General features: G+C 57.8%; 36 protein-coding genes, 3 tRNA genes and 1 pseudogene. 17 read left to right on the forward strand and 23 right to left on the reverse strand.

The window, feature by feature from the left end:
* Positions 1-6 precede the first annotated feature (6 nt).
* The 3 genes from NUV55_RS11845 to NUV55_RS11855 form a co-directional block, all read right to left on the reverse strand.
* Positions 7-83 (reverse strand) — tRNA-His (locus NUV55_RS11845).
* Between the two features lie 214 nt (positions 84-297).
* Positions 298-373 (reverse strand) — tRNA-Arg (locus NUV55_RS11850).
* A 53-nt stretch (positions 374-426) separates the two neighbouring features.
* Positions 427-503 (reverse strand) — tRNA-Pro (locus NUV55_RS11855).
* 424 nt (positions 504-927) lie between these two features.
* On the opposite strand from NUV55_RS11855, the gene folD reads away from it, so the two are divergent.
* The 7 genes from folD (at position 928) to NUV55_RS11890 (ending at position 6,826) form a co-directional block, all read left to right on the forward strand.
* Complete coding sequence (gene folD / locus NUV55_RS11860) at positions 928-1,785, forward strand: bifunctional methylenetetrahydrofolate dehydrogenase/methenyltetrahydrofolate cyclohydrolase FolD (RefSeq protein WP_296673252.1); 858 nt, start codon at positions 928-930, stop codon at positions 1,783-1,785.
* Between the two features lie 42 nt (positions 1,786-1,827).
* Positions 1,828-3,198 (forward strand): hypothetical protein, encoded by a 1,371-nt coding sequence (locus NUV55_RS11865; RefSeq protein ID WP_296673254.1) that lies wholly within the window; start codon positions 1,828-1,830, stop codon positions 3,196-3,198.
* On the forward strand, positions 3,188-4,006 hold the full coding sequence (locus NUV55_RS11870) for a zinc-dependent peptidase (protein ID WP_296673256.1): 819 nt from the start codon (positions 3,188-3,190) through the stop codon (positions 4,004-4,006). Before NUV55_RS11865 ends, NUV55_RS11870 begins: the two co-directional genes overlap by 11 nt.
* Positions 4,007-4,009: 3 nt before the next feature.
* Complete coding sequence (locus NUV55_RS11875) at positions 4,010-4,705, forward strand: rhomboid family intramembrane serine protease (protein WP_296673258.1); 696 nt, start codon at positions 4,010-4,012, stop codon at positions 4,703-4,705.
* A gap of 137 nt (positions 4,706-4,842) precedes the next feature.
* Complete coding sequence (locus NUV55_RS11880) at positions 4,843-5,637, forward strand: thymidylate synthase (RefSeq protein ID WP_296673261.1); 795 nt, start codon at positions 4,843-4,845, stop codon at positions 5,635-5,637.
* 5 nt (positions 5,638-5,642) lie between these two features.
* A complete protein-coding gene (locus NUV55_RS11885; RefSeq protein WP_296673263.1) occupies positions 5,643-6,149 on the forward strand; it encodes a dihydrofolate reductase in 507 nt (168 codons plus the stop codon).
* Positions 6,146-6,826: a hypothetical protein gene (locus NUV55_RS11890; protein ID WP_296673265.1), complete on the forward strand. Its 681-nt coding sequence runs from the start codon at positions 6,146-6,148 to the stop codon at positions 6,824-6,826. Before NUV55_RS11885 ends, NUV55_RS11890 begins: the two co-directional genes overlap by 4 nt.
* A gap of 105 nt (positions 6,827-6,931) precedes the next feature.
* Here NUV55_RS11890 and NUV55_RS11895 read toward each other — a convergent pair whose 3' ends face one another.
* From NUV55_RS11895 to leuC, 5 genes are all read right to left on the reverse strand, one after another.
* On the reverse strand, positions 6,932-9,784 hold the full coding sequence (locus NUV55_RS11895) for a FimV/HubP family polar landmark protein (RefSeq protein WP_296673266.1): 2,853 nt from the start codon (positions 9,782-9,784) through the stop codon (positions 6,932-6,934).
* A gap of 339 nt (positions 9,785-10,123) precedes the next feature.
* Positions 10,124-11,239, reverse strand: a complete 1,116-nt coding sequence (gene asd / locus NUV55_RS11900) for an aspartate-semialdehyde dehydrogenase (RefSeq protein ID WP_296673268.1) — start codon at positions 11,237-11,239, stop codon at positions 10,124-10,126.
* 114 nt (positions 11,240-11,353) lie between these two features.
* Complete coding sequence (leuB, locus tag NUV55_RS11905) at positions 11,354-12,433, reverse strand: 3-isopropylmalate dehydrogenase (protein ID WP_296673270.1); 1,080 nt, start codon at positions 12,431-12,433, stop codon at positions 11,354-11,356.
* Positions 12,434-12,443: 10 nt separating this feature from the next.
* The gene (gene leuD / locus NUV55_RS11910) at positions 12,444-13,085 is read right to left on the reverse strand and encodes a 3-isopropylmalate dehydratase small subunit (RefSeq protein ID WP_296673273.1); all 642 of its coding nucleotides are present in this window, start codon (positions 13,083-13,085) and stop codon (positions 12,444-12,446) included.
* Positions 13,086-13,204: 119 nt separating this feature from the next.
* Positions 13,205-14,608: a 3-isopropylmalate dehydratase large subunit gene (gene leuC, locus NUV55_RS11915; protein ID WP_296673275.1), complete on the reverse strand. Its 1,404-nt coding sequence runs from the start codon at positions 14,606-14,608 to the stop codon at positions 13,205-13,207.
* 94 nt (positions 14,609-14,702) lie between these two features.
* On the opposite strand from leuC, the gene NUV55_RS11920 reads away from it, so the two are divergent.
* Both NUV55_RS11920 and NUV55_RS11925 read left to right on the forward strand, forming a co-directional pair.
* On the forward strand, positions 14,703-15,578 hold the full coding sequence (locus NUV55_RS11920; protein WP_296673277.1) for a LysR family transcriptional regulator: 876 nt from the start codon (positions 14,703-14,705) through the stop codon (positions 15,576-15,578).
* The gene (locus tag NUV55_RS11925; RefSeq protein ID WP_296673279.1) at positions 15,575-15,994 is read left to right on the forward strand and encodes a hypothetical protein; all 420 of its coding nucleotides are present in this window, start codon (positions 15,575-15,577) and stop codon (positions 15,992-15,994) included. Before NUV55_RS11920 ends, NUV55_RS11925 begins: the two co-directional genes overlap by 4 nt.
* Here the strand turns inward: NUV55_RS11925 and NUV55_RS11930 are convergent.
* The 5 genes from NUV55_RS11930 to NUV55_RS11950 form a co-directional block, all read right to left on the reverse strand.
* Entirely contained in the window at positions 15,978-17,111 is a 1,134-nt protein-coding gene (locus NUV55_RS11930) for an MFS transporter (RefSeq protein ID WP_296673281.1), read from the reverse strand. The two genes, NUV55_RS11925 and NUV55_RS11930, sit on opposite strands and share 17 nt — an antisense overlap.
* A 162-nt stretch (positions 17,112-17,273) precedes the next feature.
* The gene (locus tag NUV55_RS11935; RefSeq protein WP_296673282.1) at positions 17,274-18,290 is read right to left on the reverse strand and encodes a DUF4238 domain-containing protein; all 1,017 of its coding nucleotides are present in this window, start codon (positions 18,288-18,290) and stop codon (positions 17,274-17,276) included.
* Positions 18,291-18,300: 10 nt separating this feature from the next.
* A complete protein-coding gene (locus tag NUV55_RS11940) occupies positions 18,301-19,077 on the reverse strand; it encodes an HNH endonuclease (RefSeq protein ID WP_296673284.1) in 777 nt (258 codons plus the stop codon).
* A 992-nt stretch (positions 19,078-20,069) separates the two neighbouring features.
* The gene (gene aroC / locus NUV55_RS11945) at positions 20,070-21,167 is read right to left on the reverse strand and encodes a chorismate synthase (RefSeq protein WP_296673286.1); all 1,098 of its coding nucleotides are present in this window, start codon (positions 21,165-21,167) and stop codon (positions 20,070-20,072) included.
* 173 nt (positions 21,168-21,340) lie between these two features.
* Positions 21,341-22,132: a MipA/OmpV family protein gene (locus tag NUV55_RS11950; protein ID WP_296673288.1), complete on the reverse strand. Its 792-nt coding sequence runs from the start codon at positions 22,130-22,132 to the stop codon at positions 21,341-21,343.
* A gap of 91 nt (positions 22,133-22,223) precedes the next feature.
* Here NUV55_RS11950 and NUV55_RS11955 point away from each other — a divergent pair, with 91 nt between their 5' ends.
* From NUV55_RS11955 to NUV55_RS11980, 6 genes are all read left to right on the forward strand, one after another.
* Complete coding sequence (locus NUV55_RS11955) at positions 22,224-23,159, forward strand: TraB/GumN family protein (RefSeq protein WP_296673289.1); 936 nt, start codon at positions 22,224-22,226, stop codon at positions 23,157-23,159.
* A gap of 156 nt (positions 23,160-23,315) precedes the next feature.
* Entirely contained in the window at positions 23,316-24,266 is a 951-nt protein-coding gene (locus tag NUV55_RS11960) for a putative zinc-binding metallopeptidase (protein ID WP_296673291.1), read from the forward strand.
* Complete coding sequence (locus NUV55_RS11965) at positions 24,263-25,282, forward strand: ATP-grasp domain-containing protein (protein ID WP_296673293.1); 1,020 nt, start codon at positions 24,263-24,265, stop codon at positions 25,280-25,282. Before NUV55_RS11960 ends, NUV55_RS11965 begins: the two co-directional genes overlap by 4 nt.
* A 206-nt stretch (positions 25,283-25,488) precedes the next feature.
* On the forward strand, positions 25,489-25,947 hold the full coding sequence (locus NUV55_RS11970; RefSeq protein ID WP_296673295.1) for a hypothetical protein: 459 nt from the start codon (positions 25,489-25,491) through the stop codon (positions 25,945-25,947).
* A gap of 128 nt (positions 25,948-26,075) precedes the next feature.
* Positions 26,076-29,801: a methionine synthase gene (metH, locus tag NUV55_RS11975; RefSeq protein WP_296673297.1), complete on the forward strand. Its 3,726-nt coding sequence runs from the start codon at positions 26,076-26,078 to the stop codon at positions 29,799-29,801.
* A 200-nt stretch (positions 29,802-30,001) separates the two neighbouring features.
* The gene (locus NUV55_RS11980; RefSeq protein WP_296673299.1) at positions 30,002-30,505 is read left to right on the forward strand and encodes a glycine zipper 2TM domain-containing protein; all 504 of its coding nucleotides are present in this window, start codon (positions 30,002-30,004) and stop codon (positions 30,503-30,505) included.
* Positions 30,506-30,611: 106 nt separating this feature from the next.
* On the opposite strand, the gene NUV55_RS11985 is transcribed toward NUV55_RS11980, so the two are convergent.
* The 3 genes from NUV55_RS11985 to NUV55_RS11995 all read right to left on the reverse strand — a co-directional run bounded on the left by NUV55_RS11985 (position 30,612) and on the right by NUV55_RS11995 (position 32,509).
* Entirely contained in the window at positions 30,612-30,995 is a 384-nt protein-coding gene (locus tag NUV55_RS11985) for a tautomerase family protein (protein WP_296673301.1), read from the reverse strand.
* 104 nt (positions 30,996-31,099) lie between these two features.
* Positions 31,100-31,963: a pirin family protein gene (locus NUV55_RS11990; RefSeq protein WP_367280417.1), complete on the reverse strand. Its 864-nt coding sequence runs from the start codon at positions 31,961-31,963 to the stop codon at positions 31,100-31,102.
* A 144-nt stretch (positions 31,964-32,107) separates the two neighbouring features.
* The gene (locus NUV55_RS11995) at positions 32,108-32,509 is read right to left on the reverse strand and encodes a hypothetical protein (protein ID WP_296673304.1); all 402 of its coding nucleotides are present in this window, start codon (positions 32,507-32,509) and stop codon (positions 32,108-32,110) included.
* Between the two features lie 292 nt (positions 32,510-32,801).
* Here NUV55_RS11995 and NUV55_RS12000 point away from each other — a divergent pair, with 292 nt between their 5' ends.
* On the forward strand, positions 32,802-33,752 hold the full coding sequence (locus NUV55_RS12000) for a sensor domain-containing diguanylate cyclase (protein WP_296673306.1): 951 nt from the start codon (positions 32,802-32,804) through the stop codon (positions 33,750-33,752).
* Between the two features lie 37 nt (positions 33,753-33,789).
* On the opposite strand, the gene hrpB is transcribed toward NUV55_RS12000, so the two are convergent.
* On the reverse strand, positions 33,790-36,309 hold the full coding sequence (hrpB, locus tag NUV55_RS12005) for an ATP-dependent helicase HrpB (RefSeq protein ID WP_296673307.1): 2,520 nt from the start codon (positions 36,307-36,309) through the stop codon (positions 33,790-33,792).
* A complete protein-coding gene (locus tag NUV55_RS12010) occupies positions 36,306-37,514 on the reverse strand; it encodes a GNAT family N-acetyltransferase (protein ID WP_296673309.1) in 1,209 nt (402 codons plus the stop codon). The genes hrpB and NUV55_RS12010 overlap by 4 nt, the downstream gene beginning before the upstream one ends.
* Positions 37,515-37,628: 114 nt before the next feature.
* Here NUV55_RS12010 and NUV55_RS12015 point away from each other — a divergent pair, with 114 nt between their 5' ends.
* On the forward strand, positions 37,629-38,492 hold the full coding sequence (locus NUV55_RS12015; protein WP_296673311.1) for an alpha/beta hydrolase: 864 nt from the start codon (positions 37,629-37,631) through the stop codon (positions 38,490-38,492).
* A gap of 74 nt (positions 38,493-38,566) precedes the next feature.
* Here NUV55_RS12015 and NUV55_RS12020 read toward each other — a convergent pair whose 3' ends face one another.
* From NUV55_RS12020 to NUV55_RS12040, 5 genes and pseudogenes are all read right to left on the reverse strand, one after another.
* Entirely contained in the window at positions 38,567-40,060 is a 1,494-nt protein-coding gene (locus NUV55_RS12020; protein ID WP_296673312.1) for a DegQ family serine endoprotease, read from the reverse strand.
* Between the two features lie 65 nt (positions 40,061-40,125).
* Positions 40,126-42,747, reverse strand: a complete 2,622-nt coding sequence (gene clpB / locus NUV55_RS12025; RefSeq protein WP_296673314.1) for an ATP-dependent chaperone ClpB — start codon at positions 42,745-42,747, stop codon at positions 40,126-40,128.
* Positions 42,748-43,013: 266 nt separating this feature from the next.
* On the reverse strand, positions 43,014-43,778 hold the full coding sequence (locus NUV55_RS12030; protein ID WP_296673315.1) for a 1-acyl-sn-glycerol-3-phosphate acyltransferase: 765 nt from the start codon (positions 43,776-43,778) through the stop codon (positions 43,014-43,016).
* A gap of 17 nt (positions 43,779-43,795) precedes the next feature.
* A complete protein-coding gene (locus NUV55_RS12035) occupies positions 43,796-45,121 on the reverse strand; it encodes an MFS transporter (protein ID WP_296673317.1) in 1,326 nt (441 codons plus the stop codon).
* Between the two features lie 170 nt (positions 45,122-45,291).
* A pseudogene (locus NUV55_RS12040) lies at positions 45,292-45,714 on the reverse strand (mechanosensitive ion channel domain-containing protein); the annotation flags it as partial.

Genomic DNA, 45,714 nt, shown 5'->3' on the forward strand with positions numbered 1-45,714 from the left:
AAAAAATGGGGTGAGCGATGGGATTCGAACCCACGACAACCGGAATCACAATCCGGGACTCTAACCAGCTGAGCTACGCCCACCATAACTGATGATCAAGTCACCGGATATTATACCTGCGATGAATCTCTCCGCTCCACTCGGAAATGGCGCGCCCGGCAGGGTGAGGCGGGGTCCTCGTAAACGTCCAGTGGACGTTTACGCCGCCGAACGCCCGGCCATGGAAGGCCGGGCCGGGGCTCCATTGAAGCCAACCGTGTCCCGCCATGGATGGCATGTACAACACATGTATATGTATGGCGCGCCCGGCAGGAATCGAACCTGCGACCCCCAGCTTAGAAGGCTGGTGCTCTATCCGTTGAGCTACGGGCGCCGGCGAAACGCCCGCACATTACATCTCAAGCACCACCATCGTGCAATTGAAAATGGTCGGGGTAGAGGGATTTGAACCCACGACACCCTGCTCCCAAAGCAGGTGCGCTACCAAGCTGCGCTATACCCCGATTGGTACTCACGCCAGACGCTGCTCGTGCGAATCACATCAGCGAGTACTCGCGAATATCGATAGAGCCCGGCCGACGCGAGGCCGGCACTATACGCACCGCTCTCGGGACCGTCAATCTGGCGTGGCTGAATTATAGGCTAAAAAACAAGCATATACGCTTGGCGCGCCGCGGCGGTGCATGCGATGATGCGCCGGGCGCATTCATCCGCACCGTAGCTTGCTATTGACCCGGCACGGTAGTGCTTAGGCGGAGATTTCGACGATGGGAATTCCCCAGTCTTGGTAAACACACTGATATGCCGGGTCAATATCGAAATTATTACTGATTTTCGATTATTGAGGCGGCAAGACGGCCTTGATAGCGATAGAGCAATAATAGACTGGCAGAAATTTTTGAGTTTATTCACGCCGCCTCAATAATCATGAGCGCACGCATCCTCGACGGAAAGAAAATCGCACAACAACTGCGCGCCGAGATCAAACAGCGGGTTGACCGCCGCCTGGCATCAGGCAAACGGCCACCCGGGCTCGCCGTTCTCAAGGTCGGCAACGAAGCCGCCTCAGAGGTCTACGTGCGCAATAAACGCGAGGCCTGTGCCGAAGCCGGGTTTATCTCTTTTGATTACGACTTGCCACTGGATATTTCCCAGGAAAAAATCCTGTCCCACATCGACCGATTGAATACAGACCCGGATGTGGACGGCATCCTGGTGCAGCTGCCGCTGCCGAAGCACATCGATCAGACAGTCATCATCGAAAGCATCAATCCTGCCAAGGATGTTGACGGATTTCATCCTTACAACATCGGCCGACTGGCCCAGCGTATGCCGCGTTTACGGCCCTGCACACCGTTCGGCATCATGCGCCTGCTCCAAGCCACCGGCGAGGCGCTGGAAGGCAAGGAGGCCGTCGTGGTGGGCGCCTCCAATATCGTCGGACGTCCCATGTCGCTCGAGCTGCTGCTGGCCGGCTGCACCGTTACCACTTGCCACCGCTACACCAAGAATCTGGCTGGGCATGTCGCCCGTGCTGATGTGCTCGTGGTCGCCGTGGGTAAACCCGGAATGGTTAAGGGTGATTGGATCAAGCCTGGCGCCATGGTCATCGACGTCGGCATCAACCGCTTGCCCGACGGCAAGCTGGTAGGCGACGTGGAATATGACGCAGCCAGACAGCGCGCCGGATGGATCACGCCAGTGCCGGGCGGCGTCGGACCGATGACCGTGGCCACGCTACTGCTCAACACACTGGAAGCCGCGGAGGAGCGCGACAAAGGATGATAGAATTGCGTCCGCTCCCGTTGCAAAAGAGATAATTCCGTCGTGGCCAACAGCAAAATTTCATCCCCGCATCCCGCTTCATCGTTGCTGCTGCATATTGATACAGCCTGCCTGTATCGCGACAGCATAGGCACAGAAGGCGTGGACAGGAGCGAAATCGAATCTCTCGCGCCTGAACTTCACCGCATACACCAGACACTGACAAAAAAGTCCGCGGGCGGACTGGATGCCGAGTTCGCCTGTCTCAGCTTGCACAACACCATGCCGGAATCATTGCCGCCAATCGAAGCGGCGGCGGAGCAGCTGCGCCGTTTCGAGGATATCGCTGTCATCGGCATTGGCGGCTCCAGCCTCGGCGCCAAGGCCGTGCATCAGGCGCTCGAAATGGATATGCCGGGCCCTGCTCTCCCCCGGCTGAATTTTCTGGAAAATATCAATCCGCGCCAATTAGACAAGTTGCTGCGCAACTGGAGCGCCGAAAAAACGGCCATCATCGCTATCAGCAAGTCCGGCGGAACGATTGAAACGGTTATCCAGTTTTTGATTGTGCGCGCATGGCTCGAAAAACAGCTCGGGGCGGACAAAGCGCGTCATCACCAGTGGCTGATCACCGATCCGGCGCAGGGATGGCTGCGCGAACTGGCCCAACGCGAGGGAACAGCGTCACTGCCAGTACCGCCCAGGGTGGGTGGGCGTTTTTCGGTCCTCACGGCAGTGGGGCTATTGCCGCTGGCCGTGGCGGGGGTGGATATTCACCGCCTGCTCGCCGGCAGCGCTGCCAACGCGGCGCGTTGTGTCAGCGACAATCCCCTGGAAAACCCGGCATTGGAAATGGCCGCGCTGTTTTACCTGCTGGATACCAAACACAACAAGCGTGTATCGATCATGATGCCGTACGCCGATCCGTTGCAACTCTTCGGCGACTGGTACCGCCAGCTATGGGCAGAATCTCTCGGCAAGATCCGTGGCGGACAGCAGGACGGATCTCCTGCTGGAACATTACCGGTAACAGCCCTGGGCACGGTGGATCAACACAGTCAGATGCAGATGTATCTCGAGTCGCGGCGCGACAAGATTTTCACTTTCATGGCGATCAACGATTGGGGCCAAAATCTTCCTATCCCGCTATCCAGCGCGGACAAAAAATATTTTCCCTATCTGGAAGACAAGCGCATGCAGGATGTTCTCGATGCCGAATTCCGCGCCACCGTACAGGTGATCTCCGATACCGGCCACCCGAACATGACCCTGCGCCTGCCCAGGCTTGATGCCCACGTGCTGGGTCAATTGATCGATCTATACCAGCGTGCCACGGTCTATGCCGGTCTGCTGTATGGTATCAATCCGTTGGATCAGCCCGCCGTAGAAAAAGGCAAACAGTTGGCCATCAAGCTCCTCAGCGGTGGCCACTAGCCGCAAAACCGGTCCACGCCGTACTGTCCGTGCGGCAGATAAACTCAAAAAGCTTTATCGCCGCTGGCGCAGTGGCCACAATGCTTTGTCCGATTTACTGTGGACCAAAACACTGCGGACCTCATCCTATGCCAGCGCCCTGCCATTAAAAGACCAAACACAACTGCGTCTGCTCGCGACGCAAATTCTGCGCATCAAATCCTTCGAAGGAGCTTCAGGACTCAATGTGAGCGAAACAATGCGTGCGCGCATCGCGCTGCATGCCAGCATTCCTATTCTCAATATCGGGCTCGATTACTATGCCGATTGGACTTCGATCGTGATCTATCCGGGCGATTTTCGTGTGCACGACGAGTACATGGATGAACACGGCGTCGTGCATCGCGAAATCATGGATCTTTGCGGTCAGTCCCTGTCCCAGGGCCCGATCGTGTTGTCATGGGAAGCGATGCGGGAGGAGGATGAGACACCCGCCGATCATGATCTCGTGATCCACGAATGTGCGCACAAGCTGGACGTACTCAACGGCGATGCCAACGGATTTCCCCCGCTGCACGCGGACATGGTGACACGCGCTTGGGCGCGCGACTTCCATGCCGCCTACCATCAGCTATGCTCGGAACAGGATACGCGCGGCGCCAGCCGCATCGACCCTTACGCCACGGAGGACCCGGCGGAATTTTTCGCCGTCATGAGCGAGACCTTTTTTACCGCCCCACATCTCGTTTACGAAAATCATCCGGCCGTGTATAAGCACTTGCAGCGTTTCTATCACCAGGATCCCCATTCGATCATGAAACAACGATAAACGATGATTCCACTGCACGACGACAATCCCACGACCATCAAGCCACTGCTGACGGTAATCTTTATCGTTGCCTGCTCGCTGGTTTTCCTGTGGCAACTGTCGCTCGGCGCGCGTGGTTTCGAAATGGCCGTGTATCGCCTTGGCGCTATCCCGGCCATGCTGTTCGGTGACAAGACGCTTCCCCCGGAGCTGGCCATGGTCCCACCGACGCTGACGGTGTTCACCTCCATGTTTATGCACGGCGGCTGGATGCACCTCATCGGCAACATGCTGTATCTCTGGATCTTCGGGAATAATATTGAAGACTCCATGGGCCACGGGCGTTTCGTGATTTTCTATTTGTTGTGCGGGGTCGCCGCCGTGTTCGCCCAGGCGCTGCCCAACGCCGATTCCACGATCCCCATGATCGGCGCCAGCGGTGCGATTTCCGGCGTTCTCGGCGCCTACCTGCTACTCTTCCCACGCGCGCACGTGCTGGTGTTGATACCCCTGGGCGTTTACATGCGCACCATGCGCCTGCCGGCCATGGTGGTGCTGGGTTTCTGGTTCGTGCTGCAACTGGTTAATTCGGTGCTCGCCGATCCCGGCAAGGGCGGCGTGGCCTTTGGCGCGCACATCGGCGGCTTCATCGCTGGCATGGTGTTGTTACCGCTGTTCAAATACCGTCACGTGCGGCTGTTCGCACCGCCGCGGCATTAACAAAACATGATTTTAATTAGAACCGCCAAGACGCCAAGAACGCCAAGTTTTTTAGATTTTTCTTGCTTTTCTGGCGCCTTGGCGTCTTGGCGGTTAAACTTCAATATCATTTTTCATCGCAGACTGGGGAAATTGTTATGCGGCAGTACCTCGACCTGATGCGCCATGTTATGCAACACGGTACGCGCAAAGATGATCGTACGGGCACCGGCACGCTTTCCGTATTCGGCCACCAGATGCGCTTCGACCTGGCTCAGGGATTTCCTCTCCTTACCACCAAGAAGGTTCACACCAAATCCATCATCCACGAGCTGTTGTGGTTCCTGCGCGGCGATACCAACATTCGCTATCTGAAGGAGCACGGCGTCAACATCTGGAATGAATGGGCCAATGAAAACGGCGATCTCGGCCCGGTTTACGGCTCCCAATGGCGCTCCTGGCCCACAGCCGATGGCCGTCAGATTGACCAGATTAGCCAGGTGGTGCGGGACATCCGTCAAAACCCGGATTCGCGCCGCCTGATTGTCAGCGCCTGGAACGTGGCCGAGATCGAACGCATGGCGCTGCCTCCCTGTCATTTGTTGTTCCAGTTCTACGTGGCCGAGGGCCGGCTCTCCTGCCAGCTGTATCAGCGCAGCGCCGATATTTTCCTTGGCGTGCCATTCAACATTGCCTCGTACGCCCTGCTCACAAAGATGATTGCCCAGGTCACCGGCCTCAAGCCGGGTGAATTCATCCACACGCTCGGCGATGCCCATCTCTACATGAACCATCTCGAGCAGGTCCAGACACAACTCGCGCGTGAACCGCGCCCGCTACCCTCCATGCGCCTGAACCCTGAAAGAATCTCGTTGTTCGATTTCGAATACGACGATTTCGAGCTGCTGAACTACGACCCCCATCCCTCCATCAAGGCCCCGGTGGCGGTGTAATTCCGGTGTCACGGGCAAGGCGCGTTTCGCTCATCGCCGCCATGGCGGAGAACCGCGCAATCGGAGTCAACAACGCGCTCCCCTGGCGCTTGCCGGCCGACCTCAGGCATTTCCGGCAACTCACCACTGGTCATCACGTGATCATGGGGCGGCGCAACTATGAATCCATCGGCAAGCCGCTGCCCGATCGCACCAATATCGTTGTCACACGCAATCCCGCCTATCAGGCGCCGGGGTGCCAGGTAAAGCACTCGCTGGTGGATGCGCTGCAAGACATCCACGGCGATACGGAAGTATTTGTCATCGGCGGAGCGGAGATTTATCGTCAGGCGATGGGCGATGCCAACCGTCTTTACCTGACGCTGGTTCACGCCGATATCAGCGGAGACACTTTTTTTCCGGAGTTCAATGCGCACGAATGGATCGAGATCAGCCGCACACGCCATGAGGCGGACGAAAAGCATCCCTATGCGTACAGTTTCGTGACTTATGACAGGAAAAACAGTGAATGAAGCGTTTAATCGCCATGTTGCTGATTCTCATCCTGCCCACACTGGCCGAGGCCGCCGGTCCACTGGTGCCGCAAGATAACAACAGCACCCTGGACTTCTCGCTTCGATTGGCGCGCTCCAATATCCCGCTCGACTACGGCAATCGCACCCACGACACCACCAGCCGCTGGCTGGGCGTTAGCCTGCGCGAGAAGGCCGGTAAACGCGTGACGCTGGGGATGTACGGCGGATATGCCTGGCTTACCCAGGCCAACAATCCCGTGACGGCCGGTATCGAACTCGGTGGATTCCATGCCGGTTTCTCCTTGCACGGCATTCTGTTGGAGGGCCAACGCGCCTTTTTGTACGGCGCACTCGATTACTCCTATCAGAAGGTGGATCACAAAAGCGATCTCCAGACGGTCGTGATCGATTGGGTGCAACCGCAAGCGCAGCTCGGCGTCGTGCTGACGTTAGCGCAAAAATGGCGCCTCTACGGTGGTGGAAACTACGGCAAAATAGACGGCGAGGAACGCGCCAGCGGATCGGTTAATCACACGCTGACGTTCGAACGTGGCGCGCAGTCCGGGGGGTTTCTTGGTTTTGACCTGAACGTGGAAACGGACGGTTATATCGGCGTCGAAGCCCGATCAGGCCTGATGCGCGGCGGGGAAATTTATTTTAAGCGAAGATTTTGAGCGGACTTCGAAAGGCCAGAAAACAACAATTCACAGGATTTACAGGAATTTTTGATTCTAAAATCTTTAATCCTGTTAATCCTGTCTATTTATTTCGTTAGAGCCTTAAGCGATCTGGGACGAAAGTTCCTGCGCCTGTTTCTTCTGCGCTTCACTGCCTTCCACCATCACTTCCTGCAGAATGCTGCGAGCACCTTCGGCATCACCCATGTCGATGTAGGCCTTGGCAAGATCAAGTTTCGTGGCGGCTTCATCCCACTGCGCGGAAGATTCACCTTCGCCAGCGGGCGCTTCCAGGCTCACCTCGGTCTCGACGGCGGACGCGGCAGGTGCTTCATCGCCACCGATATCGAAATTGAGTCCGCTGTCCGCTGAACTGCCCATATCGAACGAATCGATGCTGGGTTCCTGTTTGGCCGTGGACGGCGATTCCGGCATGGCAACCGAGAAATCATCGCCATCAGCGGGCTTGGCTGCCTTTGCCGCGGGTGTATCGATGTCAAAATCAAAATCGCCGGCCATTTCTGTTTTTGCTGTTTCGGTCGCAGAGGCCTGGAAATCAATACCCGCGGGCGCCGCCTTGGCGGCAGATACAGGCTGGGCGGGTGCCGCGCCCGATGGGGCCTTGCCTGGTGCTCCACCACGGAACATCGGGTTGTCCGGATTGAGCTTGCGCCCCATTTCTTCAACCTTGTCCCAGATCTTGCCACCACGTCCACCTTGCGTGGCGTAGAGTTCTTCTGCCAGCGTTTCGAACGCGGAAATATCATTACGCTGGTGATAGATCTCAAGCAGCTTGAGCTTGATCTCCTGGCGGTCAGGATTCTTGACCATGGCCTCTTTGAGAATTTCCTCGGCCGTTTCGTCGCGTCCGTAAGCAAGGTAAACCTCGGCCTCGGCAATCGGGTCCACTTCATCGGTGTGGATGTTGCCCATACCACCCTGGCTGAAGTCGCTGAGGAACGAAGTATCACCACCGGTGGTCGCGGCCGCCGGTTGCTGGCCCGCTACGGTGCCGGTGGTCGCCGGCTGTTCGGTGCTGATGGCATCGGCCGAGAGAATACTTTCTTCGAATTCGGCGATGGACTTCTGGCGCCGGCGAAAATAGACCAGCATGATGCCGCCGCCAAACAGAACCACGATACCTATAACAGCCGGCATCAACAGATCGCCTTGCACCGCCTCAAGCACGGTGGCCAGAAAATCCTTTTCTTCCGGTGCTGCAACCGGAAGCGGTGCCTTCTTCTTTAGCGCGGCAGGTGCCGGCTTGGCAGGCGGCAACGGCTCGATCTTTGCTTTCTCTTCTGATGCAGGCGCAGCGGCTTTTTCCAGCTGCTTGGGGGCGGCTTCCGGCGGTTTGACGACGGGTTCCGCCGGCTTGGTTTCAGCCGGCTTGGGCTGCTGAGCCAAACTCTGGTTTTCCAGCTCGATCAAGCGCGACTCTTTCTTCAGCTGCGACCGCACCAGACCAACCTTGTCGCTGAGATCCTTGTTTTCTAGGCGCTTGGATTCCAGGGATTCTTCCAGCGTAACGGCACGATCCGCCAGTGCCTGCTGCTCACGGGCCGTCGCTTCCTTGGCAGATTCTTTTTCAGATACAGCCTTGTCCGGCGTGCTCTTTTCCTGCTGCAGGGTGTTGCGCACGATCTTGAGCAACTCGTCCTGCTTGCCTTTGTCCGTTACCGTCGGCGCGACCTTTGACGGCTTTGCCAATTCTTTCTTGGGTTCTGGCGCCGGCACAGGCATCTCCGGTGCTGCCTCCGGTACCACTTCGGACGCTTCCGCTAGTTTGACGGCGCCACTCGCGCTTGCCAGTTTCAACTTGTATTCCTGCCAGGCATCGTACTGCGCCCGAAACTCTCGGCGCGCCTGCGAGGTCGTGACCGAGTCCATTTCCGTGCGCTCGGGCATCTTGAGGATTTTTCCCGCTTTCAGATTGTTGACGTTGTTACCGAAAAAAGCGTCCTTGTTGGTGCGGTAGATTGCCAGGATCATCTGTTCGACGCTCACGTCGCGATTGTCGGCGCGCGCCTTTTCAGCGATCGTCCACAGCACGTCGCCCCGCTTGACACTGTAATCCGACATCTGCGCCATCACCGGAACGGGCACCGGCTTGGTTTCAGGTTCCATTATTGGCGGCGACTCCTCTTTGGGAGTCGCTTCCAGAGGTTCTACTTTCGGTGCGCCGGGCTCTTCCGGCGCAACGCCCTGGGCCACGTCCGGCGGCCCGAGTTTTGTCTCATCCGGCATCACCTCTGAGGGCGGTGCTTCTCTGGCAACTTCTTCTTGGGGGGGTGCGGCTTCGGCTTTCAGTTCCTCGGGTGCTTTCGGTTCTTCCGGCTTGGCGACGATGGGCGGGATTTCTTCTTTTGCCATTTCCGCCTGGGGTGCTTCGGCTACGGGAGCGGGTGGCTGTATTTCCCGCATAGGTGTCGATTCAGGTTCTGGCGCGACAGCGACAGGTTCTGGTACGGTGGCGACAGGTTCCGGCGCGGGCGGCGTCACTACGGGTGTTTCAACGGGAGCGGCCTTGCCAGTGATCTTGTAGGGCGGATCAATCAGCGCCGTGTATTCGCGTACAAGGAGGCCACCGGGCCATTCAACTTTCAGCAGCAGATGCAGGAAGGGCTCGTTAATCTGTTGCTCGGTGCGAAGCTGAAGGAAATGACGGCCATCGGATTTCCGATCGACCACGAATTTAAGTTCAGACAGAAACGGAAGGCGCTCCACCCCCGCATCATTGAAATCAGAACGCGACGCCAGCGTAACGCTAAGCCCTTTCAACTCTTTCTCGGTGATGGAGGTAAGTTCGATCTCGGCATTGAGTGGTTCATTCAAAGCAGAGAGAACTTTTAATTTGCCCAATGCCAGCGCATGACTAACAGCCGGGAGCAACGCCATGATGCCGACCAGCATCCATTTTGAGATGAGCGCTATTCCCCTCCTGTTCCGAAACATTCTGTACACCCCTTTTGTAGTCAACGGGCTTCCTTGTCTAAAGGCCTTATAAGACCGGGAGTTAGGCAAATAAACAGCAATACTCTTTACAAACCTCAACTAACTATAGCGTACAGAAGATTATTTACCAGACATCCCGTTAGCGGCATACAGTCCTACACCCCTGAATTTGCCTGTATTAATGCGCCAGCCACTGCACCACTGCCAGAACGATCCGCGCCATTTTTCGGCCAGATCTGGCGCATTTTCAGCTTTCTATTTTATATAGTCGCGCACCCGATCGACATCAATGTGCCGGAGAAGCCGCATTTCAGGCGGGGAAAACCGGAATATCGAAATTCAACGGTGGTCCAGCAGGATGCGCAACATGCGCCGCAACGGTTCAGCCGCTCCCCAAAGCAGCTGGTCGCCGACCGTAAAGGCGCCCAGATATTCCTGGCCCATATTCAGTTTGCGCAGGCGCCCCACGGGTACGGTGAGCGTGCCCGTCACCGCTGCCGGGGTGAGTTCGCGCATGCTCTTGTCGCGCTCGTTCGGAATGACTTTCACCCACGCATTGTGCGCCGCCAGCATGGCATTGATCTCGTCGAGCGGCACATCTTTCCTGAGCTTGATGGTCATCGCCTGACTGTGACAGCGCATGGCGCCGACACGCACGCAGATGCCGTCAATAGGAATCGGCTGCTCGGAACGACCGAGGATCTTGTTGGTCTCGGCCTGGCCTTTCCATTCCTCCTTCGACTGGCCGCTATCGAGCTGCTTGTCGATATAAGGAATGATCGAACCCGCCAGCGGAACGCCAAAGAATTCCTTCGGGTACTTGTCGCTGCGGATGTGATCGGCGACCGCGCGGTCAATATCCAGAATCGCCGAAGCCGGGTCGTCGAGCTTGCTCTTCACAATGGCATGGACGCTACCCATCTGCTTCACCAGCTCACGCATGTTATTGGCGCCCGCACCCGAGGCGGCCTGATAGGTCATCGAAGTCATCCACTCGATAAGATTGGCCTTGAACAACCCGCCAAGCGCCATGAGCATGAGCGACACCGTGCAGTTGCCACCGATATAATTCATCACGCCGTTCTTGAGTCCGGCCTTGATGATCTCATTATTAAGCGGATCGAGAATGATAATGGCATCCTTGTCCATGCGCAGGCTGGAGGCCGCGTCAATCCAGTAGCCCTTCCAGCCGGCAGCGCGCAGTTTGGGAAATATTTCCGAGGTATAGTCACCGCCCTGACAGGTGATGATGACATCCATCGCCTTCAGCTCGTTGATGTTCTTGGCGTCCTTGAGCGGCGGCACATCCTTGCCGATCGCGGGACCCTTGCCGCCGACGTTCGACGTGGTAAAGAACACCGGCTCGATGTGATCGAAATCCTTTTCCGCCTGCATGCGGCCCATCAGCACCGAACCCACCATGCCGCGCCAACCTACCAGTCCCACCCGCTTCATAATCGTGTCCTCACTTCAAAAAGTTTTGAGATATGAGTGTTTAGTGTTGAGTTAAGGAGCGCCCTCTGCGCGCAACAAGAACTAAGCACTTAACACTAAAAACTAAACACTCGTTCAGGCGCCAAGCGCCTGAACGATCGCGTCGCCCATTTCCTCCGTGCCAACTTTTTTCATTCCGTCGGTGTAAATATCGCCTGTGCGCAAACCCTGATCGAGCACGCTGGAAACCGCCTTTTCTATTTTCCCGGCGAGCGACGCTTCGTTGAGCGTGTAGCGCAACATCATGGCCACGGAGAGTATCGTCGCCAGGGGATTAGCCACGCCCTTGCCGGCAAGGTCCGGCGCGGAACCGTGAATCGGCTCGTACATACCCTTGTTGGCGGCATCGAGCGAGGCCGAGGGCAACATGCCAATGGAACCCGTCAGCATGGCCGCCTCGTCCGACAGGATATCGCCGAAAATATTGCCGGTCACGATGACGTCAAATTGCTTCGGCGCGCGCACCAGCTGCATGGCGGCATTGTCCACGTACATATGGCTCAATTCCACGTCAGAATAATCCTTGCCAACGCGCAGCACCACGTCGCGCCACAGGCCGGAGGTTTCCAGCACATTGGCCTTTTCCACCGAGCAGAGTTTCTTGCGGCGCTTGCGCGCGGCATCGAAGGCCACGCGCGCCACACGATCCACTTCGTGCTCGGCATAGACCATGGTGTTGTACCCCTGACGTTCCCCGCTCTCAAGCGTGCGCACACCACGCGGCTCGCCAAAATAGATATCGCCCGTTAGTTCGCGCACGATCAGGAGATCGAGCCCCGCCACAATCTCAGGCTTGAGCGTCGAGGCCGAGGCCAATTGCGGATAAAGAATCGCGGGACGCAGATTGGCGAACAGCTTGAGTTCCGAACGCAATCTCAGCAGGGCTTTTTCCGGACGCAGCTCGCGCGGCAACGTATCCCACTGGGTGCCGCCCACGGCCCCAAGTAACACGGCATCCGCCTGTTGCGCCAGTTTCAGCGTCGCACCCGGGAGCGGGTGCTTGTTTGCCTCATAGGCCGTCCCGCCCACGAGAGCCGATTCCATCTCGATTTTGAGGCCGAAATCCTTGCGCAGGCGCTCAAGAACTTTGACCGCCTCGGCCACTACTTCGGGCCCAATGCCATCTCCCGGCAATATCGCAATTTTTTTGGTCATGTTCGTCCTTTTATTTCGCGAAGAGCCACGGCGCTTCTTTGCGGCGCCGCGCTTCAAAAACCTTAATCTCGTCCATATGCTGGAGCGTAAGACCGATTTCGTCGAGACCGTTCAACAAGCAGTGCTTGCGGAAGGCGTCGATCTCGAATTTGAATACCTTGCCCGCGGGTGTTACTACGGTCTGCGCGGCAAGATCTACCGTGAGCCGGTAGCCCGGCATCGCTTCGGTTTCCCGGAACAACTGGTCAACGGCAGCGGCATCAAGCACGATCGGTAGTAAACCATTCTTGATACTGTTGTTGTAAAAAATATCAGCATAACTTGGCGCGATGATCGCGCGGAAACCGTAATCCACTAACGACCATGGCGCATGTTCGCGCGAAGAACCGCAACCGAAATTGTCGCGCGCCAGCATTACCTGCGCGCCATGGTAACGCGGCTGATTCAGCACAAAGTCCGGATTGATGCGACGCTGGCTGTGGTCCATGCCCGGTTCGCCCGGGTCGAGATAGCGCCAGTCGTCGAACAGGTTCGGCCCGAAACCCGTGCGATGAATCGACTTCAGATACTGCTTGGCAATGATCGCATCAGTATCAACGTTGCCGCGATCCAGCGGCATCACAAGACCCGTCAGTTTTTCAAACTTTTGCATAAAAAATATTTAATAAGTTTTCCACCGCAAAGGCGCGAAGGACGCAAAGGTTAACAAGGTGGATTTCTGCTTTAACCATTTTTGAAATTCTTTGCGCTCTTTGCGTCTTTGCGGTGAATTTAGAGATCTCTAATATCCACAAAATGTCCGGCGATGGCCGCGGCGGCGGCCATCGCCGGACTCACGAGATGGGAGCGTCCGCCGGCCCCTTGGCGGCCCTCAAAGTTGCGGTTCGATGTTGAAGCGCAACGTTCGCCCGGTTCGAGCCGGTCGGCGTTCATGGCCAGGCACATGGAGCATCCCGGTTCACGCCATTCAAAACCGGCGGCGCGAAAAATTATATCCAAGCCTTCTTTTTCGGCCTGAACTTTCACCAAACCGGAACCCGGCACTACCAGCGCTAGCTTGATGCTGTTGGCGATCTTCCTGCCTTTCACCACCGCGGCGGCAGCGCGCAAATCTTCAATGCGCGAGTTGGTGCAGGAACCGATGAAAATCTTGTCGAGAAAAATATCGCGCATGGCTGTTCCCGGTTTGAGGCCCATGTACTGGAGCGCCCGTTGCATGCTGCCACGTTTGATGGAATCGGTTTCCTTGTCCGGATCGGGCACCGTGCCGTCTACCGGCACCACCATCTCGGGCGAAGTGCCCCACGTGACCTGTGGTTTGATGTCGGCAGCCTGGAGCACCACGTCCTTGTCGAACTTCGCATCCGCATCGCTCGTCATGCCGTGCCACGCGACCACTGCCTTGTCCCACATGTCGCCTTTCGGCGCGTAAGGTCGGCCACGGAAATATTCGATGGTCTTTTCATCCACGGCAATCATCCCGGCGCGCGCGCCGGCTTCGATGGCCATGTTGCACACCGTCATGCGGCCTTCGACGGAAAGTTCTCTGATCGCGTCGCCGGCAAACTCGATAGCATGGCCGTTACCGCCGGCGGTGCCAATCTTCCCGATGATCGCAAGCACAATATCCTTGGCGGTGATGCCGGCGGGAATTTTTCCCTCGACCCGCACGCGCATGTTCTTGGCTTTCTTCAAGATCAGACATTGCGTCGCGAGCACATGCTCAACCTCGGAAGTGCCGATGCCGAAGGCGAGCGCGCCGAAGGCGCCATGCGTCGAGGTATGCGAATCGCCGCACACCACAGTCATGCCGGGCAGCGTCGCGCCCTGTTCCGGACCAATCACGTGCACGATCCCCTGGCGCGCATCGTTCATGGCGAATTCGGTAATGCCGTAGTCGTGGCAATTCTGATCGAGGGTTTCCACCTGCAAGCGCGACACCGGATCGGCAATGCCGCGGGCACGGTCCGTGGTCGGGACGTTGTGGTCGGCGGTGGCAAGATTCGCGTCCACGCGCCAGAGCTTGCGGCCGGCGAGGCGCAGCCCCTCGAAGGCCTGCGGGCTGGTCACTTCGTGCACCAGATGGCGGTCGACATAGAGCAGGCTGGTGCCGTCATCGTTATGACGCACCACATGCGCATCCCAGAGCTTGTCGTAAAGGGTGTTTCCGGCCATGTCTGCCACTACGTATGAATACTTGCGCAAATATTAGGCAGGATCTATAAATAACACAAATTCATGTTTATAATATAAACTATTCCATTAAGTTATGGACATCTCCGCCTTGCAAGCCTTTCTGGCCGTGGCCGAATCCGGGTCATTTTCCCGCGCGGCTGAACGGATTTACCTGACCCAGCCCGCCATCAGCAAGCGCATCGCCACGCTCGAAAAAGAGCTCGACGCCCGCCTGTTCGATCGCATTGGCCGCGGTATCCACCTCACCCCGGCCGGCGAGGCCCTGCTCTCCCGCGCCCGCAACGTGCTGAAGGAACTCGAAGACGTGAAGCGCGGCATTACCAATCTCTCTGGTGACATCGCCGGGGAATTGCTGGTCGCCACCAGTCATCACATCGGTTTGCACCGGCTGCCGGGGCTGCTCAAGCGCTTTCACGAAACCTACACCCAAGTGCGCCTGAATTTGCAATTCATGGATTCCGAAAAGGCCTGCCAGGCGGTGGCCCGCGGCGATCTGGAGCTGGCGGTGGTCACGCTCCCGCCCAAGGTTGCTGCGCCCCTGAAAACAGAGAAGATCTGGGACGATCCGCTGGATATCGTCGTTAGCCCCGGGCACCCGCTGGCGCGGGAATTGCACGTATCTTTCAGCAGATTGCTGGATTACCCGGCCATTCTTCCGGGGCCCGGCACTTATACCCGGGAGATCATCCTGAATGCCTTCGGCCGTCTGCGCGACCGCATTCAGGTCGGGATGGCCACCAACTATCTGGAAGTGCTGAAGATGCTGGCGGCGATTGGTCTCGGGTGGAGTGCCTTGCCACGTACTATGATTGATTCAGGGCTGAGTGTGATCCAGCTTGAAAAGGGAGAGATAAAACGCGAACTGGGTATTGTCACTCACGAGAAACGCACAATTTCCAATGCCGGACAGGCCATGATACGAATAATTCGGGAAAACAAAACGCAATGAATTTTAAAGAGTTACTGGAACAGCTGGAAGAACGTCTGGGTTATCACCAATTTCCGGTGAACCCCGCGGCGACCAATATCAAAGACGTGTTTGAGGGCAGCCCACTGCACCACGACATCATGACGCGTCTGGTGCGCGCGATTTTTGTCTCGAACGCCTGCCGCCGCCTGACCGATCCGGTGAATCTGGACAGAACCCTTCTGGCGCTTACGCCGATCCGTCAGGAAGTCCTGCGCGCCGCGCGCACGGATGTCGATCTCTACCGCGTGCTCGACGAACTCGGTGCTGTATTGGGCAAAATCTTCGCTGAAGGCACGCCCGTCATAAAGGTCGTCTCTCCGGTGATACGGCGCACTGCCGAGATCATTCCGCTCTCCGCCTATCGCCACCTGCGCAAGCTCAAGTCTTCGGCTTAATTAGAAACCAGGCTACCAGAAACGCCAGCCCTGCTGCGGCGGCGGCAATATTGAAAGTAACGGTCGGGCCCAGCGTGGCCCAGGTATGACCACTGTATAAGCTTCCCACCGCCCCGCCAATTCCAAAGCTCAGACTTCCATAAATCGCCTGTCCGCGATGCTGATGTTTTCCCGTGAAAAAACGATGCACGAGTTGAATCGCCGTGGCGTGAAAACTGCCGAAGGTCGCGGCGTGCATGGCCTGCGCCAGTACCAGCACGGACATATTTTCCGGAAAATGACCGATCAGCAGCCAGCGCACGGCGGCGAGAAAGAAACTCGCGATCAGCACCGCGCGCAGCGATACACTCGTAAGCAGGCGCTGCATCAACAGGAATACGCCTATTTCGCACAGCACGGCAAACGCCCACAGCATACCGATCACGGTTTTCGAATAGCCGTGACTCTCCAGATAAATGGAATAAAAGGTGTAGTAAGGACCGTGACTGATCTGCATGAGCAGACAGGCCAGCAGAAAAAAGAACACACCCGGTTGCCATAAGGCATCGCGGAACCGCCCCGCCGGTTCGACAGTGCCTTTCATTTCCGATTCCGGCAAGGTTTGGCTGAACAGCCAGATGCCCAGCATCAGCGACAGTAGCGACGGCAGCACCCACCACGTTCCGCGCGCGTCGATCACCGGACCAAGCGCAATTACTGAAACAATAAATCCAATCGAACCCCACAGACGCACGCGCCCGTATGCACCCGGCTGCGCCGCCGTGTGTTGCATGACGAACACTTCGAGCAGCGGCAACGAGGCGTGCCAGAAAAAACTGAACAGCAGCATGACCGCCGCCAGCCACCAGAAAGATGTTCCGAAGAAGACGCCGCTGAACGCTGCGAACGTCAGGAACGAAGCCAGCCGCACCACCGCCATGCGCTGCTCGCGATGATCGGCGATCCAGCCCCACACCACCGGCGCCACGATGCGCGAGAACATGAGAATGGCGACGAGGTTACCGATGTCCACCGGCGCGAAGCCAACGGACTGGAGATACAAACTCCAGTACGGCACCAGCACGCCAAGGGTGGCGAAGTAGAAAAAATAAAAACCGGAGAGGCGCCAGTAAGGCATGGAATTAGCGACGGCTTGGCTAGAAAGAAGTTGGTAAAAATAGAATGGTACTTGATTGGTTACCCAAGCAAGACGGGTTAGCTCAGAGGCTCTTCCGGTGTTTAACGTTCGACATCGAGCGGTAGCAACCGGCAAGCCGGTTGCTACCGCTCGATGTCGGGGCTATGCGTCCCTGCTTTCATACGCTTCCGCCCAACAGACCATCTCGGAAAGGACGCTATGAACGGGGCGGCCCGTAATCATGAAGCGGCTACCGTTTCTCCATACGCCGAGGTTAAAGGCACCCATAGCGGACTCATGAAGTGGGTAGTACTGGTTGGCAGGCTCCTGATGCATGTCGTCCATTACGAGAAGACGCTTCGGTCCGAGAGGGAAGCTCACTATGACACCAGGAGTGCCCAAGCCAAAGGTCGGACGCGACTGGTGCTGCAGTACAACAGGCTTGTCTGTGGTCACGAAGACATCTCGCTCCGTCATGACTATTGACCAGCGCTTTCGCATCAGCAACTCTGCGGTGCGGATGGCTTCAGATTCGATGACATGGATGAAGAAGCGATCATGATCATTCTTGGCCCAGTTTCGGTACTTGTGCCATTCGGTGGCATTTAGTTGATGAACTACGCCTGAAACCTCGATGGTCTCAACGTCGGGTGTTCCGTCCGGCTTTGTGGGTGCGTCCTCGAATAGCTGGATGATTTGACGATGGGCCACCTCTACTGCCCTGCGAGTCTCGGGGTTTCGCAAGTGCAATACTGCGACAAAAAGCGACAGCCCCTTGCGGATAGTTGAATCACCGAGATCAATGAATCCCTCCGCAATGGCAGGCCAGATCGCCCCCATTGTCATTTCGAGACTCTGGATCTTCTCGTCAAGGTGCCACAATCGCTCTCCAGAGTCATCAAGCGGCGTGTACAGGTATCTCTTTCCGCAAACGTTACGAACGTTTGTCAGCGTCTCGTCGCCGTCGGCGTCGTCCTTTGAGAATATCCACACTTGGGCCTGCTCACTGTCGCAAGATTCCGACGTCGCGAAATAGCGCAGATAGAACTGCGGTACCCAGTGTTGATGCTTAGGACGGTTCACACGTGGACTAGGACGCATAACGCGAAGCACACCCGATGCGCGCCGTCGTTGCGCGCGTCCGGTGGAGCGTCTTGTTTGGCAAACAGATTTCGCCATGCTTGAGCGTTCATTCTTCTGATATCTTAATGCTGATAGTTACGGAAGGCATTTGCGATGGTGGTTCAATATAATAACGATGGTTAGGATTGTTCAAAACTTCGTTAACCAAATTTGGATCAATCCCTAAACTGAGCAGGTATCCCTTTCGATCTTCCTTCCAGCGCTTCCAGTCAAACTCAAATTCAAAGAGTTCAGTTTGTTTCTTTAGGATTGGTTCAAGCCTACTAAGCTCTTCTGGTGTGTAGAAATCCTCAGGATGCAAATCAAGCTTTTTGTTATTGCATTTTTTACAAAGAGCTACCAAGTAACCAGGCACTAAATGCCCGCCCAACACCATCGGTATATGGTGGTCTATGTCTAAAAAATCGTTCGAACCACATTTGAAACATTGATACTCAAATAAGGCAAACAATTTGTTCTTATATAGATTGGCAACTACTGGATAGCCAAAACGTTTGAAAAGATCGCGCTTTTCTTTATTTCTTTGCCCCTTGTACGCTTCATTGCTGTGGCCAGGTATTGAAATAACAGGCTGTTCAATCCTGCTTGATATTTCTGTCTTATTATCCGCCAAAGGTAAGCTAAAGCACTTATTCAGGTCCTCGACCTTTTTGTCGGTGTCTGGGTAAACCGCAGAAAGAATTCTTCTTACGACAAAAGTTCTTCTTTCCTGACGAAGGTGGCAAAAGGCACTGATTGTGCTCGGACCTTCGGGCACAATCTCAGATATGCGCCTCTCAGTTACATTTCCTTCGCTGTCCTCATACTTGATTATTAAGTCCATCGTCTCGATGTTCTTGAAGCTGAACGCTGCCTTTGAGCCGCGCCGACACGAAACGTCAGGAAACGGTGCGCTGTCCCCGGCGTCGGCTCGAAAGGCTTGTTATGTGCATTCCACGAAGCATTTCGTACGAGTCAGAACTGGGGGCCAGTGCACTGGCCGTTCAGCATGGTTCCGTAGCATCTCTGGGGTACCGCAGACTTGGGTATTATCGCTCCATGGCATTCTCCGTTAATCACTGGTCCCGTGCATTCGTCCGCCCGGTAGACAGGCGTGCCGCCAACGTTCGGTGCTGAAGCACTACCCCTTCTAATAGTTGGCTTCCCGTATGACCGTTGTTGGTCCGCGTATACGTTTGTAAGTGCTTCAGTTAACTTCATAAGGCACCATGAATTCTTGTCTGGCTCAGGAAAGCGAGCCTGACACTCTTGAGCGATCCACGCTCTATCTTCTTGTGTAAGTTCTGGTCTGCTGACTTGATGACTACATGCGGCCACGAACAGGAGCGTGGGAACCCACATCGTCTTTTTCATCTTTCCTCCTCCCTACCCGAAACCATCAGCATGCGGGTTTCTTATGCAACCATTTGCAAGCACCCCGATATATGTTCTCAAGCGCTTCCTCCTGCGAAAAGGACAGCGATGCAAAGTCGAGAATGCTTTCGACTGTGTCGAGGCATTCTGTAGCCCAAGTCGCCGCACTCTGAGGCAAAGCGCCGGACTTGACCCGCAAAAGAATTTCCTGAAGTTCTTCCGAAGGATCTTCTGCTGACATCTTTATTCCTTACACATAACGTGCCGCTGACCGGCGCCAGAATGGCGTCCGGTCCAGGGCTAAAGGGGACGCTACCCTTTTTCATCATCCTTTCTCGGTCGTCCACGTGGCCGGCACTGTAACACCCGCGCGGTCATCATCGTCCAGTTTCTGGACGAGCTTCCCCCAACCGCAGGACAATCCCTTGTCGACGTTACGTCTCAACGCACTTGCATATTTCTTCAGACGTTGCCGGGTATCACCGGCGTGGGACTTCTGACATCGGGGTTCTGCGCGCGGTGGCGCAGTGCGTGGTCCATCAGCACGATGGCCAGCATGGCCTCGGCAATCGGCGTAGCGCGGATACCGACACAGGGATCGTGACGCCCGGTGGTGGCGACTTCAACGGCCTCGCCCTTCACATTCACGGTTTTCCCCGGCAGGCGGATGCTGGATGTCGGCTTGAGGGCGATGCTCACGACGATATCCTGCCCGGAGGAAATACCACCGAGCGTGCCGCCGGCGTGATTGGAAAGAAAACCCTTGGGCGTGATTTCATCGCGGTGCTCGGTACCCTTCTGCTCGACACAGTGAAATCCTGCGCCGATCTCGACACCCTTGACCGCGTTGATACCCATCATGGCGTAGGCGATGTCAGCGTCCAGCCGCCCGAATATCGGTTCGCCGAGACCCACCGGCATGTGGCTGGCAACTATATTGATGCGCGCGCCGATGGAGTTGCCTTCCTTGCGCAATGCATCCATGTAGGCCTCCAGTTCCGCCACCTTGGAGGCATCCGGACAAAAGAAGTCATTGTTCTCGACTTCGTTCCAATCCTTGAGTTCAGGTTTAATCGGGCCCAGTTGCGCGAGATAGCCGCGAATAACCACGCCATAAAGTTCATGTAGATATTTTTTGGCAACGGCCCCGGCCGCCACGCGCATCGCGGTTTCGCGCGCGGATGAACGTCCGCCGCCGCGGTAATCGCGCAGGCCGTACTTCTGCATGTAGGTGTAATCGGCGTGGCCCGGACGAAACCGGTCCATGATCTTGGAATAATCCTGCGGGCGCTGGTCGGTGTTCTGGATCATCAGGCCGATCGGCGTGCCGGTAGTCTTGCCTTCGAACACGCCTGAAAGAATTTTTACCTCGTCCGACTCGCGCCGTTGCGTGGTGTGGCGCGACTGGCCGGGCTTGCGCCGGTCGAGGTCGGGCTGGATATCGGCCTCGCTGAGCGCCATGCCGGGCGGGCACCCATCAATAATCGCCACATACGCCGGACCGTGGGATTCACCCGCGGTGGTGACGGTGAAGAGCTTGCCAATGGTATTTCCGGACATTATGTGATGTTACCGGCTGTGGCGACCGATGACAAATTACGCGTTATCGCAAAGAGATAATAATTTGGAACCACTGATGAACACAAATTAACACGGATTAAAGCGCTAATTCTCTTTGTTTCCCATCCGCGTTCATCCGCGTTCATCCGCGTTCATCTGTGGTTTCAGGAATATTATTTTTTAGCCTCCGCCAACACCCAGACGACGCCCACTCCTGCCATGAATGAGGATTTTTTCTTTACCAGCGGGCTGTCCTCGAAGGCCGCGCCGGAAAGATAATCATAACGTGCGAACGCCCCGACCCAGAAATCCGGGAAGCGCCGGCTCGCGGTGAACGTCATCCGACTGCCGCTGTAACCGCCCGATGCATCGTAGGCGGGGCGTGTGACCGTGTCATGGATCGGCAAAACTTCGTAATAGTAGTCGTGATATTTCTCCGAGGCGTATAACGGCCCGACCGCCGCCCCGAAGCCCCAACCGTCGAGGCGGCGTGCCTCGTAATTCAGATTGGGCGCGAACACCCAGCCGATGCCATCCACGCGCGAAAGATCGGTCGCCGCCACGGCGCGCCATGGCAGCCGGATTGACCAGGCACGGTCATGCGACAAATAAATCTCCAGCGAAGGGCCGACCTCCACGGTCGGATCGATGTCCGGCATGCCGCGGCGGGCCTCGCTGTGATCGCTGCGGGCCGGCGGCCCGGCATTGACGCTCAGCTCGAGCCGAACGTGCTCCGAGGCAAACAGCTTGCCATGCGCACCCTCGCGGTCGATCTGAAACATCTCGCCCCGATACTGGACGTAGGGCAAGGGCAGAAGATAGCCGCGTTGTTCATCGGAGCCGCGGTAGTCGGGGATGCTCAAACCGGCCAGGCCCAGCCCCAGCTCCCAACGCGGCAAGTCTCCGGCGCGCGCGGTGGACGCGAGCAGGCAGAACGCGATTAAAGAAATTAGTATTTGGCGCATCGGCATTCCTAATATATTCTTGGATACATGGTAATCGGGCACTCTTCCTGAAGCCAACCGTTCAATGCGACGACATTCCGCCATCCGTACAGTGTCGTCCACAGCTGATTTCCGTTTTTTTTTCAGATTCCTCCTTGCCGTCCTTTTTGCCCTACCATCCTGGACGGGCGCGGAGGCGGCGGCTTCCGCGGCAAAAAGCAGCGTCAGCGCCGTTTCCGATCCTGCTTCACGCTTCACCAGGGGCCTGCTATGGAAAATCGAATCGCCGGGCGCCACGGCAAGTTATCTGTTCGGCACGATTCACTCCGACGATGCGCGCGTCATCGCCCTGCCGGAGGCCGTGACACGTTCGCTGGATACCTCCAGCCGCTTCGTCATGGAGGCCATTATCGATGGCGAAGCCCTGGTGCGCATGGCCGAGGTCATGTTCTTCAACGATGGGCGAACGTTGGAACAGGTTGTCGGCAAAAAACTCCACATGGAATCCATGAAGGCATTGACCGCGCGCGGCGTCCCGACGCTGGGCATTGAGAAGCAAAAACCCTGGGCGGTCATGATGACGTTGTCCATGCCGCCGCCCAAGACCGGCGAATATCTCGATCTCGTGCTGCAAGCGCGCGCGACGGAACAAAACAAACCCGTGTCCGGGCTGGAAACCATCGCCGAGCAATTGGCGGTATTCGACGGCCTGCCACTGCTCGATCAGGTGGCGCTGCTGCAGGATACCGTGAATACACAGACCGAACTTGAGAAGGAGTTCGAGGCGCTGCACAAGGCATACCTCGCGCGCAACCTCGGCGACATCACGGCCATCACGGAGAAAAATAAACCGGGCGATGAGCGGCTCTATGAAGAGGTCATGGACCGGTTACTGGCGAAACGCAATCGGCGCATGGTCGAACGCATGGTGCCGATTCTCAAACAGGGTGGCGCCTTCATGGCCGTGGGCGCGGCGCACCTGCCGGGCGAAACCGGTCTGTTGTACCGGCTTGAGAAAGCCGGCTATCGTGTTACCGTGGTCTATTGACGATCCATACTGAAGAACATCAAGGAGACGGACATCCCTTCCAAAAAAACAAAAAAACGCAAGAAACTGCGCCGGAAGAAAGCATCGCGGCGCCCGGGGGCAGTCTCCTGGACGCGCCTGTCCGACGAGCACCTCCTGGACACCCGGCTGTGCGACTTGGGGCTCACGCTGAACGGCAGCAAGATCCAGAAAGAGGTTAGACAGCTGTGGCACGATCTCGCCAATCGCGGCTTCGCGTTCCGCCCGCATTTCTGGCTGTCAGACTGCTGGTTCTGCCCGGACGGCGTACCCGGAATTGCCATCCCGTTTTTCCTCGTACACCCGCGGCTCATGCGCCTGGAAAAAGCGCACATGCTCGAATTCGACGGCAACACCCTGGAGTCACGCATGAAGTTGCTGCGGCACGAAACCGCGCACGCGCTGGCCAACGCTTACCGCCTGCACCTGAAACAGAGCTGGCGCCGCCGCTTTGGACGCAACAGCAAGGCCTATCCCGAAAGCTACATGCCGCGGCCCTACAGCCGCAATTACGTGCTGCACCTCGACAACTGGTATGCGCAGAGTCACCCCGCTGAGGACTGGGCTGAGACTTTCGCCGTGTGGCTCGACCCGGGTTCGCGCTGGCGCGAGAAATACCGCGACTGGCCGGCGATCAAGAAACTCAATTACGTGGATGAGCTGATGAAGGAGATTGTCGGCCGCACCCCGCCGGTGCGCAGCAAGAAACAGGTCGATTCAATCAACACGCAGCGGATCACTCTGCGAGAATACTTCGCGGAGAAGCAGACACGCCTGCAACTGGACCTGCCCTGCTTCCATGAACAGCAGTTGCGGCAAATCTTCCCTGCTTCGGTGAGCCACCAGAACGAGCGGGCCGCACATTTCGTCCGGAAAATGCGCCGCGAAGCCATCACCAGCGTGGCCCGTTGGACCTCCGAATCCCGCTATCGCATCAACCTGACCATCGAAGACATGATCCACCGTTGTGAAGAAATGAATCTTCACGCCTCCCGCGACAAGGAAGAAACCAAGACCGCGCTCATCGCCTCGCTTGTGATGCTCTACATGGGCTCGCTGCGCAGCGGGATGTCGCGCCTCGCGATATGAAAAAGCTGCGTGTCATGATGGTGGTGCACTACACGCTGGTGCCGCCGGAAGACTTGAAGGACAAAGATGATCCGCGCATGGAGAAATTCCGCACCGAGTATGACGTCAAGAACGCGTTGATCACCCTTGGCCATGAAGTCCAGATCGTGGGCGTTTACGATGATCTCATGCCGATCCGCAAGATGAATGAGGAATTCAAGCCCCACATTGCATTCAATCTTCTGGAGGACTTCGCCGGCAACAGCGCCTTCGATTACTACGTCGTCAGCTATTTCGAGATGATGCGCATCCCCTACACCGGCTGCAATCCGCGCGGCCTGCTGCTGGCGCGCGACAAGGCGCTAACCAAGATGGTTCTCACTTACCATCGCATCAGCGTTCCGGACTTTTATGTATTCCGGCTCGGTCGCAAAATCAGCCGGCGGCGAAAATTCGTCTTTCCCCTGATCGTCAAGTCATTGACCGAGGAAGGCTCGGTCGGCATTGCTCAGGCCTCTTACGTAGAGAACGAGGACCAGCTGCGCGAACGCGTGGCGCTGATCCACGACAAGCTGCATGGCGACGCGATCGCCGAGCAGTACATCGACGGGCGCGAGCTGTATGTCACGGTTCTCGGCAACAGCAAGCTTGAGGTCCTGCCCATCCGTGAGCTGGTATTCGACAACGTCGAGCCGGGAACACCGAAGATGGCAACCTACGCAGTTAAATGGGACGACAAGTACCGCGAACGCTGGGGTATCGTTTACCAGTTTGCGCGCACTCTGCCGAATGGCATGGAAGGGCGCATCCAGCACCTGTGCAAACGCGTTTACCACCTGCTCGACATGAACGGCTACGGCCGCATCGACCTGCGCGTAACGGCGGACGGCGAGCTTTACGTGCTGGAAGCGAACCCCAACCCCGGGATCGCACGTGACGAGGACTGCACCCATTCCGCCATCAAGTCCGGATTGAGCTATGAGGACTTCATTCAGCGTATTCTCCATCTGGGAATAACCACCCGGTCCATCGAGTAATCCCCGCGGGGTGTTCTGCCCCCCCCCTCGTTGAGGTATTCCCGACTTGATTGGCCTGTCTCTTGCATCCTTGAAACCCGGTTTGTTTGCCCCCAATTAGTTGACTTAATCAGTATGGTATTGATAGAATATTAACGTTCTCTAATATTCTGTCAATTCTCACTATTTGGGAACACTGTAATCAATGATTTTGGAGGTGCTTTGCGATGACTCAGCTAATCAACGGTTTTCCATCAGACGGCGTGGTGACGGTTAACCGCGTCTTGCTCAAACCCGGCTACACCGTAGACGATCTGCAGGAACGCGTGGCCATGCTGTGCGAAAACGTAAAGACCTATCACTCCGAAACCGGTTTTGTGGGCGGCTTCGTGGCCCTCAACAGCGGCGCCATTTCCAACGAAGGTTCAACCATCGGCCAGGCCGTCAAAAGCCCGCTCAAGGAAAAAGAAGCGCTGATCGTCACCTTCTGGCGCACGTTTGAGGAACATGAAGCATCGCATCGCAGCGAGACCTTCCAGCCGTTGTTCAAAAAGGTCCTCGATCTGTGCGAAAACGGCAATGAAGAGATTGCTTACACCATGCTCTGGTCCGGCAGCGCCTATTCCCCCAAAGAGGCCAAGGCTGCGCGTGCCGCCAAAGCCAAATACGGGAACAAGGCAGCATAACGATAACCGCTCCGCATCCGTTAGGTGTCTGACAACCCCGCCTCACGCGGGGTTGTCGTTTCATGCATTCACCGCGGCTTTCCGCTAAACTCCGTCAGCTCTTAATATGAGCCAGAACCTGAAGAAGAATGTCCCAACGTCCCTACGTCGTCCCTGACGGCGCCCGTCGAGTACGCCTGTCCCGGCTTGAGAGCCTCCTCCAAGAGCGAATTCTGATCCTGGACGGTGCCATGGGCACCATGATCCAGCGCTACAAGCTGGGCGAAAAAGATTATCGCGGCGAACGCTTCGCGAGCTGGGCGCATGAGCTGAAGGGCAATAACGACCTGCTGACGCTGACGCAGCCCAAGATCATCCACGACATCCACGCCGCCTACCTCGACGCCGGCGCCGATATCCTCGAAACCAACACCTTCAATTCGCAATCCATCTCCATGGCGGATTACAAGATGGAGGAGCTGGCTTTTGAGCTGAACCGTGAGGGCGCGCGCCTGGCACGGGCCACGGCCGACGAATACGAGCGCAAGGATCCAGCGCGTCCGCGTTTCGTGGCCGGCGTGCTCGGGCCGACCAACCGCACCGCTTCGCTGTCACCGGATGTGAACAACCCGGGTTTCCGCAACACCCATTACGATGAGTTGGTTGCCGCCTACACCGAATGCACGCGCGGGCTGCTCGAAGGCGGCGCCGATCTGTTGCTGGTCGAAACCGTGTTCGACACCCTCAACTGCAAGGCAGCGCTGTACGCCATCGACCAGTATTTTGAAAAGCACGGCATCCGCGTGCCGATCATGATTTCCGGCACCATTACCGACGCCAGCGGGCGTACGCTTTCCGGGCAGACCACCGAGGCGTTCTGGAATTCCATCGCGCATGCGCAACCGCTGAGCGTGGGCCTGAACTGCGCGCTCGGCACCGAGCAATTGCGCCAGTACGTCGAGGAAATGGCGCGCGTCGCCAACGTGCACGTCAGCAGCCACCCCAATGCCGGCCTGCCGAATGAATTCGGCGGTTATGACGACACCCCGGAATTCATGGCCGAGCAAATCAAGGAATGGGCCGAATCCAGCTTCCTTAATATCATCGGCGGCTGCTGCGGCACCACACCACCGCATATCAAGGCCATGGCCGACGCCGTGCGGTCAATTCGTCCGCGTACGCTGCCGAAGATCGCGCCGCAGTGCCGCCTCGCGGGCCTGGAACCGCTCAACATCGGCCCCGAAAGCCTGTTCGTGAACGTGGGTGAACGCACCAACGTTACCGGCTCGGCCGCGTTCAAAAAACTTATTCTTAACAACGAATACGACAAGGCCCTCGATGTCGCGCGCCAACAAGTGCAAAACGGCGCGCAGATAATCGACGTGAACATGGACGAAGCCATGCTCGACGGCGAGAAGGCCATGACGGACTTCCTGCATCTGATCGCCTCCGAGCCGGAAATCTCGCGCGTGCCGGTCATGATCGACTCCTCGAAGTGGAGCGTGCTCGAAGCCGGCCTGAAATGCGTGCAGGGCAAGCCGGTGGTCAACTCCATCAGTCTCAAGGAGGGCGAGGAAAAGTTTATCGAGCAGGCGCGCGCCTGCCGCCGTTACGGCGCGGCCGTGGTGGTGATGGCCTTCGACGAGAAAGGCCAGGCCGACACGCGTGAACGCAAGATTGAGATTTGCTCGCGCTCATACAAAGTGCTCACCGAGAAAGTGGGCTTCGCGCCGCAAGACATTATCTTCGACCCGAATATTTTCGCGATCGCGACCGGCATCGAGGAACACAACAACTACGCGGTGGATTACATCGAGGCCACGCGCGAAATCCGCAAACGCCTGACGCACGCACATATCTCGGGTGGCGTGTCCAACGTGTCATTTTCGTTCCGGGGTAACAACGCGGTGCGTGAAGCCATTCATTCCGTATTTTTGTACCACGCGATCAAGGCCGGCATGACCATGGGCATCGTGAACGCAGGTCAGCTCGCGGTGTACGCGGACATCCCGGAGGAATTGCGCGAACGCGTCGAAGACGTAATTCTTAACCGCCGTCCGGACGCCACCGAGCGCTTGCTCGAGACCGCCGCGAAGTTCGCCGGTGAAGGCGGCAAGGCCAAGGCCGAGGACCTTTCCTGGCGTGAGGCACCGGTGACCGAGCGGCTGACACACGCGCTGGTGCATGGCATCGACGGGTTCGTCGAACAGGATACCGAAGAAGCGCGTAAACAGTTCCCCCGCCCGATTCAGGTTATCGAAGGCCCGCTCATGGATGGCATGAACGTGGTCGGCGATCTGTTCGGCGCCGGCAAGATGTTCCTGCCACAGGTGGTCAAGAGCGCACGCGTCATGAAAAAGGCCGTGGCCTGGCTCATCCCCTTCATCGAGAAGGAGAAGACCGCCGAGAGCCGCGCCAAGGGCAAGATCCTCATGGCGACGGTCAAGGGCGACGTGCACGACATTGGCAAGAATATCGTCGGCGTGGTGCTGGCCTGCAACAACTACGAAGTCATCGATCTCGGTGTCATGGTGCCAGCGGCGAAGATCCTCGAAGCTGCGAAAAAGGAAAAGGTGGACATCATCGGACTGTCCGGCCTGATTACGCCGTCGCTGGATGAAATGGCGCATGTTGCCAAGGAAATGCAGCGTGAAGGTTTCACGGTCCCGCTGCTGATCGGCGGCGCCACCACCTCGCGTGTGCACACGGCGGTAAAAATCGCCCCGAACTATCCGCACCCTGTGATTTGGGTCAAGGACGCCTCGCGTGGCGTCGGCGTGGCCTCCAATCTCCTGAGCGACGAGCTGAAAACTGATTTTGTTGCGAAAGTCCACGCCGAATACGAGGAAGTGCGTGCGCGCCACAAAGGCAAGAAGGCCGGCACACGCATGCTCTCGCTCGTCGATGCGCGCGCAAACAAAACCAAGGTCGAATGGCAAGGCCATGCACCGACGGCACCGCGCAAGCCGGGCATTACCGTTTTCGAAAACTACCCGCTCGATGAACTGACGCGCTATATCGACTGGACACCGTTCTTCATCACCTGGGAGATGAAAGGTCGTTACCCGGACATTCTCAAGGATGAAAAAACCGGTGTGGAGGCCATCAAGCTTTTTAACGATGCCCAGGCGCTGCTCAAACGCATCATTCAGGAGAAATTATTTGTCGCGAAGGGCGTCATCGGCCTGTTCCCGGCCAACAGCGTGAACGACGACGACATCGAGGTGTACGCGGACGAGTCACGCAAAAAGATATCGACCGTGCTGCACGCCCTGCGTCAACAGGACGAAAAACCACCGGGACGACCTAATCGTGCGCTCGCGGATTTCGTCGCGCCGAAAGCTTCCGGTCTCAAGGACTATGTCGGCGGTTTCGCCGTCGGAATCCATGGCGCCGACGAGCTAGCGAAGACATTCGAGAAGGGTCACGACGACTACAACGCCATCATGGCCAAGGCGCTGGCCGACCGCCTGGCCGAGGCCTTTGCCGAGCGCCTGCATGAACGCGTGCGCAAGGAATTCTGGGGACATGCCCCCGACGAGAAGCTTGACAGTGAAGCGCTGGTCCGCGAGGAATACAAAGGCATCCGCCCGGCTCCCGGCTACCCGGCCTGCCCGGATCACACTGAAAAGGAACTGCTGTTTAAAATGATCGATGCGGCCAAGAATACCGGCGTGACGCTTACCGAAAGCTTCGCCATGTGGCCAGCCGCCGCCGTGAGCGGTTTTTATTTCTCGCATCCCGACTCACAGTACTTTGCCGTCGGGAATCTCGGCAAGGATCAGGTCGAAGATTACGCGCGTCGCAAGGATATGAAGCTCGCCGTCATCGAACGCTGGCTGTCGCCCAATCTCGGGTACGAACCGCAGGACTGACCGCATTTCTCTGTGCTGTTCCCGCACGTCTGTAAACCATAGTATTGGCTGGGGCGTTTATCCCGGTATGCCAAGGCAGGTGCAGGATATTCCCGACGCAAGCGTTAAACTTTGTGACAGCAGGCTTGTCCCGGCAGCCTATTCCGATGAAGTTGCAGTAGAATCCGCCTCGACAACACGATTTCCCACAGGAGACAACCATGCCACTCAGCACGATACAAATTGCCGCCATCACCTCGGCCGCGATCGCCGTTGGAGGCGTCGCCGCGGTCAAAACCGGCGTTGTCCAGAACCCGTTCCAATCCGCCGGACAGGCGGAAGCCCCCGCCAATACCGGCAAGTCCAAAGTGGCCAAGGCCAGCCCTGTCGTATGCCGTGAATGCGGCGTGGTCGAATCCATCGATACTTTTACCGAGAAGGGCCAAGCCAGTGGTGGTGGCGCAATTGCCGGCGGCGTGATCGGCGCCATCGTCGGGCACCAGATCGGCAGTGGCCGCGGCAAGGACCTCGCGACCGTGGCCGGAGGCGTCGGCGGCGCCATCGCCGGCAATGAGATCGAAAAGAACACGAAAAAGGTCACGCGTTACCGCATCGCCCTGCGCATGGACGACGGCACACGCCAGCAGCTCACGCTCAACGCCGCCAACGGCGTGAACGTCGGCGACAAGGTCAAGATCGTGGATGGGACGCTCGTTCGCAACTGATATTGATTTTGAACCGCCAAGACGCCAAGGTCGCCAAAAAGACTTTTTTAAATATAGAAACTTGGCGACCTTGGCGTCTTGGCGGTTAATTCCTTTTTGTTAGATTCTAAGGGGCGTATTGGGCTACACCGTTCCCGAACGACCAGTTTTCCTTTTTAACCTCGACCAGACTGATAAATACGTCCTGCGGTTTCAGACCGATGGCTTTCTGCAAACCCTCTGCGATAGCCTTGTACAGCGCCTTCTTCAGCTCTACCGTGCGACCTTCGTTCAACGTGATCTGGATCACGACCAAATCATCGGTATGCGGAATATTCAGATACTCCGAGGCATAGAGATAATTGCCCTTGGGGTGTTCGCTGATAAGCTGGAAGCGGTCCTGTGGCGGGCAATTTATCTTATCTACCATCGCCTGATGCACTACGTCACCGATCTTACGCCGGTACTCGGCGTTCTTGCCTTCTATCAGGGAAATTCGCACGAGTGGCATTTGGCCTCCGAATGTTTTCGAGAACTTAAATATTATGGCTGGTTAGCGTGAAGGCAGAACGAATAGCATGATTTCAAAAACTCTGACTTCTTGAATCCACTCACTCAGGACAAGCGTCCCATCTTGCCATTCTGGTAATCCGCCATCGCCTGGCGAATCTCCTGCGGGGTATTCATGACGAAAGGTCCGCTGCCCACGATGGGTTCATCGATCGGCTCGCCGCTGAGCAGCAAAGCCGTCACACCTTTCGCGCTGTCGATGGAAATGCTTCCTCCCGCGCGCTCGAACACGCCAACCTCCGCCGCTCCGACCAACTCGGAGCCGTTCACACGCAGCGTGCCTTTGAGCACCACCAGCGCCGTGGTCCAGCCGTCCGGCACGGCAAGGTTCGTGCGCTGATCACTGGCGAGGTGCAGATCCCAAACATGAATGGGCGTGAAGGTCTTGGCTGGCCCCTTGACGCCGGCGAACTCGCCCGCAATCACGCGCACCGTTCCCTGACCATCGGGCAAGCTTACGGCAGGAATCTGACTGTTCAGGATGCCCTGGTAATGCGGAGTTGTCATCTTGTCCTTGGCGGGCAAATTGACCCAAAGCTGTACCATTTCAAACTTGCCACCACGTTTGGCGAAATGGCGGCCATGAAATTCTTCGTGAACCAGGCCCGATGCGGCGGTCATCCACTGCACGTCGCCGGGGCCAATACTTCCGCCACCCCCGGAGGAATCCCGGTGTTCCACTTCGCCCTCGTAGACGATGGTCACCGTCTCGAATCCGCGGTGCGGGTGTTCACCCACACCGAGGCGTTCCTCCGTCGGCGGGAATTCCGTGGGGCCAGCGTAATCGAGGAGCAGGAACGGGCTGAGGATCGCACCGAGACTTGGGTAGGAAAAAAGCGAGCGCACCGGGAAGCCATCGCCTACCCAGTGACGATCCGCGGTGCGCTCGATGCGATGCAGCTTCTTGATGGATTGCATTTCCTTGGTTGCTTGCATTGGTTACGTCCTCACTCCTTCGTTTAAAAATGTCTCTCTAACAATGAGCAGAGAATCATTCCTCCGCATGCTTTGTTCCTGTCCATGCCAGAAAGGGAGATATTACGCCTGCTCAAATCAGCCTGAAACAGCGCGTTGCAGGCTTTGTTCGAGTTTCGCGGTATCGATGGGGAACGCCAGGGTTTCGTGGATGGGATACTGGTTCGTGAGGCGGGTGAGCTGGTGCGCGTGGTCTTTTTCGTAGAACACAATCACTTTGGTTTTCGGTAACCGTTGCACCACGGCCAATAGCGATTCCAAGCTGCTGGTGCGGTCGCGGAAATCCGACTGGAAATTGAACTCGGCAACAATGACGTCGGGACTGAGTTTCTTCAGCAACCCCAAGGCCTTGCGCACCGAGGCAGCGGATTCAACTTCATAACCGGCCGTCCGGTAAAGCGGCTTGAAATCGGGATACCCCCCAAGCTCAATGATGGAAAGTAACAGACGCTTTGAGATTTGCGCGGCGGGATGATTCATGCGTTGGGCTCCGATTGTAGTGCAACGAATCAAACATCTCGCCAACCATTTCATGCGACTCCCGCGTCAAGTGGGGCCGCCAACACCGCTAACCTACATTGAAAATGAGGGACGCCGCCCATGGACGCATCAGTCTGAAAACACCGTCTGTGGCACATTTCATTTTTTATTCTGTTGATTTGACTGCTAATTTCTCGTGGAAATAAGGAAGGAGTACATATCTGCTAGCTTTTAGGTATAGCGACGGCCCGGCAAACTACCGGGGATGTCCCGTCGCGCCGGAGGTACCCCTGTGAAGTCGCCAAAGGGCTCCCCACCCCCGGAAAAGGATTTCCACTTGTCACTGTTGCGCGCCTATATCGACAGCGCAAACGACGGTATTTTCGTCGTGTGCGACGAAATGAAATTTCACGTGGCCAATCACCTGCTCGCTGAATGGCTGGGCGAAACAGAGAAATCCCTGACAGCGCACAAACAACGGTTGCCCATAACCCGATTCTTCGGCAACGCCGAAAGCAAAAAACTATTCAAGGACAAATTCCAGGCCGTGCTCGACGGGAAACCGGCGCGCTTCGAGTGCCGTCTCAAGCCCAAGTGCGGCGAGCCACGCTGGGTGGAAATCAGCATGAACAAAGTGGATATCGAAGCCGGCGATCTTGTCATCGGCGTGGTGCGCGACATCACCGAACGCCGCGAGATACTCGCGGAAGCGCATCACCATGCACGCCACGACGATCTCACCGGTCTCTTTAACCGGCGCGAGTTTGAGCGGCGGCTGAACGAGCTGTTCGAGTCCGCCAGAATCCGGAATCTCCGGCACACGCTGCTTTACGTGGACCTGGACCAGTTCAAGATCGTCAACGATACCTGCGGTCACATGGCGGGCGATGAATTACTGCGCCAGATTGCCGCGCGCACTCATAAGCAGGTGCGCAAGAAAGACACGTTCGCGCGGTTGGGCGGCGATGAATTTGGCGTGCTGCTGGAAAACTGTCAGATGGAACAGGCGCTGGAGATCGCTGAGAAACTGCGGCAGAGCATCGCCGGCTTCCGTTTCAAGTGTAATGACCGGTTGTTCGACATCAGCGCCAGCATCGGCGCCTGCGAAATCACGCAGGCAACCGAAAGTCCGGCGACCATTCTCAGTAACGCCGACACCGCCTGTTATGTCGCCAAGGACAAGGGGCGCAACCGCGTGCAACTGTTCTACGGCGGGCGCGACTACATGCTCAATCGCGGCTAAATAGACAAACTGGAATCGCAGTTATACCGTTGGGTTTCTACGTTCTCGGACGTCGCATAGCGCGCCGCGTCGGCGTGGCGCTCCACGGGTCGTCGGGCCAGGGGTGCTTCGGATACTTCCCCTTCAATTCCTTTTTGACCTCCGGATAGGTCCGCTCCCAGAAGCCACGCAAATCCTGCGTGACCTGGATCGGCCGCTGCGCCGGCGAGAGCAGGTGCAGCGTTACCGGTACCTTGCCCCAGGCCACGCGCGGCGTGTCCGCCAGTCCGAACATTTCCTGAAGTTTCACTTTGAGCACCGGGAATTCGCCCGGAATATATTCGAGCCGCAGGCTCGAACCACTCGGCACCACCAGATGCGTCGGCGCGCCTTCCTCGAGCCGCTGGCTCATGTCCCAATCCAGACATACCTTCAAAATTGTCAGAAGATCGAGCCGAGCCAGGTGATCGCGACGCGCCATGCCATCGAGATAGGGTCCAAGCCATTCCGCGAGCGTATCCCGCAGCATTGTATCCGAGACATCCGGCCAGTCTTCACCCGGGAGCCATTGCCGCAGGGACAACACCCGCGTCTGCCATTCACGCGCCTCACGCGTCCAGGGAAGCGCCTCGATGCCCATGCGGCGTACGCCTTCAAGCATAGCGGCGCGGATTTTCTCCGGGTCGGCTTTGATTAACGGCTTGCCCTCGAGCACCAGCGCGCCGAAACGCTCCTCGCGCCGCGCAATCACAATCTGCTGCGGCGGGTCCCACCGCACAACATCTTCTTCCCGGATATGTGTTGCGAGATGTTCCCGCAGTACCTCCATATCCAGCGGTGCGGCGGAATAAATAAGACCTTCTGTTTCACCCGCGTCAAGACTTGCCGCGACAATGCAAGGCTGACGCAGGCGCATCTCGGAATCGTGCAGGCGCGCGCCACGGCCGGACGCCAGCAGGTAGCGCGTGTCACCCGGCGTGCGCGCCAGCGCCACACGATCGGGATAGGCCATTGCCAGCAACAATCCGGTGCGTTCAATATCGGTGGTGGATTCAACCTTTGATGACAGCAGGCGCTGGAATTGCTGCGCCGCCTGATTGACGCGCGCGCAACCGTTGGCGTCTGCCTGATGCGACTGCGCACCCGCTCGGCCATTCTTGCGAAACGCATGCAGCGCTTCCACTCGCTGAACGAAATCGGCGGAGCGGCGTGCCTCGCCCATCAGGATATCGCGTTCCGAGATTAATGCCGCCACATCGCAGGCCAGTGCTCCGAGACCCAAACGCTCCGCACTGAACAACATGTGCGACAGACGCGGATGCAGTGGCAGGCGCGCCATGGCACGTCCGATTTCAGTCACGTGACCATCGGGATCTATCGCATCGAGCTCAGTCAACAACTCGCGCGCCTGGTTCATCGCGACCTCGGGTGGAGGATCCAGCCAGGCGAGAGTGCCCGCATCGCGCACGCCCCACGCGGCCAGCTCCAGCGCAAGTGGTGCCAGATCGGTGCCGCGTATTTCCGGAGGCGATTGCGGAACCAGACCGCGCTGCGTGGTCTCGCTCCAGAGCCGGTAACACGCCCCGGGTGCGATCCGGCCGGCGCGTCCCGCGCGCTGCTCGCTCGAGGCGCGCGAGATGCGTACCGTGGTCAGGCGCGACAGGCCCGATCGTGGATCAAACTGCGGTACACGCGCAAAACCGCCATCCACCACCACGCGTATCCCCTCGATGGTCAGGCTGGTTTCGGCAATGGGCGTTGCCAGCACAATCTTGCGTCGGCCGGTCGAGGGTTGGATGGCGCGATCCTGCGCTTCCCATGGCAGATCGCCGTAGAGCGGGAACAGTTCTGCGCGTGTTCCCAGCCGGGCCTGCAACAGTTCCTGCGTGCGGCGGATTTCCCAGGCACCCGGCAGAAACACCAGGACATCGCCTTCGTGTTTTTCCAGCGCATCCATCACCGCATCGCACACAGTCTGCGCCAGCGGTCCCTCGGGGTCGCGCGATAAGTAATTGATATCCACGGGATAGCTGCGGCCTTGACTGGTAATGATCGGCGCATTGTTCAGGAGCATGGAAACCGACTCACTGTCGAGCGTGGCCGACATCACCAGAATTTTCAGGTCTTCGCGCAACGCCTTCTGGCTGTCGAGACAAAGCGCCAGCGCCAGATCGGCATGCAGATGGCGTTCATGGAATTCGTCAAAAATGACGAGTCCGGCATTTTTCAATTCCGGATCAGTTTGCAGCCGGCGTGTGAGGATTCCCTCGGTAAGCACTTCGATGCGGGTTTTTGCCGACACCTTGGCGTCGAAGCGGATGCGGTAGCCAACAGTCTGTCCTGCCGTTTCGCCGAGCAGATGCGCCATGCGCGCACAGGCGGCGCGCGCCGCCAACCGGCGCGGCTCGAGCATCAATATCGAGCGTCCGGCCAGCCAGGGCTCGTTCAGCAGCGCAAGAGGGACGTGGGTGGTCTTGCCGGCACCGGGGGGCGCCTGTAACACCACGGCAGAATGCGTGGCGAAAAACTGGCGCAACGACGGCAGGATTTCGTCGACCGGAAGTTTGTCTCCAGTCATACCAACTGGCCACAGGCCAGCAGAGCTTCATTCACGGCAGGTGGAACAGCGGCAAACAAATTCATGCTACCCGGCTGCGGAGCAGTCTGGGTCATTTTGCGAAACGTATTCTTGACCCGCCACACCGAAGACAACAATGACAGATAACCATGCGGCAGTCTTCGCGGCATGGCGATATAAAAGGCATGCATCTCGGCCAGCTCGCGCCAGTAGGACCGCAGATAGGACTCGGCCGTCGCACCACCTTCACCTCGCACCAGTTCCGGCGTTTCATGAAACAGCCTGACCGTCTGGACTTCCGCCAGGATTCCCGGCGAATAATCCTGGTAATCCGGATCGTAGGCAATCTTGAAGGCGAACAAGGTATGCCCAATGATAAAATTGGTTGTCATGGCAATAAGCTTGCCGTTGAGTTTCAGTTCGACAAAGAAAACTTTTCCTTCACGCGCACTCTTGTCCACGATTTCGCGGAAGAAGCTGGCCTCTTCCGAATCGCAGGCCATGGCCGTACCACGCGATCCCTTCCAGCTGTGTTGCTCAAGCCGCAGGAAACGCTCCGCCAGATCGCCGGCCTGATCCAGATTCCGGTGCAACACCACTTCGACAGCGCCATCGCGCGCCAGCTGCTTCCATCGGCGGCGATAACTCTTGCGCCGCGCTGATGACAACGACGCCAGATAGGCTTCGAAATTCTCGTAACGCTCAAGCATGGGGCGCAAAAACATGCGCTTTGACAGATAACGCCTGCCGCGCTTGTCGAGCATGGTTTTGAGTTGCGGCAGAAATGGCGAGGTTTCGCCGATGCCGTGGAAAATAACCATCTGCCATGGATGCGTTGGTTGTTCGAGCCATTCCCACAATGAATTGAGGGCGTCGCCTGAGTCATCGCGGTCCACCAGGGGATGAGAAAGATATCCATGCGGGCTGACGAAGCCACAAAGCACGGAGAACGGGATCTTAAGAGTCGGGCGTTCTTGTGAAAAGGGCGCGACCGCCACAAGCCGATCCGTCCCGGATTCATGACAATAAACAAACACCACGCGGTAATGGCTTTCCACCTGATGGCGCAGGACGGCCGAAAGAAACACAGGGGAAAGATAGAAATTGTCCTCCAGCGCCCGCGACATCAAATCCTGCCAAGCCGCCAAATGCGGCTCAATTTCCGCCTGCGAAGTGGCTGTCACACAACGATAATCCGGTTTCATGGCGAGAATCTATCATGGCCTGTCCTCAGCCCGTAAATAAAATATCCGAAGGGCAATTGAAGTTTACTGGCGGAAATGATCGCCGGTCATTATTCTCTGTAAACCATGGACGTCATGCGAACTCTGCGAGCTTCTGACGGGGCCACACTCGGTTACCGGCTATGGAGTGAAACCGCTGACCCCAGGCAATTCATCGTGCTGTTGCATGGCATGGCCAGCAACATGACCCGGTGGTCCGAATTTGTGGAACATACGGCACTGAAGGAAACCTGGGGCATTCTCCGCCCCGATCTGCGTGGCCACGGTGAATCCTTCGCGCGCGGCCGGCTCGGCATGGATGTGTGGTGCCGGGATTTGCAGACCATTCTGGACGCGGAGGGCGGCGACAAGGCGGTGCTCGTCGGTCACAGCCTGGGCGCGCAGGTCGCCGTGCATTTCGCGGGACGCTATCCAGCACGGGTGCGCGGGCTGGTATTGATAGACCCGGTCTTTCATCAGGCTATACGAAGCACGATGCGGACGGTAAGCCGGGTGCAACCTGTCATTCAAGGAATCGTGTCCGTTATTCTTTTCCTGAACCGACTCGGCCTGCGACGTCGGCACGTTCCAGGCCGCGATTTGAGAAAGATGGATGAGGCTACACGGGCGAAACTGCTTGGGGCCGGCAAACAGGAGGAGATGATAGCCCTCTATTCCTCACCGTGGGAGGACCTGCGTTTTTTTCCGGTGGCGAGTTATCTGCAGGAAATGCTCGAAATTATCCGCCCGCTCCCGCCGCTTTCGCAGATTCCAGCGCCGATACTCGCGCTGCTCTCAAAGGGAATCACCTACACCGATCCGGAAATAACGCGCCGCGTGCTTAGTGAGCATCCACAAACACGGATAGAAACTATCGATGCCTATCACTGGCCGCTGACGGAAAAACCGGCGCAGGTGCGCGCCGCCATTGAAACGTGGTGCGCGCGTCTTTCAGTCTGAATTTATTTGGCCGTCTGTAGGGGCGGGATTTATCCCGCCCACGGGCGCGATGAATCGCGCCCCTACAAAAAACATTAAGGTTGTATCGCGAGGAACAGTTTACGGCCCTGCCGATTGATCAGCAGCAAGGTACTGTCTTTCTTCGACAGCTTGCTGCTCAGGCGTTTGAAGTCGCCGATATTGCGCACCGGCTGGCGATTGATTTCCATGATTACATCGCCTTCCTGCAATCCCGCTTCCTCGGCGGTGCTGCCCTGCTCCACGCCGGCGATGACCACGCCCGTCGTGCCTGGCGGCAGACCGAGCTGACGCGCGATCTCGGAGGTCAGATTACGCACCTCGACACCTGCAAGCGCGGTGTTCTTGCCGTCGCCCTGCACCGTTTCGCCGTCGGCCTGCGCGACATCCTTGGGTTGCTCGGTGATCTTTATCTCGAGCGACATGGATTTCTTTTCACGCAACAGTTCAACCTTCACGGTCTTACCGACCGGCGTTTGTGCCACGGTGTTGCGCAAGATACTCGTGCTTTCCACCGTCTTACCGTTGAATGCCGTGATGACGTCGCCACTCTGGATACCGGCGGCCGCGGCTGGGCTGTCGGGGATGATCTCGCTGACCAGGGCACCCTTGGTCTCCTTCAGGCCGAACTGCTTGGCCAGATCCGGCGTAACATCCTGGATCGAAACGCCGAGCCAGCCACGCACCACCTTACCGCCCTTGAGCAGACTATCCATGACCGAGCGCGTCATGTTGCTGGGCACGGCGAAGCCGATGCCCATGTATCCGCCAGAGCGCGAGAAGATGGCGGTATTGATACCCACCAGCTGGCCACGCGCGTTGACGAGCGCGCCGCCCGAGTTGCCCGGGTTGATGGCGGCGTCGGTCTGGATGAAATCCTCATAATCGGCAATGCCGACATTGGCGCGCCCGACGGCGCTGACAATGCCCTGCGTGACGGTCTGGTTGAGCCCGAAGGGATTGCCGATCGCGAGCACGTATTCGCCCACCTCGAGCTTGTCCGAGTCGCCCCAGGGGATGACCGGCAGGTCCTTGGCGTTGATCTTGATCACGGCCAGATCGGATTTGGGATCGGTGCCCACCACCTTGCCGGTGAACTCGCGCTTGTCGTTCAGCAGCACCTTGATCTCGTCGGCCTTGGCCACGACATGGTTATTGGTGACGATATAACCGGCGGAATCCACGATCACGCCGGAACCGAGACTGTTCTCGCGCCGATCGCGCGGGTTCTGGAACCGGTGAAAGAATTCCTCGCCGAAGAACTGGCGGAAGAAAGGATCGTCCATCATCGGTCCCTGCATCTGGCCACCCTGTTTAACCATGCGAGTGGTCGCGATATTCACCACCGCTGGCATGACCGCCTTCACGACGGGAACGAAATTGGGCGGTGTGGTGCCGGAAACCGGCGCTACCGTGTTTTCCATGGATGCGCTGGTGGCGCTTGGCAGCCAATCGAGGCGCGAACTGAAAATAATTCCAACGATTATGCCGGAGAGCAGAAATATCCCGGCCATAATCCCTACCTTGAATGAGCGTCTGTCAATCGACATAAATTTTCCTCCCGACTGGCGGGTTATTTTATCCATGAGCATGGATGGGGGAAACAGGTAAAAGTTCAGCCCGCGGCGTGGTCAGGCTGCGCGGCTTTCTTTCCCAAGGCGCGCTTTTTGCGGAAAACCAACTCGTCGCCCGCCACATCGACCTCGATGACGTCTTTTGGCCCGAATTTGCCCGCCAGGATTTCCTGCGCCAGCGGATTTTCCACGCGCTGCTGAATGGCGCGCCTGAGCGGGCGGGCACCGAACACGGGGTCGAAACCGGCCTCGGCCAGATTGTCCAGCGCCTTGGGCGTCAGCTCCATATCCATCTCGCGCGCCTGCAGGCGTTCACGCAGATACCGTACCTGCAACGCGGCGATGCGGTGCAGCTGTTCGCGCCCGAGCGGGTGGAACACCACGATATCGTCAATGCGGTTGATGAACTCGGGACGGAAATGGCCCGCGACAACATTCATCACCGTCTGCTTCATCTTGTCGTAGTTCTCTTCTCCGGCCAGTTCCTGGATCATGTTCGAGCCCAGGTTCGAGGTCATGACGATCACGGTATTGCGAAAATCCACGGTACGGCCCTGGCCATCGGTCAATCGCCCGTCGTCCAGCACCTGTAACAGCACGTTGAACACATCCGGATGCGCCTTCTCGACTTCATCGAGCAGGATCACGGAATAAGGCTTGCGGCGCACCTGCTCGGTGAGCTGGCCGCCCTCTTCGTACCCCACGTAGCCAGGCGGCGCACCAATCAGCCGCGCGACCGTATGCTTTTCCATGTATTCCGACATGTCGACGCGCACCATGGCCTCCTCGCTGTCGAACAGGAAACTGGCGAGCGCCTTGGTTAATTCGGTCTTGCCCACGCCCGTGGGCCCGAGGAACAGGAACGAACCGTAGGGACGGCGCGGGTCGGAAAGCCCGGCGCGTGAGCGCCGGATGGCATTGGACACCGCGCGGATGGCTTCGTCCTGCCCCACCACACGGCCGTGCAGCGCCTCTTCCATGCGCAGCAATTTGTCACGCTCGCCTTCCATCATTCTGGATACCGGTATGCCGGTCCAGTGCGAAACAATCTCGGCGATTTCGTTTTCGGTGACGGCGTTACGCAGCAACTTGCGCTCCTGGCCTTCCACGGCCTGCGCAGCGCTGAGCTGTTTTTCAAACTCAGGGATGCGGCCGTATTGCAGCTCGGACATGCGCGCCAGATCGCCGGCGCGACGCGCGGTTTCGAATTCCAGGCGCGCGCGGTCGAGCGCCTCCTTGATGTGCTGCGCGCCATGCACCGCGGCCTTTTCGGACTTCCAGACCTCATCCAGGTCTGAAAATTCCTTTTCCAGTTTTTTGATTTCGCCTTCGAGCGTGGCCAGACGCTGCCTTGAGGCCTCGTCGGTTTCCTTCTTCAGCGCCTCGCGCTCGATTTTGAGCTGGATCAGCCGGCGGTCGAGGCGGTCCATGGATTCGGGCTTGGAGTCGATCTCCATGCGGATGCGCGAGGCCGCCTCGTCTACCAGGTCGATGGCCTTGTCGGGCAACTGCCGGTCGGTGATATAACGATGCGACAGCGTGGCCGCGGCGACGATCGCCGGGTCGGTGATGTCCACGCCGTGATGCACTTCGTATTTTTCCTTCAGGCCGCGCAGGATCGCAATGGTGTCCTCGACCGTCGGCTCGTTCACCAGCACCTTCTGGAAGCGGCGTTCGAGCGCGGCATCCTTTTCGATGTACTTGCGGTATTCGTCCAGCGTGGTGGCGCCAATGCAGTGCAGATCGCCGCGCGCCAGCGCCGGCTTCAGCATGTTGCCGGCGTCCATCGCGCCTTCGGCCTTGCCGGCGCCGACCATGGTATGCAGTTCGTCGATAAACAGAATGATGCGGCCTTCCTGCTTGGACAAATCCTTGAGCACGGCTTTCAAGCGTTCCTCGAACTCGCCGCGGAACTTGGCGCCGGCAATGAGCGAACCCATGTCGAGTGACAGCAGGCGTTTGCCCTTCATGCCTTCCGGCACTTCGCTGTTGACGATGCGCTGCGCCAGGCCTTCCGCGATGGCGGTCTTGCCCACGCCCGGTTCCCCGATTAACACCGGGTTGTTCTTGGTGCGACGTTGCAGGATCTGGATGCAGCGGCGGATTTCCTCGTCGCGTCCGATCACCGGATCGAGCTTGCCTTGTTCCGCGCGCTCGGTCAGATCGATGGTGTATTTTTCCAGCGCCTGGCGGCCTTCCTCGGCGCTCGGGTCTTCCACCTTCTGCCCGCCGCGCATGGCCTCGATGGCCTTTTCGATGCCGTTTTTGGAAACGCCCGCTTCCTTTAGCAGGCGACCGAACTCGCTCTTGTCCTCGAGGGCGGCGAGCAGGAATAACTCACTGGAGATGTACTGGTCACCACGCTTCTGCGCGTATTTGTCGGTGAGATTGAGCAGGCTCGCCAGATTGTTGGAAACATGCACCTCACCGCCCGCGCCTTCCACCGTGGGCAGGCGGTCAAGCATCTGGGAGAGCTTGGTGCGCAAGGCATTGGCGTTAACGTCAGACTTGGCCAGCAGGCTGCGCGTGGTGCCGCCTTCCTGATCGAGCAGCGCCGTCATCAGGTGCACCGGCTCGATGAACTGGTGGTCACGCCCGAGCGCGAGGCTCTGTGCGTCCGCCAGCGCCTGCTGGAATTTGGTGGTCAATTTGTCCATACGCATAAAAAAACCGTCCTCAATTCCGGGTTATGTTATGACCGATTATTGCGGCGGCATGAAACTATTTGAGCCATCCGGACAGATTCGACACTCGGTATCACATCCATATTAATCATGCCGCCGCAATAACAGAAATCTTCAATGAATTTTGTTATTAACCCGGCACACCTATCCATCGGAAGGCTGTACTGTTAGATCAGGCATGCCCTTCGTTTAATAACAATCGTGCCGGGTTAATAACTGGGGTGAAAGCCTTCACTTTTCAAGTGTTATTGCACGGTTTCCCCATTATCCGGCGATTTCCCGTTACGGCGTTGGCGATGCGGGTTATCGTGCCTCCGGTTCTCCCCTGACAGGGCCAACCGGTCCCACAATTCTTCCAGGCAATGCTCGTCTTCCTGTCCGGCACAGTGCAGCGGAACAAAGCTCAGGATACAGGCGCGGCTCGGAATGAACACGGCCGTGACGGTCATGCCCTGGGCGCGAATTCCCTCAATGCGTACCGGATGAATGGCCACGCCCGTGTGGGACGCCAGCAAGGCGATGCCGCGTTTCAAGGGCGCCGGTTCATGATGATCGAGATGAATGCGTCCATGCGGAAACAGCGCCACGATCTCGCCGCGTTTGAGCGCCTTGCGCGCCGCTTCGAGCGCGCTGCGGGGGTTGCGCGTGCGCTCCAGCGGAATGCAGCCCACAGCGCGAAACAGCCAGCGCAGCCACCAGCGGTCGTATTGCTCGCGCGCAATCAGAAAGCGCAGCGGCCTCGGGCTGGCGGCGATGAGCAGCAGCGGATCAAGGCCGGAGACGTGATTGGAAGCCACGAGCGCCCCACCGGTGGCGGGAAGATTCAGTGGCTCATGCACCAGATGGTGAAAACGGCGACAGAAAATGCGGTTCAATCCGTCCAGCCGGTTGAGCCAGCGGCTGCCCCAGTCCGCGCCGTTGGCGACCTCGCACAAACGCAGCAACCAGAACCACAGCCACGCGAGCAGGATAATGACCGCCGCCAGCACCATGAATGTGATTGCGGTCATGGGTGAAGCGGCGAGACTCAACCCGGGTGAACTGCCGCGGCGCGCCCGCGGGGTTCGTTCACGGTCATCAACAGCAGAAGTCCGGCGATGAAGAATCCACAGGTGGAGAGCAGCGCCAGGCGATGATTGCCGTGTGTCAGGTAAGTCACCAATCCATAAACCAGCGGTCCGATAACCGCCGCGAGCTTGCCAGCCAGGCCCCACAAACCGAAAAATTCCGCCGCACGCGCCGGTGGCGAGAACTGCCCCACCAGAGCGCGTCCGGCCGACTGGCTCGAGCCTAGCGCGAGCCCGACAAGATTCGCCACCACCCAGAAACCGGCACGGGTTTCAGTTAGGTATGCCAGCACCAGCGCCGCAATCCATACGACAAGCGTCACCGCCAGCGTGCGCACCGAACCGAGACGGTCCTGCACCAGGCCGAACAGCAGCGCGCCCACCGCGGCGGTGACATTAACAACGAGAATCAGGATGATGTTTTCCTGCATGGTGAAGCCCATCGTCTCCTGCGCATAAATAGCGGCCAGCACAATCACGGTATTAATGCCGCAGTAATACACCGCGAGCGTGACGAGAAAGCGGAACAGGTCGCGATAATGCCGCGCGTGCGCCAGCGTGTGCCGCACGCGCGCGAAACCGATGCGAAAATAGGTTTCACCCGGCGCGAGCCGCTGTGGCACAGCGCGTTCACGCAACCAAAGGAAAGTGGGGAGCGCCGCCAGCGCAAACATCACCGCAGTGATCCACATGGTCACCGGCACATACTGTTCGGCGAGAGCGCCACGCGACTGCGCCCACTGTATGTAAACCAGGCACAGGCCCAGCACCAGCAGGCCGCCGAGATAACCGAGCGACCAACCATAGCCCGAGATGCGCCCCATTTCCTTCTGGCTGGCAATCTCGGGCAGAAATGCCGCGATGAAATTCTCGCCGCTGGCGAACATCAACGTCGCCAGGATCACGAACGTCATGCCGAGTACCACATCGCCGGGTCCGACAAAACCGAGAAGCATAGTAAAGAACACGCAACCGGCGGTGGTGAGCGCAAGGAATCTTTTTTTGTGCGCGCCGCGATCGGCGATGGCTCCCAGCACCGGAGCGCTCGCCAGCACCACCATATTGGTAATGGCCATGGCCACGGTCCACAACAACGTCGCCGTGCCGCTCCGGTCCGCGCCGTTGGCGGCCACGACGCCGACGAAATAGGCATTGAACACCGCCGTCAGCACCACCGTGGTGTAACCGGAGTTGGCGAAATCGTACATGGCCCAGGCCAGCACTTCGCGCCGGGGCACCGGGAGACTGACGGGGGAAGACAGCGTTTCGGGTCGGAGATCGGTCACTGGAGTTTAATAATACGGCAAGACGAGCGAGCGCCGTGAGCAGGGCTACATTTACAACCGGAAACCGGCATGCTCGGGAGGCGAAGCCGTCTTGCCGCGCCAAGCCTGACAGTTTGTTAAAAAACGTTTCGTCCTGCTAAAACAGCCGGTAACAAGCCGGCGCCAGCGCCTCAGGGACGGTTGCCGGCCGCCGCGTCAACCGGAGAGGAGTGCACATGCAGCGTGCGCGTCGGATAGGCGAATTCGATAGCTTCCTCCTGGAAGCGGCGAAAAATAGCGAGATTGATGGCCTGCTGAATATCCATGTAAATGTTGTAGTCAGGGTCGAGCACAAAGTAGACAACCTCGAAGACGAGCGCTGAATCGCCGTATTCCTTGAAATGCGCGCGATCGAAGCGTGTCTTGGGCTGCTGCTCGACGATCGAACGCACCAGTGCCGGGATGCGTTCTAGTGTCGCGTGCGCCGTCTGATACACCACACCGATGGTAAACACCACGCGGCGCTCGAACATGCGCTTGTAGTTCCGAATACGGCTCTTGAGCAGATCGGCATTCGAGAACACGATCTGCTCGCCCGAAAGACTGCGCAGCCG

The sequence above is a fragment of the Sulfuricaulis sp. genome (assembly GCF_024653915.1).
Classification (GTDB): domain Bacteria; phylum Pseudomonadota; class Gammaproteobacteria; order Acidiferrobacterales; family Sulfurifustaceae; genus Sulfuricaulis.

What these genes read in the sequence shown, in the direction of transcription:
- folD (WP_296673252.1), top strand. Translation starts at nt 928, where the DNA reads ATGAGCGCACGCATCCTCGACGGAAAGAAAATCGCACAACAACTGCGC.
- leuD (WP_296673273.1), bottom strand. Translation starts at nt 13,085, where the DNA reads ATGCAAAAGTTTGAAAAACTGACGGGTCTTGTGATGCCGCTGGATCGC.
- NUV55_RS11920 (WP_296673277.1), top strand. Translation starts at nt 14,703, where the DNA reads ATGGACATCTCCGCCTTGCAAGCCTTTCTGGCCGTGGCCGAATCCGGG.
- NUV55_RS11940 (WP_296673284.1), bottom strand. Translation starts at nt 19,077, where the DNA reads ATGGACTTAATAATCAAGTATGAGGACAGCGAAGGAAATGTAACTGAG.
- NUV55_RS11880 (WP_296673261.1), top strand. Translation starts at nt 4,843, where the DNA reads ATGCGGCAGTACCTCGACCTGATGCGCCATGTTATGCAACACGGTACG.
- NUV55_RS11875 (WP_296673258.1), top strand. Translation starts at nt 4,010, where the DNA reads ATGATTCCACTGCACGACGACAATCCCACGACCATCAAGCCACTGCTG.
- asd (WP_296673268.1), bottom strand. Translation starts at nt 11,239, where the DNA reads ATGAAGCGGGTGGGACTGGTAGGTTGGCGCGGCATGGTGGGTTCGGTG.
- NUV55_RS11970 (WP_296673295.1), top strand. Translation starts at nt 25,489, where the DNA reads ATGACTCAGCTAATCAACGGTTTTCCATCAGACGGCGTGGTGACGGTT.
- NUV55_RS11985 (WP_296673301.1), bottom strand. Translation starts at nt 30,995, where the DNA reads ATGCCACTCGTGCGAATTTCCCTGATAGAAGGCAAGAACGCCGAGTAC.
- leuC (WP_296673275.1), bottom strand. Translation starts at nt 14,608, where the DNA reads ATGGCCGGAAACACCCTTTACGACAAGCTCTGGGATGCGCATGTGGTG.
- NUV55_RS11935 (WP_296673282.1), bottom strand. Translation starts at nt 18,290, where the DNA reads ATGGCGAAATCTGTTTGCCAAACAAGACGCTCCACCGGACGCGCGCAA.
- leuB (WP_296673270.1), bottom strand. Translation starts at nt 12,433, where the DNA reads ATGACCAAAAAAATTGCGATATTGCCGGGAGATGGCATTGGGCCCGAA.
- NUV55_RS12020 (WP_296673312.1), bottom strand. Translation starts at nt 40,060, where the DNA reads ATGTCGATTGACAGACGCTCATTCAAGGTAGGGATTATGGCCGGGATA.
- clpB (WP_296673314.1), bottom strand. Translation starts at nt 42,747, where the DNA reads ATGCGTATGGACAAATTGACCACCAAATTCCAGCAGGCGCTGGCGGAC.
- aroC (WP_296673286.1), bottom strand. Translation starts at nt 21,167, where the DNA reads ATGTCCGGAAATACCATTGGCAAGCTCTTCACCGTCACCACCGCGGGT.
- NUV55_RS11965 (WP_296673293.1), top strand. Translation starts at nt 24,263, where the DNA reads ATGAAAAAGCTGCGTGTCATGATGGTGGTGCACTACACGCTGGTGCCG.
- NUV55_RS11895 (WP_296673266.1), bottom strand. Translation starts at nt 9,784, where the DNA reads ATGTTTCGGAACAGGAGGGGAATAGCGCTCATCTCAAAATGGATGCTG.
- NUV55_RS12030 (WP_296673315.1), bottom strand. Translation starts at nt 43,778, where the DNA reads ATGACCGCAATCACATTCATGGTGCTGGCGGCGGTCATTATCCTGCTC.
- NUV55_RS11890 (WP_296673265.1), top strand. Translation starts at nt 6,146, where the DNA reads ATGAAGCGTTTAATCGCCATGTTGCTGATTCTCATCCTGCCCACACTG.
- NUV55_RS11950 (WP_296673288.1), bottom strand. Translation starts at nt 22,132, where the DNA reads ATGCGCCAAATACTAATTTCTTTAATCGCGTTCTGCCTGCTCGCGTCC.
- hrpB (WP_296673307.1), bottom strand. Translation starts at nt 36,309, where the DNA reads ATGACTGGAGACAAACTTCCGGTCGACGAAATCCTGCCGTCGTTGCGC.
- NUV55_RS11980 (WP_296673299.1), top strand. Translation starts at nt 30,002, where the DNA reads ATGCCACTCAGCACGATACAAATTGCCGCCATCACCTCGGCCGCGATC.
- NUV55_RS11930 (WP_296673281.1), bottom strand. Translation starts at nt 17,111, where the DNA reads ATGCCTTACTGGCGCCTCTCCGGTTTTTATTTTTTCTACTTCGCCACC.
- NUV55_RS11995 (WP_296673304.1), bottom strand. Translation starts at nt 32,509, where the DNA reads ATGAATCATCCCGCCGCGCAAATCTCAAAGCGTCTGTTACTTTCCATC.
- NUV55_RS11925 (WP_296673279.1), top strand. Translation starts at nt 15,575, where the DNA reads ATGAATTTTAAAGAGTTACTGGAACAGCTGGAAGAACGTCTGGGTTAT.
- NUV55_RS12015 (WP_296673311.1), top strand. Translation starts at nt 37,629, where the DNA reads ATGCGAACTCTGCGAGCTTCTGACGGGGCCACACTCGGTTACCGGCTA.
- metH (WP_296673297.1), top strand. Translation starts at nt 26,076, where the DNA reads ATGTCCCAACGTCCCTACGTCGTCCCTGACGGCGCCCGTCGAGTACGC.
- NUV55_RS12010 (WP_296673309.1), bottom strand. Translation starts at nt 37,514, where the DNA reads ATGAAACCGGATTATCGTTGTGTGACAGCCACTTCGCAGGCGGAAATT.